Annotated in this window: 53 protein-coding genes and 1 other RNA gene (2 of these 54 running past the window's edge); 20 read left to right on the forward strand and 34 right to left on the reverse strand. The window is 68.6% G+C overall.

The annotated features are described in order from the left end of the window. The 3 genes in view from AC07OH_RS08930 to AC07OH_RS08940 are tightly spaced (at most 13 nt apart) and all read left to right on the forward strand, a layout consistent with a single transcriptional unit that may run on beyond the window. On the forward strand, positions 1–326 hold the end of the coding sequence (locus AC07OH_RS08930) for an HlyD family secretion protein (protein WP_495300341.1). The gene continues 661 nt to the left of window position 1, outside the view; 326 of the gene's 987 nt are visible here — the last part of the coding sequence; its start codon lies off the left edge, out of view; it ends in the stop codon at positions 324–326. Positions 327–339: 13 nt separating this feature from the next. Further along, positions 340–1,524, forward strand: coding sequence for an ABC transporter permease (locus AC07OH_RS08935; RefSeq protein WP_495300342.1), 1,185 nt, complete (start codon positions 340–342; stop codon positions 1,522–1,524). Next, positions 1,524–2,666, forward strand: a complete 1,143-nt coding sequence (locus AC07OH_RS08940) for an ABC transporter permease (RefSeq protein WP_495300343.1) — start codon at positions 1,524–1,526, stop codon at positions 2,664–2,666. The genes AC07OH_RS08935 and AC07OH_RS08940 overlap by 1 nt, the downstream gene beginning before the upstream one ends. On the opposite strand, the gene AC07OH_RS08945 is transcribed toward AC07OH_RS08940, so the two are convergent. After that, on the reverse strand, positions 2,663–3,292 hold the full coding sequence (locus AC07OH_RS08945; protein ID WP_062473073.1) for a TetR/AcrR family transcriptional regulator: 630 nt from the start codon (positions 3,290–3,292) through the stop codon (positions 2,663–2,665). The genes AC07OH_RS08940 and AC07OH_RS08945 overlap by 4 nt on opposite strands. A 120-nt stretch (positions 3,293–3,412) precedes the next feature. Between AC07OH_RS08945 and AC07OH_RS08950 the strand changes: the two genes are divergently transcribed. Then, positions 3,413–4,249 (forward strand): metal-dependent hydrolase, encoded by an 837-nt coding sequence (locus AC07OH_RS08950; protein WP_495300344.1) that lies wholly within the window; start codon positions 3,413–3,415, stop codon positions 4,247–4,249. Positions 4,250–4,264: 15 nt separating this feature from the next. Here the strand turns inward: AC07OH_RS08950 and AC07OH_RS08955 are convergent, their stop codons facing one another. The 8 genes from AC07OH_RS08955 to AC07OH_RS08990 all read right to left on the reverse strand — a co-directional run bounded on the left by AC07OH_RS08955 (position 4,265) and on the right by AC07OH_RS08990 (position 11,798). Next, a complete protein-coding gene (locus tag AC07OH_RS08955) occupies positions 4,265–4,834 on the reverse strand; it encodes a hypothetical protein (RefSeq protein WP_495300345.1) in 570 nt (189 codons plus the stop codon). A 250-nt stretch (positions 4,835–5,084) separates the two neighbouring features. Continuing rightward, on the reverse strand, positions 5,085–5,333 hold the full coding sequence (locus AC07OH_RS08960) for a hypothetical protein (RefSeq protein WP_056580179.1): 249 nt from the start codon (positions 5,331–5,333) through the stop codon (positions 5,085–5,087). Beyond that, positions 5,320–5,688 (reverse strand): hypothetical protein, encoded by a 369-nt coding sequence (locus AC07OH_RS08965; protein ID WP_159276639.1) that lies wholly within the window; start codon positions 5,686–5,688, stop codon positions 5,320–5,322. Before AC07OH_RS08965 ends, AC07OH_RS08960 begins: the two co-directional genes overlap by 14 nt. Positions 5,689–5,705: 17 nt before the next feature. After that, positions 5,706–6,617 carry a DUF6999 family protein gene (locus AC07OH_RS08970; protein WP_495300346.1) on the reverse strand — a complete coding sequence of 304 codons (912 nt, stop codon included), beginning with the start codon at positions 6,615–6,617 and terminating at the stop codon, positions 5,706–5,708. After that, positions 6,601–8,523, reverse strand: a complete 1,923-nt coding sequence (locus AC07OH_RS08975) for an iron-containing redox enzyme family protein (RefSeq protein ID WP_495300347.1) — start codon at positions 8,521–8,523, stop codon at positions 6,601–6,603. Before AC07OH_RS08975 ends, AC07OH_RS08970 begins: the two co-directional genes overlap by 17 nt. Positions 8,524–8,527: 4 nt before the next feature. Next, entirely contained in the window at positions 8,528–9,469 is a 942-nt protein-coding gene (locus tag AC07OH_RS08980) for a fatty acid desaturase family protein (RefSeq protein ID WP_495300348.1), read from the reverse strand. Continuing rightward, entirely contained in the window at positions 9,450–10,223 is a 774-nt protein-coding gene (locus AC07OH_RS08985) for a sterol desaturase family protein (protein WP_095950217.1), read from the reverse strand. Before AC07OH_RS08985 ends, AC07OH_RS08980 begins: the two co-directional genes overlap by 20 nt. 9 nt (positions 10,224–10,232) lie before the next feature. After that, positions 10,233–11,798, reverse strand: coding sequence for a phospholipase D family protein (locus tag AC07OH_RS08990; RefSeq protein WP_495300349.1), 1,566 nt, complete (start codon positions 11,796–11,798; stop codon positions 10,233–10,235). A 132-nt stretch (positions 11,799–11,930) separates the two neighbouring features. Here AC07OH_RS08990 and AC07OH_RS08995 point away from each other — a divergent pair, with 132 nt between their 5' ends. Then, positions 11,931–12,488, forward strand: a complete 558-nt coding sequence (locus AC07OH_RS08995; protein WP_489061515.1) for a peroxiredoxin — start codon at positions 11,931–11,933, stop codon at positions 12,486–12,488. Between the two features lie 55 nt (positions 12,489–12,543). Continuing rightward, entirely contained in the window at positions 12,544–13,977 is a 1,434-nt protein-coding gene (locus AC07OH_RS09000; RefSeq protein WP_095950218.1) for an aldehyde dehydrogenase family protein, read from the forward strand. Positions 13,978–14,001: 24 nt separating this feature from the next. On the opposite strand, the gene AC07OH_RS09005 is transcribed toward AC07OH_RS09000, so the two are convergent. After that, entirely contained in the window at positions 14,002–14,901 is a 900-nt protein-coding gene (locus tag AC07OH_RS09005) for a ZIP family metal transporter (protein ID WP_495270841.1), read from the reverse strand. 46 nt (positions 14,902–14,947) lie between these two features. Next, entirely contained in the window at positions 14,948–15,583 is a 636-nt protein-coding gene (locus AC07OH_RS09010; RefSeq protein WP_495300350.1) for a superoxide dismutase, read from the reverse strand. Between the two features lie 239 nt (positions 15,584–15,822). Between AC07OH_RS09010 and AC07OH_RS09015 the strand changes: the two genes are divergently transcribed. The 4 genes from AC07OH_RS09015 to moeA are packed head-to-tail and all read left to right on the forward strand — an operon-like array spanning position 15,823 to position 20,273. Beyond that, a complete protein-coding gene (locus AC07OH_RS09015) occupies positions 15,823–17,112 on the forward strand; it encodes a serine hydrolase domain-containing protein (RefSeq protein WP_495300351.1) in 1,290 nt (429 codons plus the stop codon). Between the two features lie 49 nt (positions 17,113–17,161). Beyond that, positions 17,162–18,304, forward strand: coding sequence for a GTP 3',8-cyclase MoaA (moaA, locus tag AC07OH_RS09020; RefSeq protein ID WP_495300352.1), 1,143 nt, complete (start codon positions 17,162–17,164; stop codon positions 18,302–18,304). Positions 18,305–18,315: 11 nt separating this feature from the next. Further along, positions 18,316–18,960, forward strand: a complete 645-nt coding sequence (gene mobA / locus AC07OH_RS09025; protein WP_495300353.1) for a molybdenum cofactor guanylyltransferase MobA — start codon at positions 18,316–18,318, stop codon at positions 18,958–18,960. Further along, a complete protein-coding gene (gene moeA, locus AC07OH_RS09030) occupies positions 18,957–20,273 on the forward strand; it encodes a molybdopterin molybdotransferase MoeA (RefSeq protein WP_495300354.1) in 1,317 nt (438 codons plus the stop codon). Before mobA ends, moeA begins: the two co-directional genes overlap by 4 nt. A 10-nt stretch (positions 20,274–20,283) precedes the next feature. Here the strand turns inward: moeA and rnhA are convergent, their stop codons facing one another. After that, complete coding sequence (gene rnhA, locus AC07OH_RS09035) at positions 20,284–20,733, reverse strand: ribonuclease HI (protein ID WP_139704073.1); 450 nt, start codon at positions 20,731–20,733, stop codon at positions 20,284–20,286. 66 nt (positions 20,734–20,799) lie between these two features. Then, entirely contained in the window at positions 20,800–21,561 is a 762-nt protein-coding gene (locus AC07OH_RS09040; protein WP_260684899.1) for a class I SAM-dependent methyltransferase, read from the reverse strand. On the opposite strand from AC07OH_RS09040, the gene gloB reads away from it, so the two are divergent. Both gloB and AC07OH_RS09050 read left to right on the forward strand, forming a co-directional pair. Next, on the forward strand, positions 21,560–22,339 hold the full coding sequence (gene gloB / locus AC07OH_RS09045) for a hydroxyacylglutathione hydrolase (protein WP_495300355.1): 780 nt from the start codon (positions 21,560–21,562) through the stop codon (positions 22,337–22,339). The genes AC07OH_RS09040 and gloB overlap by 2 nt on opposite strands. Beyond that, complete coding sequence (locus AC07OH_RS09050) at positions 22,336–23,940, forward strand: transglycosylase SLT domain-containing protein (RefSeq protein ID WP_495300356.1); 1,605 nt, start codon at positions 22,336–22,338, stop codon at positions 23,938–23,940. The genes gloB and AC07OH_RS09050 overlap by 4 nt, the downstream gene beginning before the upstream one ends. A 33-nt stretch (positions 23,941–23,973) precedes the next feature. Here AC07OH_RS09050 and AC07OH_RS09055 read toward each other — a convergent pair whose 3' ends face one another. The 8 genes from AC07OH_RS09055 to dnaX all read right to left on the reverse strand — a co-directional run bounded on the left by AC07OH_RS09055 (position 23,974) and on the right by dnaX (position 31,516). After that, entirely contained in the window at positions 23,974–25,170 is a 1,197-nt protein-coding gene (locus AC07OH_RS09055) for a low temperature requirement protein A (RefSeq protein ID WP_495300357.1), read from the reverse strand. 65 nt (positions 25,171–25,235) lie between these two features. Then, positions 25,236–26,069 carry an ABC transporter permease gene (locus tag AC07OH_RS09060; protein ID WP_153283965.1) on the reverse strand — a complete coding sequence of 278 codons (834 nt, stop codon included), beginning with the start codon at positions 26,067–26,069 and terminating at the stop codon, positions 25,236–25,238. Then, entirely contained in the window at positions 26,066–26,881 is an 816-nt protein-coding gene (locus AC07OH_RS09065) for an ABC transporter ATP-binding protein (RefSeq protein WP_070060947.1), read from the reverse strand. The genes AC07OH_RS09060 and AC07OH_RS09065 overlap by 4 nt, the downstream gene beginning before the upstream one ends. Positions 26,882–26,933: 52 nt before the next feature. Next, the gene (locus AC07OH_RS09070; RefSeq protein ID WP_495300358.1) at positions 26,934–27,971 is read right to left on the reverse strand and encodes an ABC transporter substrate-binding protein; all 1,038 of its coding nucleotides are present in this window, start codon (positions 27,969–27,971) and stop codon (positions 26,934–26,936) included. A 139-nt stretch (positions 27,972–28,110) separates the two neighbouring features. Further along, the gene (locus tag AC07OH_RS09075) at positions 28,111–28,503 is read right to left on the reverse strand and encodes an MAPEG family protein (RefSeq protein ID WP_159271584.1); all 393 of its coding nucleotides are present in this window, start codon (positions 28,501–28,503) and stop codon (positions 28,111–28,113) included. Between the two features lie 51 nt (positions 28,504–28,554). Next, positions 28,555–29,145, reverse strand: a complete 591-nt coding sequence (gene recR / locus AC07OH_RS09080; RefSeq protein WP_062473120.1) for a recombination mediator RecR — start codon at positions 29,143–29,145, stop codon at positions 28,555–28,557. A 117-nt stretch (positions 29,146–29,262) separates the two neighbouring features. Beyond that, on the reverse strand, positions 29,263–29,595 hold the full coding sequence (locus tag AC07OH_RS09085; RefSeq protein ID WP_007836669.1) for a YbaB/EbfC family nucleoid-associated protein: 333 nt from the start codon (positions 29,593–29,595) through the stop codon (positions 29,263–29,265). A 73-nt stretch (positions 29,596–29,668) separates the two neighbouring features. Further along, entirely contained in the window at positions 29,669–31,516 is a 1,848-nt protein-coding gene (gene dnaX, locus AC07OH_RS09090) for a DNA polymerase III subunit gamma/tau (RefSeq protein ID WP_495300359.1), read from the reverse strand. Between the two features lie 114 nt (positions 31,517–31,630). Here dnaX and ffs point away from each other — a divergent pair. Together ffs and AC07OH_RS09100 are read left to right on the forward strand one after the other, a co-directional pair. Then, positions 31,631–31,727: signal recognition particle sRNA small type (gene ffs, locus AC07OH_RS09095), an RNA gene on the forward strand. Positions 31,728–31,832: 105 nt separating this feature from the next. Then, positions 31,833–32,267, forward strand: a complete 435-nt coding sequence (locus AC07OH_RS09100; protein ID WP_495300360.1) for a GNAT family N-acetyltransferase — start codon at positions 31,833–31,835, stop codon at positions 32,265–32,267. Between the two features lie 12 nt (positions 32,268–32,279). Here AC07OH_RS09100 and AC07OH_RS09105 read toward each other — a convergent pair whose 3' ends face one another. Genes AC07OH_RS09105 through AC07OH_RS09115 form a run of 3 tightly spaced genes read right to left on the reverse strand, consistent with a single transcriptional unit; the run spans position 32,280 to position 39,339 of the window. Next, entirely contained in the window at positions 32,280–33,518 is a 1,239-nt protein-coding gene (locus tag AC07OH_RS09105; RefSeq protein WP_495300361.1) for a TIGR03862 family flavoprotein, read from the reverse strand. After that, positions 33,515–36,787, reverse strand: a complete 3,273-nt coding sequence (locus AC07OH_RS09110; RefSeq protein ID WP_495300362.1) for a UvrD-helicase domain-containing protein — start codon at positions 36,785–36,787, stop codon at positions 33,515–33,517. Before AC07OH_RS09110 ends, AC07OH_RS09105 begins: the two co-directional genes overlap by 4 nt. Next, on the reverse strand, positions 36,784–39,339 hold the full coding sequence (locus AC07OH_RS09115) for a PD-(D/E)XK nuclease family protein (protein WP_495300363.1): 2,556 nt from the start codon (positions 39,337–39,339) through the stop codon (positions 36,784–36,786). Before AC07OH_RS09115 ends, AC07OH_RS09110 begins: the two co-directional genes overlap by 4 nt. Positions 39,340–39,499: 160 nt before the next feature. Here AC07OH_RS09115 and trxA point away from each other — a divergent pair, with 160 nt between their 5' ends. Next, positions 39,500–39,832, forward strand: a complete 333-nt coding sequence (trxA, locus tag AC07OH_RS09120; RefSeq protein ID WP_042578306.1) for a thioredoxin TrxA — start codon at positions 39,500–39,502, stop codon at positions 39,830–39,832. 182 nt (positions 39,833–40,014) lie between these two features. Next, entirely contained in the window at positions 40,015–41,280 is a 1,266-nt protein-coding gene (rho, locus tag AC07OH_RS09125; protein ID WP_062473130.1) for a transcription termination factor Rho, read from the forward strand. 54 nt (positions 41,281–41,334) lie between these two features. Here rho and AC07OH_RS09130 read toward each other — a convergent pair whose 3' ends face one another. Beyond that, positions 41,335–42,402 (reverse strand): oxidoreductase, encoded by a 1,068-nt coding sequence (locus AC07OH_RS09130; protein ID WP_495300364.1) that lies wholly within the window; start codon positions 42,400–42,402, stop codon positions 41,335–41,337. A gap of 200 nt (positions 42,403–42,602) precedes the next feature. Between AC07OH_RS09130 and AC07OH_RS09135 the strand changes: the two genes are divergently transcribed. From AC07OH_RS09135 to AC07OH_RS09145, 3 genes are all read left to right on the forward strand, one after another. Beyond that, entirely contained in the window at positions 42,603–42,863 is a 261-nt protein-coding gene (locus AC07OH_RS09135) for a type B 50S ribosomal protein L31 (RefSeq protein WP_056580149.1), read from the forward strand. A 90-nt stretch (positions 42,864–42,953) separates the two neighbouring features. Beyond that, complete coding sequence (locus AC07OH_RS09140; protein WP_495300365.1) at positions 42,954–44,681, forward strand: hypothetical protein; 1,728 nt, start codon at positions 42,954–42,956, stop codon at positions 44,679–44,681. A 3-nt stretch (positions 44,682–44,684) separates the two neighbouring features. Further along, positions 44,685–46,061 carry an MATE family efflux transporter gene (locus tag AC07OH_RS09145; protein WP_495300366.1) on the forward strand — a complete coding sequence of 459 codons (1,377 nt, stop codon included), beginning with the start codon at positions 44,685–44,687 and terminating at the stop codon, positions 46,059–46,061. Positions 46,062–46,077: 16 nt separating this feature from the next. Here AC07OH_RS09145 and phoR read toward each other — a convergent pair whose 3' ends face one another. The 7 genes from phoR to pstS are packed head-to-tail and all read right to left on the reverse strand — an operon-like array spanning position 46,078 to position 52,747. Further along, positions 46,078–47,415 carry a phosphate regulon sensor histidine kinase PhoR gene (phoR, locus tag AC07OH_RS09150; protein WP_174254361.1) on the reverse strand — a complete coding sequence of 446 codons (1,338 nt, stop codon included), beginning with the start codon at positions 47,413–47,415 and terminating at the stop codon, positions 46,078–46,080. 44 nt (positions 47,416–47,459) lie between these two features. Next, on the reverse strand, positions 47,460–48,152 hold the full coding sequence (gene phoB / locus AC07OH_RS09155; RefSeq protein ID WP_007836652.1) for a phosphate regulon transcriptional regulator PhoB: 693 nt from the start codon (positions 48,150–48,152) through the stop codon (positions 47,460–47,462). 31 nt (positions 48,153–48,183) lie between these two features. Then, positions 48,184–48,885: a phosphate signaling complex protein PhoU gene (gene phoU, locus AC07OH_RS09160; RefSeq protein ID WP_070060957.1), complete on the reverse strand. Its 702-nt coding sequence runs from the start codon at positions 48,883–48,885 to the stop codon at positions 48,184–48,186. 22 nt (positions 48,886–48,907) lie between these two features. Continuing rightward, positions 48,908–49,693, reverse strand: a complete 786-nt coding sequence (gene pstB, locus AC07OH_RS09165; RefSeq protein WP_056580144.1) for a phosphate ABC transporter ATP-binding protein PstB — start codon at positions 49,691–49,693, stop codon at positions 48,908–48,910. A gap of 17 nt (positions 49,694–49,710) precedes the next feature. Beyond that, on the reverse strand, positions 49,711–50,595 hold the full coding sequence (pstA, locus tag AC07OH_RS09170; RefSeq protein ID WP_083259149.1) for a phosphate ABC transporter permease PstA: 885 nt from the start codon (positions 50,593–50,595) through the stop codon (positions 49,711–49,713). Further along, entirely contained in the window at positions 50,592–51,674 is a 1,083-nt protein-coding gene (pstC, locus tag AC07OH_RS09175; protein ID WP_139140218.1) for a phosphate ABC transporter permease subunit PstC, read from the reverse strand. Before pstC ends, pstA begins: the two co-directional genes overlap by 4 nt. Positions 51,675–51,712: 38 nt before the next feature. Continuing rightward, on the reverse strand, positions 51,713–52,747 hold the full coding sequence (gene pstS / locus AC07OH_RS09180; protein WP_062473144.1) for a phosphate ABC transporter substrate-binding protein PstS: 1,035 nt from the start codon (positions 52,745–52,747) through the stop codon (positions 51,713–51,715). A 250-nt stretch (positions 52,748–52,997) separates the two neighbouring features. On the opposite strand from pstS, the gene AC07OH_RS09185 reads away from it, so the two are divergent. Continuing rightward, positions 52,998–54,518 carry a Ppx/GppA phosphatase family protein gene (locus tag AC07OH_RS09185; RefSeq protein ID WP_495300367.1) on the forward strand — a complete coding sequence of 507 codons (1,521 nt, stop codon included), beginning with the start codon at positions 52,998–53,000 and terminating at the stop codon, positions 54,516–54,518. A gap of 6 nt (positions 54,519–54,524) precedes the next feature. Here the strand turns inward: AC07OH_RS09185 and AC07OH_RS09190 are convergent, their stop codons facing one another. Together AC07OH_RS09190 and AC07OH_RS09195 are read right to left on the reverse strand one after the other, a co-directional pair. Continuing rightward, entirely contained in the window at positions 54,525–55,376 is an 852-nt protein-coding gene (locus AC07OH_RS09190) for a hypothetical protein (protein WP_489056606.1), read from the reverse strand. Positions 55,377–55,597: 221 nt separating this feature from the next. Then, a protein-coding gene (locus tag AC07OH_RS09195) for a SixA phosphatase family protein (RefSeq protein WP_369632787.1) crosses the window boundary here: on the reverse strand, positions 55,598–55,955 show its 3' portion. Its footprint extends 104 nt past the window's final position; only the last 358 of its 462 coding nucleotides appear in the window; the start codon falls outside the window, past its right edge; its stop codon occupies positions 55,598–55,600.

Raw genomic sequence — 55,955 nt, forward strand, 5'->3', positions numbered from 1 at the left:
CCAAGGTCGGCGAACTCTCGCCGCAGGGCGTGGCCGTGGCCACGGTGGTCGACCTGAACGACCAGTGGGTGGTGCTCAACGTGCGCGAAGACCGGCTGGCCCGCTTCGCGCTCGACAAGGAATTCGACGCCCGCCTGCCCGCCCTGCCCGAGGACCGGCGCACCGCCCGCTTCAAGGTGTACTACAGCGGCGTGCTGCCCGACTTCGCCACCTGGCGCGCCACGCGCGGCGGCGCCGGCTTCGACGTGCGCACCTTCGAGGTCCGCGCCCGGCCGCTCAAGCCGATCGAAGGCGCGCGCCCCGGCATGAGCGTTCTGGTCGACTGACGCCGCACCCGCCATGAGCCTGCGCGGCTTTTCCACCGCCAGCGCCCGGCGCGAATTCGCGCTGCTGCGCACGCGTCCGTGGGACCTGGCCATGATCTCGTGGGTGCCGCTGCTCGCGGTGTTCCTGATCTGGTGGATCTTCTCGGCCGGCCTGCCCACGCGCCTGCCGATCGGCGTGCTCGACCAGGACCACTCCGCCCTCTCGCGCCAGCTGGTGCGCTTCCTGGACGCCACGCCGGGCCTGCGCGTGGCGCAGCAGTACGCCGACGAAGGCGAGATGCAGCGCGCGCTCACCAGCGGCGCCGTCGACGCCGCGGTGCAGCTGCCGCGCGAGCTGAGCCGAGACGTCAAGCAGGGCCGCGTCGGGCAGGTCGTGCTGCTGCACAACGCGCAGCTGGGCACGCATTCGAGCCTGATCCAGCGCGACGTGCGCACCGCCGTCGCCACGGTATCGGCCGGCGTCGAGCTCGCGGTGCGCAACAAGCGCGGCGAGTCGATGAAGGCCGCGCGCGTCAGCATGGACCCGGTCAAGGCCAGCATGGTGGCGCTGTTCAACACCTCGACCGACTACGAGCAGTTTCTCGGCGCCGCGCTCATTCCGGCGCTGCTGCACATCCTTGCGATGACGGCTGGCGCCTGGGCCGTGGGCCGCGAGCTGCGCGACCGCAGCCTGGGCGGCTGGCTCGGCGCCGCGCCGCGCTGGCCCGAAGCGCTGGCCGCGCTGGCGGGCAAGCTGGTGTTGCCCTTCGCGAGCCTGTCGGCGGTGGGCCTGGCCGCCATGCTGTGGATCACGGCGGGCCGCGGCTGGCACCCGGTCGGGTCGGTGGGATGGACGCTGTTCGCGCTGATGGTGTTCCTGGCGCTGTCGATCGCGCTCGGCGCCTTCGTGGCCAGCCTCACGCGCTCGCTGCGCACCGCGCTGTCGGCCACCGGCTTCATCACCGCGCCGGCCTTCGCGTTCGGCGGCGTGGGCTTTCCGCTGGTTGCCATGCCGGTGCTCGCGCAGCTGTGGGCCGGCCTGCTGCCCTACACGCACTACATCCGCGTGCAGATGGAGCAGCTGCAGATGGGCGCGCCCCTGGCCTACTCGGCCGCCACGCCGCTGTGGATGGTGGTGGGCACCGCGGTGCTGCTGGCCGTATCGGCCACGCTACTGGTGCGCGCCGCCGCGGCGCCCGAGACGTGGGGAGGCCGCTGATGAGCACGCGCATCCCAGGCTTCGCCGCCGCCTGGCGCGACACCGCGCTCGGCGTGCTGCGCGACAAGGGCGTGCTGCTGATCATGCTGCTCGCGCCCATCATCTACGGCTTCTTCTACCCGTGGCCCTACGGCACGCAGGCCGTCACGCGGGTGCCGGTGGCGGTGGTCGACCAGGACCACAGCGGGCTCTCGCGGCAGATCGCGCGCTTCGCCATGGCCAGCCCGCGGCTGGACGTGCGCATGGTCACGTCCGATGTGCACGAGGCGCAGCAGGCGCTGTGGCGCGGCGAGATCGAGGGCTACGCCCTGCTGCCGCAGGACCTCAAGCGCGACGTGCTGCGCGGCACGTCGGCGGTGGTGAGCATCGAGGGCAACGGCGCCTATGCGCTGCTGAACAAGGCGGTGCTGTACGGCTTCTCCGAAGCGGTGGGCACGGTGTCGGCCGGTGTCGAGATCCGCAAGCTGCAGGCCGGCGGCCAAAGCGCGGTCCAGGCCGCGCGCAGCCGCAGCCCGCTCAACACGCAGCTGGTCGCTCTGTTCAACCCGACCGAGGGCTACGGCAGCTACGTGGTGCCGGCGGTGGCGCTGCTGATCCTGCAGCAGACGCTGCTGATGGGCGCCGCGATGCTGGCCGGCACCTGGGCCGAGGCCGGCCGGCTGCGCGCAGGCATGGGTGCGTGGCTGGGGCGGCTGGGCGCGCTGTCGGGCTTCGGCGTGCTGAGCGGCCTGTTCTATTTCGGCTGGGTGTTCTTCCTGCAGGACTACCCGCGCGGCGGCAATCCGTTCGCCGCGCTGGTGCTGCTGCTGTTCTACGTGCCCGCGATCTGCGTGCTCGGACTGCTGCTGGGCTGCTGGTTCCGCGACCGCGAACGCGCGTTGCAGGTGCTGCTCTTCACTGCGCTGCCGATGGCTTTTCTCTCGGGCTTCTCGTGGCCCGTCGAGGCCCTGCCCGCGCCGCTGCAGGCGCTGCGCTGGCTGTTCCCGAGCACGGCAGGCATCCAGGCCTCGCTGCGGCTCAACCAGATGGGGGCGCCGCTGCACGACGTGCTGCCGTACCTCGGCGCGCTGGCGGCGATGGTGGTGGCGGGACTGCTCGTGCTGTGGGCCGCGGCCTCACCGCGCAAGGCCGAGCAGGCTTAGCGTCGACTGTCGGCCGCAACCGCGCGCACCAGTCGCGTGGCTGGCGCCACCAGCTCGCGCAGGTCGCCCACGCGGTCCTGCTCGATGGCCTGCAGCACCAGTTCGTTGATGCCGCCCACCACCGTCATCGCCATCTGGCTGCTCATGTGCGCCGCGGGCACCTCACCTGAATCGCTGCTGTTGATCGCCACCTGGATGAAGTTGGCGATCTCGCCGTTCACGCGCCGCCGCGCCGCCAGGCCCGGCAGGCCGAGCCCGAGGATCTCGACGAACAGCGTGCGCAGCAGCACCGGGTCTTGGGCGAGGTAGTCCATGTAGGCGGTCATCGCCTGCTCCACCTGCGTGTGCCAGGGCTGGGCCGGGTCGAAGGCCTCGCTCACGGCCTGCAGGCCGAGCCGGCTGGCCGTTTCGTACAGCGCGATCAGGCACTCGGTCTTGGTGCTGAAGTGCTCGTAGAACGTGCGCCGCGACACGGCCGCCTCGCGCACGATGTCGGCGATGGTGGTGTCGGCGTAGCCCTTGGCCGCCACGGCATGCGCCATGCCCTGCAGCAGCCGCGCGTAGTGCTCGCTGGGCGCGCCTTCGGCGGCATCGGGCGTGGCGGTTTTGTCGATGGTGGCAGTCATGTGCGATTCATTTTCCTACGCCTTGGTACTTGACAGTACCAATTCACAATTGCACCATGGCGGCATGCGGTACGGATATGTACCAACCATTGTGCCCACGACCTCAGGAATTGCCCTCCCATGACCGAACTCGTAGTCCGCCGCCTGCTGATCGACCTGCAACCGCCCTTCTCGCGCGACTGGTGCGGCGGCGATGCCTTCTCGACGGCTTTCTTCAATGCCCTTTCGATGAGCTTCCCCTTCGGCGAGCAGTTCTTCATCGACGCCGTGCGCGACGCCATGGCCACGCTGCCGCCCGAGGTGCAGGAACGCTACCGCGCCGACGTGCGCGGCTTCATCGGCCAGGAGGCCACGCACCGGCGCATCCATTCGCTGTTCAACGCGCACCTGGAGCAGCAAGGCCTGGTCGACCGCTGGACCGCGCGCGCCAGCGAGCGCATGGAACTGATGGACGGCGCCGATCCGCGCCACGCGCTGGCCGTGACGGCGGCCACCGAGCACTTCACGGCCATGTTCGCCGAGTGGCTGCTGGCCCGCCCCGAGATCCTCGACGGCGCCGAGCCCCGGCTGCGCACGATGTGGCTGTGGCACAGCGCGGAAGAGCTGGAGCACAAGAGCGTCGCCTTCGACATCTACAAGGCCGCGGGCGGCTCCGACGAATGGCGCACGCGCTGGTTCCGCCGCGTGACGGTGATGTTCCTCGGCGACCTGATGCGCCAGACGGTCGACAACCTGCGGCATGAAAAGCAACTGTGGAAGTGGGCCACTTGGAAGAGCGCCGCACGCATCCTGCTGGGCCGCGGCGGCCTGCTGCGGGGCAATCTCGCGGGCTGGCGCCAGTACCTGCGCAGCGACTTCCATCCCGACCAGCAGGACAGCAGCCTCTCGGCGCGCTGGCTGGCCGACAACGGCGCGCAGTTCACGCCCGTGGGCGGGCCTGCGGCAACGTCGGCCTGAGTTCGTCAGCCGGGGTCAGTAGATGCTGGCGCGGTGCGGGCTCAGCGCCCCCGCCTGCGTCGGCTGCCCGTCGGCGCGCATCGTGAGGTCGTGCAGCGTGTCGAAGTCCGACGGTGCGTCGGGCACGCGCATCACCACTTCGAGTTCGTGCATGGATGCCACCCAGCGGCCAGCCGGTGATTCGGCCGGTTCGTCGTTGGCGAACACGCCATCGCGGATGTAGAGCGTTTCGCCCTCGGGGCGTTCGCCGTGCAGCTCGATCAGGCGTGCGATCGAGAAGTTGTAGGTGACGAGTTTTTCGCGCGTGCGGCGGTCCTTGCCGCCGCAGTTGAACGAGCCCTCGGCCGCGATCACGATGCAGGAGCCGTCCACCCCGCCGTCGATGGCGATCTCGTTGCCCGAGCGCCAGATGGCGTTGGGCAGGCGCACGCGCACCTTGTCGATCACGAGGTCGCGTTGCTTGTTGAGGGCACCCAGTGGCGGTACCAGCGAGCGCAATTGACGCAGGCGCTCGGCAAAGTTGTCGTCCATCAGGAATTCGACGTGGTGCGTGGCGCTGCCGGACGAGCGCTTGACGACCTGCATGACAACGTGGCGCGGCTTGTTCACAGCTCAGGCCCTCCACGCAGAGAAAAATCCACGCCCGCTGCGGGGCACCGATCGCCTTCTTGCTGGATTTGAGTGGTCATCGGCTACAAATTAGAACTTTAGATTAAATGCAATTACTTGCATCATTTGTGTCCAACTGTATATCGATTGCGACCGGGATGGAAGGCAATCGACGACATGCCGATGAGGCCATGTCGCCAACGCGACGCGGCGCCGTGCTAGGCGCTCAACTCGACGATGCTTCGGCCTCGAGGGCCTCGTCGAGGGCCTTGCACGAAGGCGCGCAGACGGTCTGCGACTTGCCCAGCACCTGGCGCGTGCGCAGCTGCGAACGCACGCGGTGCTTGCCGCACATGAAGCAGGACATCGTGGCCCCGCTGAACGACGCCGAGGCGCGGAACGGCGAACCCGGCGCCTTCGATTTGTAGCGCAGCCCGTCCGCCACCACTGCCGTTTTCACTTCACCCTTGGCCATGCATCTTGTCCTTGTTCGATTCGTCACCGCGCATGGCGCGGGCAATGGCTTCCTTGGCAGCGCCTTCGGCGGCCAGGGAAACGTCCAGCGCCGAGCGGCAAAGGCCGGCGTGCTGGTAATTCATATTTTCGTAGACCTCGGAGGCGGCCGGATAGGCATCGAGCAACTGGCCCAATTCGGCACCGGGCTCGACGTCTTCGAATTCATGCACCAAGTGCTCGACCACCGAGCGGTACTGCTCGGCGCCGACCGGCACTGCGCTGTGCTCAAGCCTCTCCAGCAGTTGAGCCAGCACGTGGGTCACCGCCAGATCGGTCTTGGGGGACGGATTTCGGGTCGTGTTCATGGTTTGCATGTGGGGACAGCATACCCCTATGCAAGGGGCGGGTCGCGCGGAAGTGTCTCTGCCGACATGGCCTCCTGCGCCGCGCGCATGCGCTGGAGCAGGCTGTGAAGCATTTCGGTCGACAGGCCATGGATCACCAGCCGGTGCCCCGCCCGCAAGGTCGACAGCGGCACCAGCGGATGCTTGTTGTTGACCAGGATCAGGTGCTCCGGCGCGTTCAGGATCGTCGCCGCGTAGATGCCGATGGTTTCGTCCAGTTGCAAGGAGTTGGCGGCGCGCCAGAAATCGTTGTCGGTGAGCATCAGCTGGTACAGCGGCGTGAACAGCTCGATGGCGCTTTGCAGGTCGAGAAAATTCAGCTTGCCCTGGGGCATGTCTTCCAGCCGCAACGCCGGCGGCTGGATCATCGAGAAATCGACCTGCTCGGCCTTGCACAGCGCCAGCCCCTTGTCGCGCAGCGCCGTGTTCAGCCGGATCACGAAGTTGAACAGGTTCAGGTCGTGCTTCAGGAACATCTCGTCCTTCAGCGCGTCGATGTCCGCCGGCTCCAGCGGCGACGTGCCCACGGGCGCGGGCGAGTTGCGCCCGATGAAGGCCAGCACCTGCGAGCCCAGGTGAAAGTGCCGCAGGATCAGCCAGTTCGCCTCGGGCGACACGAAGCGCTTGAGCCCCCACGCCAGGAAGCGGTGCAGCAGCATCGAGTGCGACCAGTTGCGGGGCACGAACACCTTCACGATCTGGATCAGGGTGATCGTCAGCCGCGCGATCGGCCGCAGGAACGGCAGCAGGTACTGGCGCGAGGCCGAGCTCGAATCGGCCAGCCACGCCGCCTTCACGTCGTCGGGCAGCGGCGTGCTCTGGTCGAGGTACAGCGCCAGCCACGGGCTGGGGTCGCGCTCGTCGTGGGCCTGCTTCAGGAAATCAGGTGTTCGATCCATGGGGCATTCGTTCGGTGATGTGCTGGAACTGCATCAGGTACAGCGCCGCCGTATGGCGCGCGGTGTCGGCAATCTGGCGGGCGGCGCGGGCCTGCCCTTCCACGGCCATCACCATCTCGACCGCGGCGAGCCAGCGGTTCAGGTGGTGCTCGTCGTTGTGGCCGTGGTACTCGAGGAATCGGAAGGCGTCGGGCGGCAGCTTCAGGCTGGCCTTGAGCAGCGGCAGCAGCGCCGGCACGATGCGCTGGCCCGTGCCTTCGATGATGTAGATCGCGCCCAGGAGGCCGATCGGGTCGCGCGTGGCGGCCAGGCCGTGCAGGTAGGCGTTGAGCGCCTCGCCGCCGGGGTTGCGGCGCAGTTCGTCGATCGATTCGACCGTGCCGCCGGCCTTGCGGTAGTCGCTGAAGAGGATGTTGAAGTCGTTCTGCTCCTCGCCCGCGTGCACGTCGATCAGTGACGACAGCATGCGGTAGGGCTCGCTGAGCGAGGCGGCGCCTTCGCGCATCCACAGGCTGCCTTCGCGCACCTGCGGCACCCACTGCTCCATCCAGTTCAGGTAGTCGGGCACGGCAAAGCGGCGCTCGCGGATCTGGCGGATCAGCGGCGTGCGCCACACGCGCGAGCGGTAGTCGTGCCAGATGGCGGCCAGCTCGGTCAGCAAGGCGCCCAGGCCCTCGGGCGCGGCAGCCGGGTCGTGCGGCGGAGCGATGACGAGGTCGTCGTCGGGCGCCACCGCCACCGCCGCGCGGGGCGCGATCACGACAGGCGCCGCATCGACGGCCTCGACCTCGAGCAGCATGTACGCCGCCATGAAGCGCCCCGACTCCGGCACGTAGCAGAAGATCTGCTCGCCCGGCTTCAGCGTCTTGGTGTGCAGGAACTCGGCCAGCATCACGAGGATCGATGCCGCGCCGGTGTTGCCGCGCCACGCGAGGTTGCTCCACCAGCGCTCGCGCGGAATCGCCAGGTCGGCCTTGGCCATCAGGTCTTCGACCACCGGGATGAATTTTTCCGACGAGTAGTGGCACAGGAAATGGTCGACCCGCTTCGGATCGACCCAGCCGTCGCGCACCAGGCCCGCGTACTCGTGGATGCCGATGTCGAACAGGTGCGGCAAGAGCCGGATGTCCTGGCGCAGCGACAGCGCGCCGGCCGCCTCGGCCTCGGCCCACGAGCCGAAATCGAGGTGACCGCGCGCGCGGTCTTCGGTCAGGCCCAGCTGCATGCACACCGGGTAATCGCCCGAGAAGGCGCGCTGGTGTACCCACTTCAGCTTCAGGCGCAGCCCCGGCTTGCCGGCCAGCGCGGGCGTTCCGTCGGACAGCAGCAGCGCGCCCGCGCCATCGGACAGCATCCAGCGCAGGAAGTGCGAGTCGAAGTCGGTCTCGTAGCCGCGCGCGGCAAAGCGCGAGCGCTTGAACAGGCGCGAAGGCATTTCGCTCGCCACCGCCAGCGCCGAGCGGTGTGCGCCCAGCTCGATGCCCTGCGCCGCCGTCTGGATCGCCGACACGCCGGCCGCGCAGATGCCGTGCACCGAATGCGTTTCCATCGGCTGTGCCGCCAGCTCGCCCTGGATCATGTTGGCGAAGCCGGGCATCAGCGTGTCGCCGCCCGAGGAGCCGCTGGCCAGCAGCGACACGCGCGACAGCTCCGCGCCGCCGCGCTGCAGGCAGTCGCGGATCGCGCCGGCCGCCAGCTGCGCGTTGGTGTGGCGCGTCACGCCTTCTTCGTCGATCGCGTAGTGCCGCGTGAGGATGCCGTTCTCGGCCAGGATGCGGCGCTTGATGCGCTCCGACATGCGGTTGAGCGGCGCGATGTACGCGTCCATGCGGTCGTTGGGAACAGGCTCGCCGGGCATGAAGTAGCCGGCGCTTTCGAGGTACACGCGTTGGAATGAAACGGGCATGGGTTCAGGAGATGGGTGAATCGGGAGGCATCAGCGAGCGGCTGCGAAAACGCGGCCACACGGTCCCCAGCACGAAGACGCGCACCATGTACGGCACCAGCCCGCCCTCGTTGAGCGCGGGTGCCACCTGCGCGCGGTAGCGCGTGTGATGCAGGTGCGTGAGCTCGGACCAATGGGCATGCGGGTTCTCGTGGTGTGCGGTGTGCAGGCCGATGTTGAACAGCAAGGGGTTCACCAGCCCCTCGAAATTGCGCGCGTAGTTCAGCTGGCTACCGCGGGTATCGCCGGGTGCCTCCTTGCGCGGCGTCTTGCGGCCGTCGGCGTGCGCGTGCTGCAGGTAGTTGGTGGCCAGCAGCCAGTGCAGGCCGTGCAGCTGCGGCACGATCACGAACAGCAATGCCTTGCGCCAGTCGATCGCCAAGAGCACGCTCCAGCTGGCCAGCCACAGCGCGTACTGCGCCATGCAATAGCGCCAGGCGCCGCGGTGGTGCCGGTGCAGCCGCGCCAGCCAGCCGAAGAACACCGGCATCAGCACCCACACCGCCTGGAACGGATGCAGCAGGTAGCCCCACAGGTGGTTGGTGTCGCCGCCGAAGCGGTAGGTGCGCGCCACGTCCTTCGGCCCGTGGCGGTGGCGATGGTGGTTGGCCACGTGCGCGGGCCAGAAGACGAAGGTCGGGTGGCCCTGCAGCAGCGTGATCCAGAAGTCGGTGAGCCGGTTCATGCGCCGCCCGCGCCACATGCGCAGGTGCACGTGGTTGTGGTGGATCACGCCGATGCCGAGCGTGAGGAACAGCATCAGCGCATACAGCACCACCTGGAAGCCGTGTACCCACTGCCACGCGGCCAGCGCGGGCAAGGCGACGAGGTACGCGAGGCTTTGCCAGTCGCGCCAGTGGCGCAGCCGCGGCAGCCGATGGCGCGCGTCAGGCCGTCGTGGCGCCATGCTTCTTTCGAAAGGCCTGGAACAGCGGCTCGGCCGCATCGGCCGCGATGCGCGTGCGGAACAGCCGGTCCATGAAGGTGAACTGGAAGCCGTAGTTGCCGTTGTGCACGGCGTGGTGCAGGTGGTGACGGCGGCTCGCGGCGAACCAGTGGCTGTACGACACGCCGGGCACGAAGTCGTAGTTCGAATGCCCGACGCAGTTGAAGAACAGGCTGAACACCGGCACCGACGCCAGCGACCAGAAGCTGAAGTCATGCAGCACCATCGGCAGCAGGATCACGTTGCCGAGCATCAGCGCCTCGATCGGGTGAAAGCTGTAGGTGGCCCACGGCGTGGTCACGAACGAGCGGTGGTGCGGCCCGTGGAAGCGGCGCAGCCAGCGCGTGTGCAGCAGCCGGTGGTTGAGCCAGAAATGCACGTCGTTCCACACCGCGAGCACGAGGATCTCGATGCCGATGCGGCGCCAGCCCGCGTCGGGCTCCAGCCGCGCCCAGCCCAGCTGCAGCAGCCCCCACGGAAACACCATGCCCAGCCCGAAGATCAGCACCGAGATGCCCGACTGGGTCAGCTCGCGCCGCAGCTGGCCGGGCTGCAAGGGCCGCGGATCGAGCGCGCGCCCGATGCCCAGCGCCGGCAGCACCCGCTTCGTGAGCAGCCAGGTGAGCGCGCCGAAACCCAGGTAGATGCCGCCGAAGAACAGCAGGCCCCACAGCATGACCTGCGGGGCCGAAAGAGAAGTGAAGGTCTGCGCCATCCCCCGAGGCTACAACAGCATCTCGGGCACCAGCGGGGAGATCAGGGTGTTGTACAGGCGCTGGAAGAAACCCGACTCGGGTTCCGAGGTGAGGATCATCTCCTTCTCGCCGTCGTTCGTGAGCCATTCGAGCGTGCCGCCCTCCTTCGACAGCCGCAGCCGGTACGAGTTCTGCAGCTTGCTCACATGGATGATGCGCAACATCTCGCGCGCCAGCTGCGGGTTGTCGACCACCACGCCCATCTCGGTGTTCTGGCTGGCCGAACGCGGATCGAGGTTCATCGAGCCGATGAAGATGCGCGTCTTGTCGATGGCGGCGGTCTTGGCGTGCAGCCGGCCCAGCGAGTTGCCGAAGCTGCCGAAGCGCATGCTCGCGGTGGTGCGCTGCGGGCTCAGCTCGTACAGGTCGGCGCCACCCTTCAGCAGGCGCTCGCGGTAGCGCGCGTAGCCGGTGTGCACCAGCGGCTCGTCGTTGGCGGCCAGCGAATTGGTCAGCAGCGTGAGCTTGACCTTGCGCTTGGCCAGGTCCTCGAAGGCGGCCATGCCGCGCTCGCCGGGCACGAGGTAGGGCGAGGTCAGGTCGACCTCGGTCTTGGCGTCGAGCAGCAGCGCCCAGACCTTCATCGTCACGCTGGTGGCGATGGCGTCCTCGGCCGTCAGCGTCGTGGGCTTGGAGGGCGGGTCGGCGATGGCGCGGGCCTCGCCCCACAGCAGGCCCATGCGGCCGCCGTCGAGCTCCTCGGCGATGGGGCCGTAGCCGAGGATGTCCGAGGGCGGCAGCACGACCTTCGGCGGCGGGCCCGACATGCCGATCTCGGCGTCGAAGGTGGCGGCGCCGGCCTCCTTGTGCACGATCTCGGCAATGGGCCAGATCTGGTCGCTGTTCCAGTAGGCGTCGAAGATGCTCTCGAGCTGCGGCACCACCTTGCCGACCACCAGCGCGTCCATGTCGATGAAGTTCTGCGCTTCGCTCAGCACGAAGTACTCGTCGGCGATGTTGCGCCCGCCCACCACCGCCATCGCGCCGTCGGCGATGAAGAGCTTGTTGTGCATGCGGTGGTTGAGCCGGTGGATGTCGAAGATCGACACCACGAAGCGCGAGAGAAACCCGTCGCGCGCGCAGCAGAACGGGTTGAACAGGCGCACCGACACATTGGGCGTCTCGGACAGCGCCAGCAACAGCTGCTGGCTCTTCACCGTGTACAGGTCGTCCACCAGCACCCGCACCTTCACGCCGCGCGCCGCCGCCTCGCGCAGCGTGCGCAGCAGCAGCCGGCCGGTGGCGTCGTTCTCGAGCTGGTAGTACTGCACCACCAGCGAGTGCTCGGCGCGCTGCGCGAGCTGGATGCGCGCGTCGAGCGAGTACACGCCCAGCGGCATCAGCCGGAAGCCCGAATGCTCGCCGGGCGGCGTGGAGGCCGCGGCGATCTTCGCGAGCGCGGTGCCCGGGTCGGCCGCGGCGGCGTGCTCGGCCGGGCGTTCGCGCGCCGGCGGCAGCGAGCCGCACGCGCCGAGCAATGCCAGCAGGACGCCGGCCAGCGCCGTGCGCAAGAAAGACCGGGCCCAGGCATTCATGATCGGATTCCTCTTGTCGTTGTGGTTGCCATTGCCCTGATGTACGCCGCCACGCCCGCCGCGGTTTCAGCGAGGACCCATTTCGCAAGGCACCGTCCTAGAATTCGGTTCACTTCGCTTCGGAGTTACATCATGGCCCGATCGCTCCTTTTGCGCACCGCTTTGTGGGCCGCTGCCCTCGCCGTCGGGGTACCCAGTGCCCACGCCGCACTCGACATTGGCGACCCTGCGCCCAAGTTCACAGCCACGGCCGCGCTCGGCGGCAAGACCTTCCGCTACTCGCTGGCCGAGGCGCTGGCCAAGGGGCCGGTGGTGCTGTATTTCTTTCCGGCGGCCGACTCCAACGACTGCTCCATCGAGGCCCACGCCTTCGCCGAGGCGGTCGACCAGTTCGCCGCACTCGGGGCCACGGTGATCGGCGTCTCGGCCGATGACATCGACACGCTTTCCAAGTTCTCGGTCAAGTCGTGCCAGAGCCGCTTTCCGGTGGCCTCCGACCAGGGCAAGACCGTGATCCAGGGCTTCGACGCGCTGATGCAGACCCGGCCCGACTTCGCCAACCGACTGTCGTACGTGATCGCGACCGACGGCAAGGTCGCCTACTACTACCAGAACCTCAACCCCGACAAGCACGTCGAGCGCATGCTGAACGCCGTGCGCGCGCTGCCCAAAGCCACAGCAGCGAAGTAAGGCGGGCCGGCCGGGGCGCCACGCGCGGAACGGGCTTCGCGCAAAATCTCGCCCCATGCAGCTCAACTACATCGCCAACGCGGACGTTCCCTCCGCCTCCGGCCGCACCCTCCCCGTCATCGACCCCTCGGACGGCCAGCCCTTCGACGAGATCCAGCGCAGCAACGCCGCCGACATCGACGCCGCCGTGCGCGCCGCGCGCGACTGCTTCGAGGGCGTGTGGCACAAGGTCAGTGCGGCCGACCGCGGCCGCCTGCTCTTCAAGCTCTCGCAGAAGATCGCCGAGCACGTCGACGAGCTCGCGCTCATCGAGCAGCGCGACTGCGGCAAGCCCGTGAAGCAGGCCCGCGCCGACGCGGTGGCGCTGGTGCGCTACTTCGAGTTCTATGCCGGCGCCTGCGACAAGCTGCACGGCGAGACCATTCCCTACCAGGACGGCTACAGCGTCTTCACCTGGCGCGAGCCGCACGGCGTCACGGGCCACATCATTCCGTGGAACTACCCGATGCAGATCTTCGGGCGCAGCGTGGGCGGCGCCCTGGCGGCGGGCAACGTGTGCGTGGTGAAGCCCGCCGAAGACGCCTGCCTGTCGCTGATCCGCGTGGCGCAACTGGCGGCCGAGGTGGGCTTTCCGGCCGGCGCGCTCAACATCGTGACCGGTTACGGCCATGAAGTGGGCGACGCGCTCGCGCGGCACGAAGGCATCGACCACATCAGCTTCACGGGCAGCCCGAAGATCGGCACGCTGATCCAGCAAGTGGCGGCCGAACGGCACTGCCCGGTCACGCTCGAACTCGGCGGCAAGAGCCCCCAGATCGTGTTCGCCGACGCCGACCTGGACGCGGTGATTCCCGTGGTGATCAACGCCATCGTGCAGAACGCCGGCCAGACCTGCTCGGCGGGCTCGCGCGTGCTGATCCAGCGCGACATCTACGAGCCCCTGCTCGAGCGCCTGGGCCATGCCTTCGAAGCCCTGCGCGTGGGCCCCGCGGCGATGGACCTCGACGTCGGCCCGCTGATCCGCCAGACGCAGCAGCAGCGCGTGTGGGACTTTTTGAGCGACGCGCAGCACGCCGGCATCCCGATGGTGGCGCAGGGCGTGGTGGTCGAGGAAGCGCCCGAGACCGGCTTCTACCAGGCCCCGACCCTGCTGCGCGACGTGCCCGTGGGCCATCGCCTGGCCCAGGAAGAAGTGTTCGGCCCCGTGCTCGCCGCGATGCAGTTCGCCGACGAGGACGAAGCCGTGGCCCTCGCCAACGCCACCCAGTTCGGCCTCGTGGCCGGCGTCTGGACGGCCGACGGCGCGCGCCAGTTCCGCATGGCCCGGCGCGTGAAGAGCGGCCAGGTGTTCATCAACAACTACGGCGCGGGTGGCGGCGTCGAACTGCCGTTCGGCGGCGTGAAGTCGTCGGGCTACGGGCGCGAGAAGGGCTTCGAGGCACTGTACGGCTTCACGACGCTGAAGACCGTCGCGGTCAAGCACGGCTGAGGCTGACGACGCCGCGCCCAGGCGTCAGCCCAGCGCGGTGTCCAGCAGCATCATCAGCACGAAGCCGATCATCAGCCCGCTGGTCGCATAGGCCTCGTGCCCCTTGCGGTGCGACTCGGGAATGATCTCGTGGCTGATCACGAACAGCATCGCACCCGCCGCAAAGCCCAGTCCCCAGGGCAGCAACATCGCCGAGTGCCCCACCACCGCCGCGCCGAGCACGGCGCCCAGTGGCTCCACCAGCCCCGAGGCCATGCCGATCAGCACCGCGAACAGGCGGCTGTAGCCCGCCGCCAGCAACGCCACGGCCACCACCAGCCCCTCGGGCACGTCCTGGATCGCGATGCCAGTGGCGAGCGCATCGGCGCGCACGCCGTTGTTGGCCGCGTAGCCGACGCCGATGGCCAGGCCCTCGGGCACGTTGTGCAGCGCGATCGCGAACACGAAGAGCCAGGTGCGGCGCAGCTGCCGCCCGCTCTGCCCTTCGCGGCCCTTGATGAAATGCTCGTGCGGCAGCACGCGGTCCATGGTCATCAGCACCAGGCCGCCCAGCAGGATGGCCGTGCCGATCACGCCGCCGGCGGCCCAGTCGCCGCCGCCGAAGACGCCCGTCGACTTGGCGGCGTCCAGCCCGGGAATGATCAGCGAGAAGGCGCAGGCCGCGAGCATCACCCCGGCGCCGAAGCCGAACAGCGTGTCCTGCAGTTTGTCGGGCAGCTTCTGCGAGAACAGCACCGGCAGCGTGCCCAGCGCGGTCGCCAGCGCCGCCACCGAGCCGCCGCGCAGCGCGTTCCACACCAGCGGGTCGGCGCGCACGAAGGACCAGAACTGCGACGCCAGCGCCAGCGCGCCGGCCGCGACGATGGCAAAGCCGATCCATTCGCGCAACGGGCGCGGCGACCTGGGCGGCGGCTGCGTGGCCATCGTGCCCTGCGGCGAGTCGTTCATGGGCGGGCTCCTCTTCGAGTCATCAGCCGCCGGTCGCGGCGGCATGGCGGCGGGCCACTTCGGCCCAGTTCACCACGTTGTAGAAGGCCGCGATGTACTCGGGGCGGCGGTTCTGGTACTTCAGGTAGTAGGCGTGCTCCCACACATCCAGGCCCAGGATCGGGGTCTTGCCCGAGCCGATGCCGCGCATCAGCGGGCTGTCCTGGTTGCCACTGCTTTCCACGGCGAGCTTGCCGTCGGCGCCGACGACCAGCCAGGCCCAGCCGCTGCCGAAGCGCGTGAGCGCGGCCTTGGTGAAGGCGTCCTTGAAGGCGTCGAAGCCGCCCAGGTCGGCGTCGATGGCCTGCGCGAGCGCGCCCGACGGCGCCCCGCCGCCGCCCTGGTCCACGGGGGCCATCACGTTCCAGAACAGGCTGTGGTTGGCGTGGCCGCCGCCGTTGTTGCGCACGGGGGCGCGCAGCGCCTCGGGCAGCTCTTCGACGCCGGCGATGAGGGCTTCGACCGGCGTGTCCGCATGCGGCGTGTCTTTCAACGCCGCATTCAGGTTGTTCACGTAGGTCTGGTGGTGCTTGCCGTGGTGGATTTCCATCGTCTGCGCGTCGATGTGGGGTTCGAGCGCGTCGAAGGCATAGGGCAAGGCTGGCAAGGTGTACGGCACGGTTGGGAAGCTCCTTGTTGGAAGAGAGCCCTTTGCGTGGTGCTTGTGCTGCGTACTCAGGCGTTTAAATGATAGTAATTCTCATTGTCTGCGTCAAGATATCGGCGCCATGGATGCCGCCAATCGGCCAGCCCGCCACAGCCGAAGCGCCGATACACTGCCCCGCGACCGGCTCGCACGGACGGCGCCAAGACCGTCCTGCCGGTTGCATCCATCCACCACCGACGGAGACAACACGCATGACCATCCTGAAGCGCCGCGCCCTGCTGCGCACGGCCCTGCTCGGCCTGAGCCTCGCCCTGCCGCTGCTCGCCACCGCCCAGTCGCTGCCCACCGCCCGGCCTGAGTCCGTGGGCCTGTCGGGCGAACGCCTGCAGAAGCTCACCGACGTGCTCAAGGCCGATGTGGCGGCCGGCAAGATTCCCGGCGCGGTGCTGCTGGTCGCGCGCCAGGGCAAGGTTGCGTGGCTCGAACCGGTCGGCAAGCTCGATGCCACCGCCGGCACGCCGATGCCGCGCGACGGCATCTTCCGCATCTACTCGATGAGCAAGCCCATCACCACCGTCGCCGCGATGATGCTGGTGGAAGACGGCCGCCTGAAGCTGGACGACCCGGTCGCGATGTACCTGCCCGAGTACGCCAGCCTGTCGGTGGGCATCGAGAAGCCCGGCGCCGACGGCAAGCCCGTGCTCGAGACCGTGCCCGCGCGCCGCCCGATCACCGTGCAGGACCTCATGCGCCACACCTCGGGCCTGACCTACGGCTTCTTCGGCCCGGGGCTGGTCAAGCAGGCCTACAACGCCGCCAACCTCGCGGACGGCGATCCGACCAACGCCGAGTTCTCGCAGCGCCTGGCCAAGCTGCCGCTGGCCTACCAGCCCGGCACGACCTGGGACTACAGCTACTCGACCGACATCCTGGGCCGCGTGGTCGAGGTGGTGTCGGGCCAGTCGCTGTATCAGTTCGAAAAGGCGCGCCTGTTCGACCCGCTGGGCATGAAGGACACCACCTACTACGTGCCCGAACCGGCGCGCCAGCCGCGCATCGCCGAGCCGCTGCCGAGCGACCGCAGCTTCGGCGTGGGCGCCGACCTGAACGACCCGCGCATCGCGCGCAAGCTCGAATCGGGCGGCGGCGGGCTGGTGTCGACCGCGTCCGACTACGCGCGCTTCCTGCAGATGCTGCTCAACGGCGGCACGCTCGACGGCACGCGCTACCTCGGCCCGCGCACGCTGGCGCTGATGACGAGCGACCATTCGAACGCCGGCGCCGGCATCGTGCCCGGCCCGCTGTACCTGCCGGGCCCGGGCTACGGCTTCGGCCTGGGCTTCGCGGTGCGCCGCAACGACGGCGAGGCGCCCTACCCGTCCGGCGGCGGCGAGTACAACTGGGGCGGCGCGGGCGGCACCTACATGTGGGTCGATCCGAAGAACGAGATGTTCGTGGTGCTGATGCTGCAGTCGCCCAAGTACCGCACCCACTACCGAAGCCTCGCGCGCAACATGGTCTATGCCGCGGTGCTGAAGTAGCCCGCATGGCGCGCGGTCGCGGGCCATGGCGCAAAATCGGCATCGCCCCATGAAGAACAGCAGCAGCAGTACCGTCATTCCGATCGCTCAGGCCGGCCACGCCATCGTGGCCGCGCCGGCCATCGCCGTGCCCGCCACCGGCCTGCTGGCCGACCGGCTGGGCCGCCCGCTGACCGACCTGCGCATCAGCGTGACCGACCGCTGCAACTTCCGCTGCAGCTACTGCATGCCCAAGGACGTGTTCGACAAGGACTACCAGTACCTGCCGCACAGCGCCCTGCTGAGCTTCGAGGAGATCACGCGCCTGGCGCGGCTGTTCGCCTCGCACGGCGTGCGCAAGATCCGCCTGACCGGCGGCGAGCCGCTGCTGCGCAAGCACATCGAGGGCCTCATCGCGCAATTGGCCGAGCTGCGCACGCCCGACGGCGACCCGCTCGAACTCACGCTGACCACCAACGGCTCGCTGCTGAAACGCAAGGCCGCGGCGCTGAAGGCCGCCGGCCTGCAGCGCGTGACGGTGAGCCTGGACAGCCTGGACGACGCCGTGTTCCGCCACATGAACGACGTCGACTTTCCGGTGGCCGACGTGCTGGCCGGCATCGACGCGGCCCTGGCCGCGGGCCTGGGCCCGATCAAGGTCAACATGGTGGTCAAGCGCGGCACCAACGAGCAAGAGATCTTGCCGATGGCGCGCTACTTTCGCGAACACCACGGCGGCAAGGTCGTGCTGCGCTTCATCGAGTACATGGACGTGGGCGCCACCAATGGCTGGCGCATGGACGAGGTGCTGCCTTCGGCCGAGGTCATCGCGCGCATCGCGGCCGAGTTTCCGCTCGTGCCGCTCGAAGCCACCACGCCCGGCGAGACCGCCCAGCGCTGGGCCTATGCCGACGGCGGCGGCGAGATCGGCGTGATCAGCAGCGTGACCCAGGCCTTCTGCCACGACTGCAGCCGCGCGCGCCTGTCGACCGAGGGCAAGCTGTACCTGTGCCTGTTCGCAAGCCACGGCCACGACCTGCGCCCGATGCTGCGCGACGGCGCGAGCGACGGCGACATCGCCTCCGCCATCGGGCACATCTGGCAGGGCCGCGCCGACCGTTATTCCGAACTGCGCGCCCTGCGCGGCCCCGACGACAGCGCCCCCGACGCGGCAGCGCCCCGGCGCGTCGAGATGAGCTACATCGGCGGATGAGGCCGCCAGCCATGGGTACCGCACCGGCCATCGCAGCGGCCGACATCACGGGCCTCGTGCTCGCCGGCGGGCGCGGCACCCGCATGGGCGGGGTCGACAAGGGCCTGCAGCTGCTCCAGGGCGAAGTGCTCGCCGCGCACGCCGTGCGGCGCCTGCGCCCGCAGGTCGGCCGCGTGCTGATCAATGCCAACCGGAACTTCGCCGTCTACGAAGCGCTGGGCGTGCCGGTGTTTGCCGACAGCGTGCCCGACCACCCCGGCCCGCTGGCCGGCATGCTGAGCGGGCTCGAACACTGCCCCACGCCCTGGCTGCTCACCGTGCCCTGCGACACGCCACGCTTTCCGCCCGACCTGGCGGCGCGGCTGGCCGAAGCGCTGGCCGCCGAGGGCGCCCACGCGCGCATCGCCATGGCCGCCGCGCCTGAAACCGAGGCCGACGGCCGCGCGGTGCTGCGTCGCCAGCCGGTGTTCTGCCTGCTGCACATCGAACTGCGCGACAGCCTGCGCCGCTTTGTCGAGGAAGGCGGCCGCAAGGTCGGCGCCTGGACCGCGCAGCACAACGCCCTGACCGTTCCCTTCGACCGCCCCGGCGACGCGCCCGACGCCTTCTTCAACGCGAACACGCTGGCCGATCTGCAGACGCTCGAACAGCCATGAGCCGCATCGCCGCCATCGCCGCCGACCTCGCGGACTACGACGCGGGCGACCTCGACGTCGACACCGTCGCCGCCTTTCTCGCGCGCCTCGTCGCGCCGCTGGCCGTGGCCGACACCGAAGAGGTCGCGCTGCGCGACGCGCTCGGCCGCGTGCTGGCCGACGACCTCGTTTCGCCCGTGAGCGTGCCGCCGCACGACAACTCCGCCATGGACGGCTACGCCTTCGATGGCGCGCTGCTGCCGGCCGATGCACCCATCGACCATTCGCTCACGCTGCGCGTGGCGGGCACGGCGCTGGCCGGCTCGGCCTGGCGCGGCGCGCTCGGACCGCACGACGCGGTGCGCATCATGACCGGCGCGATGATGCCGGCCGGCCTCGACACCGTGATCCCGCAGGAGTTCTGCAAGGTCGACGGCGACCAGGTCTGCTTTCCGGCCCGCGTGCTGCGGCGCGGCGACAACCGCCGCCTCGCGGGCGAAGACCTGATGCAGGGCCAGCCGGCGCTGCGGCGCGGCGAGCGCCTGTCGCCGGCCGCGCTCGGCATGGTCGCCAGCCTCGGCCTGGCGCGCGTGACCGTGCGGCGCCGGCTGCGCGTGGCGTACTTCTCGACCGGAGACGAGATCCTCTGCCTGGGCGACACGCCGCGCGAAGGCGCCGTGTATGACAGCAACCGCTACACGCTGTTCGGGCTGCTCACGCGGCTGGGCTGCGAGGTGGTCGACCTCGGCCTGGTGCACGACGACCCCGCCACGCTCGCGGCCACGCTGCAGCGCGCGGCGCGCGAGGCCGATGCCATCGTCACCAGCGGCGGCGTGAGCGCAGGCGCGGCCGACCACACGCGCGACGTGATGCAGCAACTGGGCGACATGGCCTTCTGGCGGGTCGCGATGCGGCCCGGGCGGCCGCTGGCGGTGGGGCTGATTCCGCGTCCGCGCGAGGCCACGGCCACGTCGGCCGTGCTGTTCGGGCTGCCGGGCAATCCGGTGGCAGCGATGGTCGCGTTCCTGGCCTTCGTGCGGCCAGCGCTGCTGCGGCTGATGGGCTGCCACGACGAAGCCTGCGCCCCGCCGCCGCTGCTGCGCGCGCGCAGCGCCGGGCCCATCCGCAAGAAGCCGGGGCGCACCGAGTACCAGCGCGGCGTCGTGCGCCAGGTACCGGGGTCGTTGCCTGAGGTGCGGGTGGCGGCGCACCAGGGTTCGGGCGTGCTGAGCTCGATGCTCGAGGCCAACGGGCTCGTGGTGCTGCCCCATGACCAGGGCCATGTCGACGCCGGACAGGAAGTCGACGTGATGGTCTTCGACGGGCTGATCTAGCCCCTGCCGGTCAGATCCGGCCCAGGGCCTTGTCCACGCCCTTGTTGGCCAGCATGTCGGCCCGCTCGTTGCCCGGGTCGCCCGAGTGGCCCTTGACCCAGCGCCACTCGATCTGGTGACCGCCCTCGGCCACCAGCTTGTCGAGCCGCTGCCAGAGTTCGACGTTCTTCACGGGCTGCTTGGTCGAAGTGAGCCAGCCCTTGGCCTTCCAGCCGCGAATCCACTCGGTGATGCCCATGCGCACGTACTGGCTGTCGAGGTACAGCAGCACCTTGCAGGGCCGCTTGAGCGCGGCCAGGCCCTCGATCACCGCCGTGAGTTCCATGCGGTTGTTCGTGGTGTTGAGTTCACCGCCGAACAGTTCCTTCTCGGTGGGGCCCGACTTGAGCCACGCGCCCCAGCCGCCCGGTCCCGGGTTGCCCTTGCACGCGCCATCGGTGTAGATCACGACTTCGTTCAAACTGACTGTTCCTTTTTTCTCTAGCGTCATGCGGGCGATGCCGCCCGCGTCCATGGATTCGTTCGTTCACTGCTTGCTGCGGTGCACCTTGCCCGCGATGGGCACCGGCGCCGTCGCCCGCGCGCCGCTGCGGCGCCAGTCGGTGCTCAGCAGGCGCATGCCGCGCACGCGCTTCACCGCCACCAGGAAGTAGGCGGCGCCGAAGATCGGCCACCAGCGCTCGCCGGCGGCGTCCATCCAGCGCGAGCGCTCCAGCCAGGCTTCGCTGCGCACCGCCGGCCGGTAGATGCCGAAACGGCCCGACTCCACCTCGAAGCTCAACAGGCGCAGCCAGTCGCGCATGCGCCAGTAGCCGATGAACTCGCCGGCCTCGGGCAGGAAGGTCTCGCCCAGGCCCAGCCGGCGGTACAGGTGCCCGCGGCGCTGCCGCAGGCCCCACAGGCTGGTCGGGTTCAGGCCGCAGATCACCACCCGGCCCTCGGGCACCAGCACCCGCTCGACCTCGCGCAGCGTGGCGTGCGGATCGGGACTGAGTTCCAAAGCGTGCGGCAGCACCACGAGGTCGAGGCTGTTGGCCGCGAACGGCAAGGCGGCGAAGTCGGTCACCAGCGTGGCCTTGCCGGCCCGCACCGGGTCTGTCAGGGCCAGCCAGCGGTGCGGCATGCGGTTGGTGCGCAGCCCGTTGACCTCGGCCGCGCCGAGCTGCAAGGCGTGGTAACCAAAAACATCGGCCACCGCCTCGTCGAACTGGGCCTGTTCCCAGGCCAGGAGGTAGCGACCGGGGGGGGTCGCGAACCAATCCTGCAAACCTATAATTTGACCGCTCATGACCCTTGTTCCGCTGCCCGCTTTTGCTGACAACTACATCTGGATGCTGCACGACGGGCACCACGCCATCGTGGTGGACCCGGGCGATGCCCAACCGGTGTTCGATGCGTTGGCGCACCACAAGCTGCAGCTGGCCGCGATTCTAGTCACGCACCACCACCCCGATCACACGGGCGGCGTGGCCGCGTTGCATGCGGCCACGGGCGCGAAGGTGTGGGGTCCCGCGCGCGAGCGCATCCCCGAGCCCTTCACGCCGCTGGTGCAGGGCGACATCGCGCGGGCCCTGGGCCTGCGCTTCGAGGTCATCGACGTGCCGGGCCACACGGCCGGGCACATCGCGTACTTTCTGCCGGCCTCGGCCACGCAGGCCCCCGTGCTGTTCTGCGGCGACACCCTCTTCTCCGGCGGCTGCGGTCGCCTGTTCGAGGGCACGCCTGCGCAGATGCTCGCCTCGCTCGACGCGCTCGCCGCGCTGCCCGGCGACACGTGTGTGTGCTGTGCGCACGAATACACACTTGCTAACCTGAAGTTCGCCCGCGCCGTGGAACCCGGCAACGACGAACTCACTCACTACAACGCGCATTGCGAAAGCCTGCGCGCACAGGGGCAGCCCACGCTGCCCTCGCAACTGGCGATCGAACGCCGGATCAACCCCTTTCTTCGCAGCCGCGAAGCCACCGTCTTTCGAGCAGTGCGGGCCCATGCCGAGCTTTCCGCGGATGCCGCCGAAGCCGAGGTGTTCGCCGCACTGCGCCAATGGAAAAACGACTTCCGATGAAATTTATCGTTGCCACCTGCCTCGCAGGCTCCCTGGTACTCGCGGGCTGCGCGAGCACGGACAACAGTGCTTCTTCCTCCCCCACCGCCAAGGCCGGCACCGCTGCCGGCGGCACCGGCGCCCGCCCCTCGGGCAGCGCCACGCCCATCTATCCGCGCGACGCCAACCTCAGCCCGCTGACCAGCGGCCAGGCGCGTTCGCAGAGCGTGGTCACGCTGGCACCGCCGGCCGACATGTGGGACCGCATCCGCCGCGGCTTCAAGATGCCCAACCTCGAGAGCGACCTGGTGCGCGACCGCGAGCTGTGGTACGCCAGCCGGCCCGACTACATCCAGCGCATGACCGAGCGCTCGAACAAGTACATCTTCCACATCGTCGAGGAGCTCGAGCGCCGCAACATGCCGACCGAGCTGGCGCTGCTGCCGTACATCGAGAGCGCCTTCAACCCGCAGGCCGTGTCCAGCGCGCGCGCCGCCGGCATGTGGCAGTTCATGCCCGCCACCGGCACCGACTTCGACCTCAAGCAGAACATCTTCCGCGACGACCGCCGCGACGTGGTGGCCTCCACCCGCGCCGCACTCGACTACCTGCAGAAGCTCTACGGCATGTTCGGCGACTGGCAGCTCGCGCTGGCCGCCTACAACTGGGGCGAAGGCAGCGTGGGACGCGCCATCGCCAAGAACCAGCGCCTGGGCCTGCCCACCACCTACAGCGACCTGTCGATGCCCGCCGAAACGCGGCTCTACGTGCCCAAGCTGCAGGCCGTGAAGAACATCGTGGCCAACCCGCAGGCCTTCAACGCCGAGCTGCCGCTGATCGCCAACCACCCCTACTTCCAGACCGTGCCGCTCACGCGCGACCTCGACGTGGAACTGGCGGCCAAGCTGGCCGACGTGCGCATCGAAGACTTCCGCGCGCTCAACCCAGCCGCCCACAAGCCCGTGCTGATCGCGGCCGGCACCTCCGACATCCTGCTGCCCTGGGACAACGCGGCAGTCTTCAAGCGCAATTTCGACGCCTACTCGCAAGGCCAGTACGCCAGCTGGACCGCCTGGGTCGTGCCCCGCACCATGACGGTGGCCGACGCCGCCCAGCGCTCGGGCATGAGCGAGTCGGACCTGCGCGCGCTCAACAACGTGCCGCCGCGCATGCTCATCAAGGCCGGCTCCACGCTCATCGTGCCGCGCGGCGCGCGCGTGAAGGAAGACGTGGCGGCGGTCGTGGCCGACGGCGGCCACCTGAGCTTCCAGCCCGAGATCATCACGCGCCGCACCACCGTCAAGGCCGGCCGCTCGGACAACGTGGCGAGCATCGCGCGCCGCTACAACCTCAAGCCTGCGGCCGTGGCCGACTGGAACGACGTCAACACGAGCCACGCCTTCAAGCGCGGCTACAGCGTGGTCGTGTACCTGCCGGTGCGCGCCACGCCTGCGGCCCGTGTCGGCTCGGGCGCAGCGCCCGCGCGCGGCCGTGGCGCCGTGGTGGCCACCTCCAAGCGCGGCGGTGTGCCGGCCAAGACCGCCGCACGCGGCAGCAGCAGCGCCAAGCAGGCGGTGGTGCGCCAGCCGCGCGGCGGCACGCCGTCCAAGCACAAGCGCTGAGCACCGTCGTCGGCAGCGGCAACGCCGCGCCGCTCAGGGGTGCAGCGTCTGCCCGGTCCCGGCCCGGCGGCGCACCACGGCCTCCAGCGCCGCCACCGCCACCATCACCAGCGTGGTCAACGAGCCCACCACCAGGATCGAGAGCTGCGAGGCGAACACCGCCAACACCGCGAGCAGCGCCAAGCCGTACAGGTGCGACTGCGGCATGAAGCCGCGCACCACGCGCTTGAACAGCGCATTGCCGAACAGGTAGATCGCCGGCCCACCCAACAGCGGTCCGAGGTGCTTCCATTGCGCATGGTGCGAACCCTCGCCGATCACGAGTTCGTCGGCCACGGCGCAGACGATGATGCCGGCCACCAGGATCACATGCGTGTAGTGGAACTTGGCGCCGATGCCGCCCGGGTCCTTGGCGTGCTCGATGACGTGCGTCGCTTCCTTGGCGCTGGTGTCGAAGTACATCCACCACATCGCGAGACTGCCGGCGAAGCTCACGAGCAGCGCGAACAGGTCGACACCGTGCCACTCGGTGTGGTGGCCGAAGGCGATGCCGGTGGCCAGCACCGATTCGCCCAACGCCACGATCACGAACAGCTGGCAGCGCTCGGCCAGGTGGCCACCGTCGATGGTCCAGTCCGCCGTGGTCGAACGCCCCAGGCCCGGAAAACGCAGGCCGATCATCGGCGCCACGTACTCGCACGAGACAGCAGCCATCCACAGCAAGAGGCGTACCGTGCCTTGCTGCGCCAGGCCGCCCGCGATCCAGAACACCGCGGCCACGCAGTTCCAGGCCAGCAGGCGCCGGAAGTTGGGCGCCAGCGCATGGTCGCGCCCGACCGCCACCAGCACGCCGAAGGTGCGCCCGACCTGGATGCCCGCGAAGCACAGCGCGAACACCAGCCCGCGCTCGCCGAAGGCGCCCGGCAGCGCCGACGCCATCACCATCGCCAGCAGCATGACGCCGAACAGCATGGCCCGTATGCGCAGCGTGCCCGGGTTGAACCAGTTGGTCGTCCACGCCGTGTACTGCCAGCCGAGCCACACCGCAAACCACATCACCAGCGTCTGCAAGGCGCCGAGCAGCGTGAGGTGGTCCAGCAGGTAGTGAGACAGCTGCGTGACGGAAAAGGCATAGACCAGGTCGAAGAACAGCTCTTCGTTCGACACCCTTGCGGCTTCGCCGCGCGAGCGCAAGGTACTCCCGCGCTGGTTCCCGTGGTTGTGGTTCAAGATTCACTCCCAGATGTTGTTGTCGCCCCCCGCGGGCGCTCTGGCGCGATCATCGCACTGGCGGCCTACAGCTTCTCGGTCTCGCCGCTCCTGGGTTGCCACTTCATCAGGCGCTTCTCGATCAGCCCCACGAGCCCGTCGAGTGCCAGCGCGAAGGCCGTGAGCACCACGATGCCCGCGAACACCGTGTTCACGTCGAAGGTGCCCTCGGCCTGCAGGATCAGGTAGCCCACGCCGCGCGCCGAGCCCAGGTACTCCCCCACCACCGCGCCAACGAAGGCCAGGCCCACCGAGGTGTGCAGGCTGGAGAACACCCAACTCGTGGCGCTGGGCAGGTACACCGTGCGCAGCAGCTGCCGCTGGTTGGCGCCCAGCATCTTCGCGTTGGCCAGCACGACCGGGCTCACTTCGCGCACGCCCTGGTAGACGTTGAAGAACACGATGAAGAACACCAGCGTGACGGCCAGCGCCACCTTGCTCCAGATGCCCAGGCCGAACCACAGCGCGAAGATCGGCGCGAGGATCACGCGCGGCATCGAGTTGGCGGCCTTGATGTACGGATCGAGGATCAGGCTCGCCGTGGGCGCCAGCGCCAGCCACAGGCCGCAGCCCAGCCCGAGCGCTGTGCCGATGCCGAAGGCCAGCACCGTTTCGAGCAGCGTCGTGCCCAGGTGGCGGTAGATGTCGGCGTTGCCCTTCAGGCCTTCTGGAAACAGCAGGTTCGGCGGCACCTCGAAGGGCAGGAACCAGCTCCAGATGCGCCCCGCCACCACGATCGGCTGGCCGAGGAAAAAGGCGATCTGGTCGTTGCGCGACGCCACATGCCAGGTCACGAGGATCACGGCCAGCAGCATCAGCTGCCAGAAGCGCGCATGGCGTGCATCGAGGCGCGGCATCATGCGGCCTTCCTCAGTTGCTGCGCGTAGCCCTTGAGCACTTCGTCGCGCAGCACCTCCCAGATCTGGCGATGCAACTCGACGAAGCGCGGCTGCGTGCGCACCTCGGCCACATCGCGCGGACGCGGCAGGTCGATCACGAACTCGCCGATCGGCCGCGTCGCCGGGCCGGCCGACAGCACCACCACGCGGTCGCTCATCGCAATCGCTTCGTCGAGGTCGTGCGTGATGAAGAGCACGGCCTTCTTCTTCGCGCTCCAGAGTTCGAGCACTTCGTTTTCCATCAGCTGCCGCGTCTGCACGTCGAGCGCGCTGAAGGGCTCGTCCATGAGGATGATGTCGGGGTCGAGCACCAGCGTCTGCGCCAGCGCCACGCGCTTGCGCATGCCGCCCGAGAGCTGGTGCGGGTAGCGGTCGCCGAAGCCCGTGAGGCCCACGCGCGAGAGCCACGCCTCGGCCTGCGCGTGCGCCTCGGCGTCGGGCACGCCGCGGTACTGCAGCCCCACCTTCACGTTGTCGATGGCGCTGCGCCACGGCATCAGCGCCTCGGTCTGGAACATGTAGCCCGCGCGCTTGTTCACGCCCGTGAGCGGCTGGCCGAAGACCTTCACGCCGCCCGACGACGGCTCGAGCAGCCCCGCGCCCACGTTCAGCAGCGTCGACTTGCCGCAGCCCGTGGGCCCGACCACCGAGACGAACTCGCCCGCCCCGATGCGCAGCGTGGTGTCGTCCACCGCCGTGTAGCGCTGGCCCGGGTCGTCCTTCGAATGGAAGGTGCAGCGAATGGAAAGGAGTTCGAGTGCGTAGTCGGACATGGCGCTCCGGAAGAAAAAACCCGGCCGAAGCCGGGTTGCTGAACGTTCGCAATCAGGCTTTGAACCTGTCTTTCGCACGCTTTGCAAAATCGTTGGTGTAGGTCCTGGCGAGGTCGATCTTGTCGGCCTTGACCGAGGTGTCGAAGCTCGCGATGGCGTTGAGCGCCGTCTTCGGTCCTTCGGCCGGCACGAGGCCGTCGGTGGCGATGGACTCGCGCACCTTGTCGAACGACGCGAGGTACAGCGCGCGGTCGCCCAGCAGGTAGGTCTCGGGCACGGTCTTGATGATGTCGCCCGGCCCCGCCGTCTGCAGCCACTTGAGGCCGCGCACGATCGCGTTGGCCAGCGCCTGGCAGGTGTTGGGGTGCTTCTGGATGAAGTCGATCGGCGCGTAGAGGCAGGCCGCGGGCATCGGCCCGCCGAACACCTGCTCGGTGCCCTTGAGCGTGCGCGTGTCGCTGATGATCTTCACGTCGCCCTTTTGCTCGAGCATCGTCATCACCGGGTCGGTGTTGCTGATGGCGTCGATCTGGCCCGAGCGCATCGCGGTGAGCGCGCCCGCCGCCACGCCCACGCCGATGAAGCTCACGTCGCTGGCCTTGAGACCACCGCGCGAGAGCACGAGGTTGACCACCATGTTGGTCGACGAGCCCGGCGCCGAGACGCCGATCTTCTTGCCACGCAGGTCCTGGATGCCGGTGTAGCCCGCCATGTTCTTCGTCGACACGCCCACCGCGATCTGCGGTGCGCGGCCCTGCAGCACGAAGGCCTGGAAGAACTGGTTCTTGGCCTGCAGGTTGATCGTGTGTTCGTAGGCGCCCGAGCAGACGTCGGCCGAGCCACCCACCACCGCTTGCAATGCGCGCGCGCCGCCGGCGAAGTCGGAGATTTCCACTTCGAGCCCTTCGGCCTTGAAGTAGCCGAGCTGCTCGGAAATGGTGAGCGGCAGGTAGTAGAACGCCGCCTTGCCGCCCACCGCGATGGAGACCTTGGTCTTCTCCAGCTTGGCCTGCTGCGCAAAGACCCGCGGCAATGCAATCGCTGCGGCAGCGATGGCGGAAGCGGAGATGAGGGTTCTGCGATGAAGCATGGCGCGGTCCTGCGGGGCTCTGTGATTCTTGTGAACTGAATCGAGCTTAGGCGTGCGCCCTGTGGGCCTGCATCGGGGTCATCCCGTGCGGGTTTCCACGTAAGCACGAAGGCCTCCTGGAGAAGCCTTCGCCGAGGCGCTATCGCGCCAGAAAAAGTATCGCGATATTGACCAGGAACGCGAGTGCCCAGACCGCGCTGCGCGCGCTCGGCGCGCCGCGGATGTACAGGCCGAGGTAGATCACGCGCAGCACCACGTAGGCCACCGCGAGCATGTCGAGCCGCGCCTGCGCCACGCCGAGCTGGTGCGCGATGACCACCGCGCCGATGAAGAACGGCAGGCCTTCGAAGCTGTTGGCCTGCGCGCTGTTGGCGCGTGCGCGCCAGCCGCTTTGCTTGGCGGCCCAGTCGCGCGGATGCATGTTGTCGCGCACGCCGAAGCTGCCTGCCTTCGCGATCCATGCCGCGAGGTACGGCAGGCCGCAGGCGATGAACACGCACCAGTAGGCGACGGTGAGCAAGGAGAAGGTCATGGTGACGACAACAAAAGGGAAGAACGAACGCGGCCTTGAACAGGCCGCGCGTCAGCGGCGATCGACCAGCGCGTGCGCGATGGTGCCGAGGTCGACGTACTCGAGCTCGCTGCCGGCCGGCACGCCGCGCGCGAGACGCGTCACGGTGAGCCCGTGCTGCTTGAGCGCTTCGCCGATCACGTGTGCCGTGGCCTCGCCTTCGGCGGTGAAATTGGTCGCGAGGATGACCTCGCTCACCGTGCCGTCCCGCGCGCGGTCGAACAGCTTCTGCAGGCCGATGTCCTTCGGCCCGATGCCATCGAGCGGACTGAGCTTGCCCATGAGCACGAAGTAGTAGCCGCGAAAAGCGCCCGTGCGTTCGAGCGCGGCCTGGTCGGCCGGCGTCTCGACCACGCACAGCTTGGTGCCGTCGCGCCGCGAGTCCATGCAGACATGGCAGATCGGCGCTTCGGTGAAGGTGTTGCACAGCTCGCAGTGCCGCACCTGGCCTGCCGCCTGCTGGAGCGCACGCGCAAGCAACTGCGCGCCCTCGCGGTCGTGCTGCAACAGGTGGAAGGCCATGCGCGAGGCCGACTTGACGCCGACACCGGGCAACCGGCGCAGCGCATCGACCAGCGCATCGAGCGAACTGGCGTCTGCCATGTCAGCCGAGCCCTTCAAGCGAACACCGCGGAACCGGCTTTGCCGGGCCGCTGGTGTTGCCCCCGGCGAGGGGGTTGGCGAAGCGACACGAAGTGCGCGCAGCCTGGGGGAGAGCCATCAGAACGGCAGCTTCATGCCGGGCGGCAGGCCGGGCATGCCGGCGGTGAGCTTGCCCATCTTCTGCTCGCTGGTTTCCTCGGCCTTGCGCACGGCGGCGTTGAAGGCGGCAGCCACGAGGTCTTCGAGCATGTCCTTGTCGTCGGCCAGCAGGCTGGGGTCGATGGTGATGCGCTTGACGTCGTGCTTGCAGGTCATGACGACCTTGACGAGACCGGCGCCCGACTCGCCTTCGACCTCGATGTGCGCCAGTTCTTCCTGGGCCTTCTTGAGGTTGTCCTGCATTGCCTGCGCCTGCTTCATGAGGCCGGCCAGTTGTCCTTTGTTGAACATCGTTGGTCCTGTCTGTGATGGGTTGGTGATGGAAAGAATACGGTCGAAAAATGCGGCGACTGCGGCGCCGGCGTCAGAGGGGCTTCAGCGATCCGGGCACGATCTTCGCATCGAAGTCGCGCATCAGCATCTGCACCTCGGGGTCGCTGCGGATGGCTTCCTCGGCCACCCGCTGGCGCTCGTCGGCCGCCTGCTTGTTGCGGCGCGCCGGGCTGTCGACCACGCCGCCGATCTCGATGGCCAGCCTCACATTGTGGCCGAGGCCCTGCAGCGCCGCCGTGAGCTTCTCGCGGCTGGACGGCTGGTTGAGGGTTTCGCGCTCGATGCGCAGCATCCACTGGTCGGTGTCGCGCGCCACCAGCTGCGACTGCAGCGCCAGTTCGCGCGCCAGTGCCGCCACGCTTTCGGCGGCGACAAGCTGCATGACCGTGGCATGCCAGAAGTCGCCCTCTTCGCTCGGCGGGATCGGGGTGTAGGTGCTGCGCTGCTCCTCTTCGCGCGGCACGTCGCGCTGGCCAGGCGGCGGCTGCACGCGGATCGGCACGCCGACGACATGGGCTGCAGGCGCGTCGGACGCCTCCTGCGGGGCGGGCCGGGGCATGGGCTGGCGCTGCGGAGCATCGACCACCGCGAGCCGCTGGCCGGCCGGCGCGGGTTGTGCGGGTGGTTGCGACGGCGCGGCAGCGGGTGCCGGATCGGGCACCGAAGGCCGGGAAACCGGGGCGGCTTCGCGCGCGGGAGCCCGCGGCGCGGCGCCGCCGGCGTCATTCAGAGTTTTTTTTTCCGTGGAGGCCGTCGAGGCGGCCGCATGGGAGGGCTTGAAGGCCAGCAGTCGCAGCAGCACCATGGTCAGCGCCGCGTACTCGTCGGGCGCAAGGCCCAGTTCGCCGCGCCCGTGCAGGCACAGGCTGTACAGCAGCTGCGTCTCGTCGGCGGGCATCAGCGACGCCAGGCGCGCCGTGTCGGCCGCGTCGGGGTCGGTGGCCGCGTCGGCCGATTCGGCGCGCGAAGGCACGGCCTGCAGCACGGCCATGGCCTGCAGCACGGCCGTCATTTCTTCAAGCGTGGACGCGGCGGACATGCCGTCGCGGCGCAGCGCCTCGGAGGTGTCGACCACGGTCTTGCCGTCGCCTTGTGCCAGCGCTTCGATGAGGCGGAACACATGGCCGCGATCGACGCTGCCGAGCATCTGGCGCACGCCGGTCTCGAGCAGCTCGCCGTTGCCGAAGGCGATGGCCTGGTCGGTGAGCGAGAGCGCGTCGCGCATCGAGCCGCGTGCGGCGCGCGCCAGCAGGCGCAGCGCCTGCGGCTCGGCCGGCACCTGCTCGGTCTGCAGCACGCCCGTGAGATGTTCGAGCACCGTCTCGGGCGCCATCGGCCGCAGGTTGAACTGCAGGCAGCGCGACAGCACCGTGACCGGCACCTTCTGCGGATCGGTCGTGGCCAGCACGAACTTGAGGTACTCGGGCGGCTCCTCGAGCGTCTTGAGCATCGCGTTGAACGCGGTGTTCGTGAGCATGTGCACTTCGTCGATCATGAAGACCTTGAAGCGCCCCTGCACCGGCTTGTAGACTGCCTGCTCGAGCAGCGACTGCACTTCGTCCACGCCGCGGTTGGAGGCCGCGTCGAGCTCGGTGTAGTCGACAAAGCGGCCCGAATCGATGTCCTGGCAGGCTTGGCACACGCCGCAGGGCGTGGCGGTGATGCCGCCCTGCCCGTCCGGGCCCTGGCAGTTGAGCGACTTGGCCAGGATGCGCGACACCGTGGTCTTGCCCACGCCCCGCGTCCCGGTGAACAGATAGGCGTGGTGCAGGCGCTGCGTCGTCAGCGCGTTTTCCAGCGCCTGGACCACATGCCCCTGACCGACCATCTCACCGAAGGTTTTCGGACGGAACTTGCGAGCGAGCACGAGATAAGACATTGCGGGCATTCTAAAAGGCGCGGCGGGGGTCACTTCACGCTTGTTTCCCATCCGCCGTCGAAATGATTCACGCCCCGGCCAAGGGGGCAAATCCGCGCGGTTAGAATGCAGGCTGACGGGCCTCCCTGCATGGTGAAGTGGCCAACCGGGTCAGGTGGGGAACCAAGCAGCCCTAACTGCGTAGTCAGTGCCAGGGGTAAGGCTCGTCAACCTAACATCCAGAAGCCGTGAGTTCCTTTCCAGAGAACTTACGCGCCGTGTCCAAGGGTTACCGGCCCCGGACACCTCAAATTCCCAGAACTTCGCGCAGCCATCCATGAACTTGGACATCCGGCCCGCCCGCATCAGTGATCTCGAAGCGTTGGTGCGCCTCGACACCGTGGCCGCGCACGATGCGCGCCGCGCCGTGCAGATCCAAGGCTGGATCGAGGATCGCTTCTGCCATGTGATCGAGGTGGATGGCGACATCGCCGCCTACGGCGTTCTGCACCACCACTTCTTCGACTGCGGCTTCATCGAGATGCTCATGGTCGGCGAACCATTTCGCCGCAGGCGGCTCGGCCTGCGGCTCGTCGATCACTTCCAGTCGATCTGTGAACGCCCCAAGCTCTTCACCTCCACGAACCGCTCCAACACGGCGATGCACGCGCTGCTGAAAGAAGCCGGGTTCAGGGAGAGCGGCCACATCGAGAACCTCGATGCGGACGACCCCGAGCAGGTGTTCTTCTGGCCCTGCGCGCGCTCGCGCTGAGCGCGCCTTCCGTCAAAGCCCCAGCCGCTGGATCGCGCCGCGCGCCGCAGCCGCGCCGCTGGCCATCGCCGCCGTGAGCAGGTAGCCGCCGGTCGGCGCCTCCCAATCCAGCATTTCCCCTGCCGCGAACACGCCGGGCAGCGCCGTCGCCATCAGGGCCGGATCGAGCGCATCGAAGCGCACGCCGCCCGCCGTGCTGATCGCTTCGTCGACCGGCCGCGTCGCGACCAGCTTCAGCGGCACCGCCTTGATGGTGGCCGCCAGCTGCGCCGGGTCCTGCATCGCTTCCTTGCTCAGCGCCTCGTGCAGCACGCCCGCCTTGATGCCCTCGATGCCGAGACGGCTCTTGAGGTGGCTGCTCAACGAACGCGCGCCACGTGGATGCTTCACCGCGGCGAGCACCTGTTCGGCGCTGCGGTCGGGCAGCAGGTCGAGTAGCAGCGTCGCACTGCCGTTCGCGGCAATCTCGTCACGCAGCAGCGCCGACGCTGCATAGACCAGGCTGCCTTCGATGCCCGTGGCCGTGGCAACGAACTCGCCCTTGCGCGCGAAGTGCCGCCCCTGGCTGTCGGTGAAAGCGATCGCGACCGACTTGAAGGGCTGTCCCGCGAAGCGGCTCGAAAAGTGCTCGCTCCAGCCTGCGCCGTCGAAGCCGCAGTTGGCCGGCAGCAGCGACGCCACCGCCACGCCCTGCGCCTGCAGCCACGGCGCCCACGCGCCGTCGGAGCCCAGGCGCGCCCAGCTCGCGCCGCCCAGGGCCAGCACCACGGCATCGGCCTTGGCGGTGACCTCGCCCGCCGGCGTTGCGAAGCGCAGCGCATTCGCATCGAAGGCGCCGTCACCCACCCAGCGATGCCGCATGTGGAACTGCACGCCCGCGGCGCGCAGGCGATGCAGCCAGGCGCGCAGCAAGGGCGCGGCCTTCATGTCGGTCGGGAACACGCGGCCCGAGGTGCCGACGAAGGTCTCGATGCCCAGCCCGGCCGCCCACTCGCGCGCCTGCTGCGGACCGAATTTGGCGAGCAGTGGCTCGAGCTGCGCGCGGCGCTCGCCGAAGCGCGTCACGAACACATCGAAGGGCTCCGAGTGCGTGAGGTTGAGGCCGCCGCGGCCGGCCAGCAGGAACTTGCGGCCCACCGAGGGCATCGCGTCGTACACATGCACCTGCGCGCCGGACGCGCTCAGCACTTCGGCCGCCATCAGGCCGGCAGGTCCGCCGCCGATGACGGCGACGGTAGAAGAAACAGTCATTCGAGATTCACCAGTTCGCCCTGCCCGGTCAGGAACGCGGCGCGCACCGTGGCACCGGGGTAGGCATGTTGCACGGCAGCGCGGTAGCGCTGCATCTGTGCGATCAGGGCCGCGTCCCGTTCGGGGCGCGCGGCCGATTTGTAGTCGAGGATCCACCATGCGCTGGTGGCGCGCTCGCGCACCAGCCGGTCGATGCGCAAGGTATCGCCCTCGTGGACCAGCGTGACTTCATTGCCATGCCAGTCGATGCTGCGATCGTCCCACACCCAGGCACCGGCGCCCGCGCGGATGCGCTGGGCCAGCGCCGCGGCGCCGCGCGCCTGCTGCGGATCGAGCATGAACTCGCGCGCGGCCGCCCGCACATGGGCCGGTGGCAAGGCTTCGCCGGGCACGGCCCATTCGAGCAACCGGTGCATGGCCTGGCCGAAGGCGGCGGCACGTGCATCGACGGTGGCTTCCTTCACCTTTTTCTTCTCGGGCGGCGATTCCGTCGCCGGCAGAAGCGATGCGGGCAACGTCTTCATCGCGAAGGTGGCCGACGCGGCCTGCGCGGCGGCAGACGCCTCGACCAGCGGCTCGTCGGCCTCGGTCGGCTCGCACAGCGGCTCCAGCCGCGCCCACCAGCTGCCCTCGTTGGCGCGCGACGGTTTCACCGACGACAGCACCAGCCGCTCGCGGGCCCGCGTGGTCGCCACGTAGAGGCCGTTGAGTTCTTCGCGATGGCGCGCGTGCTGCTCCTCTTCGAGCAGCGCGGCGGCGCAGGCCGGTGGCGTCTTCTCGCTGGCCAGGAACACGAAGCGCGTGGGCGCGCTGTCGCTGCCCTTCCACTCGACCAGCACGCCCATGGTCTGCGCGCGCGGCGGCGGCGCGTCGCAGTCGAGCATCAGCACGGTGTCGGCTTCGAGGCCCTTGGCGCCGTGCACGGTCAGCAACTGCACCGCTTCGGGCGCGGCCACGGTGGGTGCGCGCACGCCGCCCGCGCGCAGGGCCCGCACCAGGGCATAAGGCGTCGCGAAGCGCGCACCGTCGATGTCGAGCGAGGCGGCGACCAGCCCGCGCAGGTTGGCCAGCGCGCTCTGCCGCAAGGCCGCCGGCACCGCGGCGCCGAACTTCGCGAGCACGTCGCCGTCGTGAAAGATCGCGTCCAGTGCGTCGTGCGGCGGCATCGCCATCAGCCAGCGCTGCCAGCGGCGCAGCTGCACGCCCGCCTCGGTCAGCACGGTCGGCAGGCCTTCGCCCTTCTGGATCAAAGAGAACCAGCTGGCCACTGGCGTCTCGCGCTGGCAGCGCGCCAGCTGCACCAGCGCGTCGTCGTCGATGCCGAACAGCGGCGACTTGAGCGCGCGCGCCAGCGACAGGTCGTGCGCGGGCGACACCAGCGCGTCGAGCAGCGCGACCACGTCCTGCACTTCGGGCGCATCGTTCAGGTCGTTCTTCTCGGGCTGCTGCACGGGAATGTGGCGGCGGCGCAGCGCGTCCTGCATGGCCGACAAGCGGCTGCGGCGGCGCGCCAGCACCATGATCTGGCGTGGCGGCGTGCCGTCGGCGATGCGCTGCGCGACCCAGCGCGCGGCCTGTTCGCACTCCTTCTGCAGCAGCTGTTCTTCGGGCAGCACGCGCGGCGTGACGAGGCTGTCGCGCCAGTGCAGCATGCCGTCGTCGGCCGGCGCGGCGGCCACGGCGGTGTCGAGCGCGTCGCGGTCGATGGCGGGCAGCTTCAGCAGTTCGCCGTCGTCGCCACGCTCGGTGGTGTGGGCGCGGTAGCCGTCGAACTCGCCGGCCGCCTGCGCGGCCAGCATCGCGCTGTTGACGAGGCCGACCACGGCGCGCGCGTTGCGGTGCGTGTGGTCGCAGTTGAGCAGTTCGCCGCCGAGCCCTTCGCGCACGAACTTCTTGGCGGCGATGAACACCTGCGGCTCGGCGCGGCGGAAGCGGTAGATGCTCTGCTTGGGGTCGCCCACGATGAACACGCGCGGCGCGCTGCCGCCCGCGCCCGTGTAGGCGCTGAGCCAGCCGTAGAGCGCCTGCCACTGCAGCGGGTTGGTGTCCTGGAACTCGTCGATCAGCAGGTGCGCGACGCGCGCGTCGAGCCGCTCCTGCACCCAGCCCGACAGCGCCGACTGGCCCAAGAGCAGCTGCGCGGCCTGTTCGACGTCGTTCATGTCGACCCAGCCGTGCGCGCGCTTGACCTCGCCGAAGGCGGTGATCAGCAGGCGCGTGAGCCGCGTCATGCGCTGCTGGTAGAGCCAGGCCGCGTGCTGGGCCTGCGCGGCGCACAGCAGCTGCAGCTCGGTCTCGGCCTCTTGCGCGGCGGGGAATTTCTGCAGGTTCTTGGTGAGCCGGTCTTCGCTCGCGACGAAGAAGGTCTTGCGCAGCACCGCGAGCGCATCGGCCAGCGCGTCGGGCGCGGGCTCGCCGGTGCCGAACACGTCGATGATGGCTTCGGCCGCCTTCTGCGGTGTCTTGTTGGCCTCGCGGCCGAGGGCGGCGGCGCGGTCGAGCCAGCGGCGGCGCACGGCCTCGCCGCGCAGCGCGTCGGTCGGCAGCTCCAGCCCCTGCAGGGCCGGGTACAGCACGTCGAACGGCGTCACGGCATCCTGGGGATCGGACAGCGAGAACTCGACCCGCTTCGACAGCGCCTCGCCCAGCGCCTTCGCCGTCTGCGAGCGGCCGTGGGTGGCGACGACAGCGTAGTAGTCGGCCAGCGCGCGCGCGTCGCCGGTCACGGCCTCGAAGAACGGCCGCCAGGTGTGGTTGCGCGCCTCGGCATCGTCTTCGAGCAGTTCGTAGTTCGCGGGCAGTCCCAGCTCGCGCAGCACGGCGAGCGGCGCATTGCGCAGCAGGCCCGCGAACCACGCGTGGAAGGTGCGGAACTGCACCGGACGCCCGCCTTCGAGCAGGCGCCGGTAGAGCCCCTGCAGCCGCGGCACGGCCGCCTGCGCGGCCTCCGGTGTCATGCCGCGCATCACGAGCTCGCGTTGCGACGCGGCCGGATCGAGCTCGGCAAACAGCGCGAGCCACTGGTCGAGCCGCTCGCGCATTTCGCCGGCGGCCTTCTTGGTGAAGGTGATGGCCAGGATCTCGTGCGGCTCGCAGGCGGAATCGCCCTCTTCGAGCAGCGCGCGCACGATGCGCGACACCAGCATCCAGGTCTTGCCGGCGCCCGCACAGGCTTCGACCGCAACCGAGCGCCGCGGATCGCAGGCGACGGTGTAGAAGGCCTCGCGCGCGACGTGCCGGCCGTTGTGTTCGTAGGCAGCGCCGTTCATGGCGTGACCTCCCAGAAGTCCTTGCGGCACAGACCGCGTGCAGCGCAGAAATCGCAGACGCTGCCCTCGCCCAGCGGCGGCAGCGGCGCGCCCTGCGCGATGCGCGCGAAGTCGTCGATGATGCCGGCCACCAGCGCATCGCGCGCCTCGACCACGGCGGGCTGCTCGACGGTCTGCGTGCCGGACGACTTCTCGCCCACGTTGACGTAGGCCGCGCGCAAGGTGTCGTCAGCCACCAGCGCTGCGTAGAAGGCGAGCTGCGTATCCTCGGTCGGGTCTTTCACGCGCTCCTTGGTGACGGAGGCGGTCTCGGTCTTGTAGTCGATCACGAAGGGCTGGCCGTCTGCCGTGCGATCGACGCGGTCGAGCCGGCCGACCAGCCGCAGGGTGCCCAGGGGCTGCTCTTTCCAGGGCTCGGCCTCGACGAAGACCGCTCCGTCCGCTTCATGTTTCGCGAGCCAGTCGAGGTAGCCGTCGCGCACCGCCGGCCACGCGGCGGCGAAGGGCAGGAACTCGGCGTCGGAATAGCCGAGCGTCTGCGTGACATCGCGCGCGGTGTCGGCCAGCAGCGTGGCGCGCGCTTGCGCATCGCTCGTCGGCGCGTCGCGCAGGGTCTCGTGGAACTGGCCGAGCACCGCGTGCAGCCAGTTGCCGAAGTCGCGCTTGTCGACCTCGGCATCGAGCTCGTCGGCGGTGCGCAGGCCCAGCTGGCGCAGCGCGAAGAAGCGATAGGGACAGCGGCGCAGGTCTTCGTAGACGCTGGTCGACACATTGGTGAGCGGCAGCAGCGCGCCCGAGGGCGTGGGCCGCAGGGTCGGCGAGACGGCGACGTCGCGCGGCGTGCGCGGATCGACGCCCGGCTGCAGTGCATGGGCGAGCTGCAGGGCCTGCACCAGCGGGCTCGGCCGCACGGGTTCGCCGCTGGCATCGGAATGGCGCCAGACCAGATCGCAGCTCGGGTTGCGCGTGGCCATGGCCCAGGCCGCGCGCTGCGCGGCCTCCAGCACCTCGCGCGAGGCCAGGCCCAGGTCGAGGCGCTGCGCCGCACTCCAGTTGCCCGGCGGCTCGGGCGACGCGGGCATGCGGCGGTCGTCGCAGCCGGGAATGACGACGGCGCCGAAGACGCGGCCCAGCAGCTGGTACATCGGCAGCACGGACACCTTGGGCGCCTCGTCGCCGGCGGGCGGCACGAAGCTGGCGTCTTCGAGCACGTCGCGTGCCCAGGCCGTGAACTCGGCGAGGCTGTGGCGCCCGCCGGGAAACTCGTCTTCCTCGCCGTGCGCGTCGGCATCGAGCCAGAGGGCGGCGATCACCTTGGCGCCCGCGAAGTCAGCGGTGAGCGCTTCCCACTGTTCACCGGCCGTCAGCAGCTCGCGCAGCGCGCGGTGCCATTCGGCCAGGGAGCGCGCGCGCGCCATCGGAGCGCGGCGGGTTTCGATGGTGAGGGTGAAGGTGCGCAAGCCTTCGTCTTGTGGCTTCTCGCTGCGCGCGATCAACGCGCACCATGCCTGCCAGTCGCGCACGCCTTCGCGTCGCAGGCGCATTTCGAGCGACTGCACGGCGAACCCATCGACCTCGGCGCCGCTCTTGAGCCATTCGAGCACCTGGTCGGTGGCCGCGTCGTGCGCGCAGGCGCGCAAGGCACTCATCAGCGTGGCGGCGGCGCGCGTGGTGGACAGCTTCCAGCCGGTTTCGTCGTGCGTGACGATGCCCTGCGTGCTCAGCTGGGCGCTGATACGGCGGGTGAGCGCGCGGTCGGTGGCGACGAGCGCGACCGGCGCGCGGCCCTCGGCCAGGTGCTGCAGCACGCAGGCGGCGGCCAGCTGGGCCTCGTCCTCGGGGTCGAGCGCCACGTGCGCGTGGGCCGCAGACGGTGGGGCATCAGCGGGCACGAGCGGAATGCGGATCGCGCGGTCGCCCCACAGCGCGCACAGGGCCTGCGTGAGCGGATCGGTCTGGAAGCCTTCGAGCACGATCAGCGCATCGACCTGGCTGCGCGCCGCATCGCGCAGCAGCACGTCGGTCGCATAGCCCGAGTTCGCGGCCCAGGCCACGGCGACGCGGATCAGCGCGCTCTCGATGCGGAACCACTCCGACTCGCTGCCGGCATCGGCCACCTTGGCTGCGCCCTGGGCCCAGTCGCTGCCGCGCACCTCGGGCGCCACGGCGGATGCCAGCGGCGCCAGCTGGTAGGCCAGCTCGACCACCCGCCCCGCGAGCGCGAAGCGTTCGGCCTGGAAGCCCGATTGCGCGAGCAGGCCCTGGGCCGTGACCAGGTCGCGCGCCATGTCGAAGGCGATGTCGTAGCCGGACGGCAGGAAGCCGCCCGCGCTGCGCGCCCAGTTGTGCGTGGTCTCGAAGCGCGGCACGAAGCCCGGGCTGCCGCAGCGCGCCCACATGCCGCGCGCGACCGCCATCAGCTGCGCATACGGCACCAGCACCACGGTGCGCGCCGCATGCAGCTGGCGCTCGTCGAGCGTGCGCACGATCCGCGCGACGACGCCGTCGGCGGGATCGCACCACAGGGCCTGGACGGGGTGGCCTTCGTTCATGTTCTATCGAGGGGGTTGAGGGGGTCGGCGGCAGGGCCGCAAAGGGCTTTGGCTATCGCCGCCATAGCCGGGCCGCATGGCACGTCGCCCCTTGGTTTCTGTCACAATGACCCGCACTTTAGCTGCACCGAAACTCTCTCTGCGCACAAGGACACATCACATGGCCAGCGAACTGATCAAACACATCTCCGATTCTTCCTTCGAGGCCGACGTGCTCAAGTCCAGCCAGCCGGTTCTGGTCGACTACTGGGCCGAATGGTGCGGTCCCTGCAAGATGATCGCCCCGATCCTGGACGAAGTCTCGGCCACCTACGAAGGCAAGCTGCAGATCGCCAAGCTCAACGTCGACGAGAACCGCGACATCCCCGCCAAGTTCGGCATTCGCGGCATCCCCACGCTGATGCTGTTCAAGGACGGCCAGCTGGCCGCCACCAAGGTCGGCGCCATGAGCAAGGCGCAACTCACGGCCTTCATCGACCAGCAACTCGCCTGATGCATTTCTTCCGGCCAGCGCGCAATGCGTTGGCCGGGGCGATTTTCCTGTCATAATCGCCCTCAGTTCACCGGGCCTTTCATCAGGCAACCGGTTCGAGTTCCCCGGTTCGTGAGGCAGTTCTTGCCCCACATCAAACCTCCCCCCGTTCCCGATTCGATTACCCCTCCAGGGGTCGTTCCATGCACTTAAACGAACTCAAGGCACTCCACGTGTCTGAAGTCTTCAAGCAGGCTGAGGCGCTTGAGATCGAAAACATCGGCCGCATGCGCAAGCAAGAGCTGATGTTCGCGATCATCAAGAAGCGCGCCAAGGCCGGCGAACAGGTCTTCGCCGACGGTGTGCTCGAAATCCTGCCCGACGGCTTCGGCTTTCTGCGCAGCCCGGACACCAGCTTCACGGCCAGCACCGACGACATCTACATCTCGCCCAGCCAGGTGCGGCGCTTCAACCTGCACACCGGCGACATGATCGAAGGTGAAGTGCGCACGCCCAAGGACGGCGAGCGCTACTTCGCACTGACCAAGCTGGACAAGGTCAACGACGGCGCACCCGAAGCCAACAAGCACAAGGTGATGTTCGAGAACCTGACGCCGCTGTTCCCCAAGGAACAGATGAAGCTGGAACGTGAAGGCGTCAAGGGCGAAGAGAACCTCACCGGCCGCATCATCGACATCATCGCCCCCATCGGCAAAGGCCAGCGCGCCCTGCTCGTGGCACCGCCCAAGAGCGGCAAGACGGTGATGATGCAGCACATCGCTCACGCGATCAGCGCCAACTACCCCGACGTGCACATGATGGTGCTGCTCGTGGACGAGCGCCCTGAAGAAGTGACCGAAATGCAGCGCACGGTGAAGGGCGAAGTCATTGCTTCGACCTTCGACGAGCCCGCAGCACGCCACGTGCACGTCGCCGAAATGGTGATCGAGCGTGCCAAGCGCCTGGTCGAACTCAAGAAGGACGTGGTGATCCTGCTGGACTCGATCACGCGTCTGGCTCGCGCCTACAACAACGTCGTGCCCTCGTCGGGCAAGGTGCTGACCGGTGGTGTCGACTCCAACGCGCTGCAGCGTCCCAAGCGCTTCCTGGGCGCCGCGCGCAACGTGGAAGAAGGCGGCTCGCTGACCATCATCGGCACCGCGCTGATCGACACCGGCAGCCGCATGGACGAAGTGATCTTCGAAGAGTTCAAGGGCACCGGCAACTCCGAAATCCACCTGGACCGCCGCCTGTACGAAAAGCGCGTGTTCCCCTCGATCCAGCTCAACCGCAGCGGCACGCGCCGCGAAGAGCTGCTGCTGGCCCCCGAGATCCTGCAGAAGACCCGCATCCTGCGTCAGCTCATGTACAACATGGACGAGATCGAGTCGATGGAGCTGATGCTCAAGAACATGAAGGCGACCAAGACCAATGTCGAGTTCTTCGACATGATGCGTCGCGGCGGCTGAGCTTCAGGCTCTTCCGCAAAAGCGCGTTGGCCCTCACGGGTCAACGCGCTTTTTTCATGGGCGCTCGATGCGGATGGCGCGGCCTTCGGCGGCGCTCTGGCGGCCGATGTCGAGCAGCTCCATCAGCGCGACGGCCTGTGCGGGCGGCACGGGATTGGGCCCCTTGCCCAGGATCGCATCGCGGACCGCGGCGTAGTAGTCGGCATAGTTGCCGGCCTGCGTCGGCACCGCGCGAAAGTACGGCGCGCCGTCGCTGCCGACCAGCGTGAGTTCGCCATCGAGCGGATCGACGCCCCACCCTTCGGCCGGCGGTCGCTGGCCGGCGCGCAGCGCGTCTTCCTGCGGATCGACGCCGTGCTTGACGTAGCTGCCGCGCGTGCCGTGCACGATGTAGCGCGGCGCCGCATGGGCCGCGAGCGTCGTGGCGTGCAGCACCACGCGCAGGGGCGCATGGGGGCCGCCTTCGTAGCGCAGCACGGCATGGAAATAGTCTTCGACCAGCGCGCCATCGCGCAAGGCGGCGGTGTCGAGTTGCAGCGTGTCGGGCCGGCCGAAGAGCTGCACGGCCTGATCGACCAGATGCGCGCCCAGATCCACCCACAGGCCCGAACCCGGCACCGGCTGCTCTCGCCAACGCTCGCGAACCTGGGGCCTGAAGCGGTCGAAATGCGATTCCAGGTACACCGGGCGCCCCAGGTCGCCAGACGCCAGGACCTGCTGGAGCGTCAGGAAGTCGGCGTCGAAGCGCCGGTTCTGGTAGACCGAGAGCACGCAATTGTTGCGCCTTGACAACAATTCGAGCTCCCGCGCTTCGGCCACGTCGAGCGTGAACGGCTTGTCGACGACCACGTGTTTGCCGGCCTCCAGAGCCGCCTTGGCGACCGGATGGTGCTGCGCATTGGGCGTTGCCACCACCACGAGGTCGATGTCCGCCCGGGCGACCAGCGCCGCCACATCGGGCACCACGGCCACGCCCGGCCAGTCGGCATGCACCTTGTGCGGCTGCGAGCTCGCCACGGCCGCCAGTTCGAGCCCCGGAACGGCCGAAAGCACCGGCGCATGGAAGGTCTGGCCGGCGAAACCGTAGCCGACAAGGCCGGCGCGAAGGGGTGTGGAAGTCATGGGAGGGCCCGGTTTGCTCGCGATGGGGGCAGTATGCGATAATCATGGGCTCCGCGAAAAGTGCGGCTGGGCACGTCGCCCGGCTTCCTTGGCCCTCACACTTCACGTCAAAGGCCTCAGGGCGGCGCGCCAGATTGCTGGCACGCTGGTGGCTCTCGCATCGACCGCGCATTGATTCCAACAGCGCAAAAGGAAACACCATGGCAAAAGAAGGCATCCACCCGAATTACCGCGAAGTTCTGTTCGTCGACATGTCGAACGGCTTCAAGTTCGTGACCCGTTCGTGCGCGAACACCAAGGAAATGGGCAAGACCGACGACGGCCGCGAGCTGCCCCTGTTCAAGCTCGACACCACCAGCGAATCGCACCCCTTCTACACCGGCACGCAAAAGTCGGTGGACAACATGGGCGGTCGCGTCGAGAAGTTCCGCAACCGCTTCGGCAAGACCGCTGCCAAGTAATCAGGCACGCGCTCTGGCGTCGAGGGCAGCCCGGTTTACCGCGCTGCCCTTTTTCTTTCCAATCACCCCTTCGCCTCTTCTGCCTCGCCCTTGAACCAGCCGACCCCCGCGATCGTTGCCCAGAATGCCGTACGCCGGCTGCCGCGCGTCGCGTTGCTGCTGTTGTGTGCGGCCTACCTGCTGCCGGGCCTGCTCGGCCGGGGCCCCTGGAAGAGCGCCGACATCACGGCCTTCGGCTACATGGCCGAGCTGGCCCGCAGCACCGAGGGCATCGCCCGCTGGTTCGATCCGCTGCTGCTGGGCATGCGCCCCGAGACCCCCGCGCTGATCCCCTACTGGATCGGCGCCTGGGCAATCCAACTCGCCCCCTCGTGGGTCAACCCCGACCTGGCCGTGCGCTTCGTGTTCGCGCTGATGCTGTGGGGCACCTTCACCGCGACCTGGTACGCCGTCTACTACCTCGCCCGCACCCCGCGCGCCCAGCCCGTGGCCTTTGCCTTCGGCGGCGAGGCGCGTCCCACCGACTACGCCCGTGCCATCGCCGATGGCGGCCTGCTGGCGCTGATCGCCTCGCTGGGCCTGGCGCAGCTGGGGCATGAAACCACGCCCGCGCTGGCGCAGCTGTACTTCGCCTCGCACCTGTTCTACGGCGTGGCCGCACTGCCCTACCGCCGCGTCGGCCCGGTGATCGCCCTCGTGGTCGGTACCCTTGGCGTGACGCTGAGCGGCGGCCCGACGGTCGGCCTCGCACTGGCGATCGGCAGCGCGGTGTACATGGTCTACGAACGCCGCCAGCGCGCCGCCCGACAAGCAGAAGGTCGCAGCGACGACGAAAGCCCCGGCTTCACCCGGCCCGCCCTGCTGACGATGATCGGCATCACCGTGCTGGCCGCCGCGCTGGTCTTCGGCCTGGGCCTGGCGCAATGGAAGATCACGCTGGGCCATTCGCTGCTGTCCGACGTGCGCAGCCAGGCCAAGCTACTGCTGTGGTTCACCTGGCCGGTCTGGCCGCTCGCGCTCTGGACGCTCTGGCGCTGGCGCCGCCAGTGGCTCGAGCGCCACGTCGCGCTGCCGCTGTGGTTCGCGCTGGTGCCGCTGGCTGCCACTTGGACCACCGACTTCTCCGACCGCTCCCTGCTGCTGGCCCTGCCCGCCTTCGCCACGTTGGCGGCCTTCGCGCTGCCGACCTTCCGTCGCAGCGCGGCAGCGCTGATCGACTGGTTCAACGTGCTGTTCTTCAGCGGCCTGGCCGTGCTCGGCTGGATGTACTGGATCGCCATGCTGACCGGCGCGCCGCGCAAGCCGGCCGCCAGCGTCGCACGGCTGGTGCCGGGCTTCGAGGCCGCGTTCTCACCGGTCGCCTTCGTGCTCGCCCTGGCTGCCACACTGGCCTGGTGCTGGCTGGTGCGCTGGCGCACCGGGCGCCATCGCGCCGCGCTCTGGAAGACGCTGGTGCTGCCGGCCGGAGGCACCGCCCTGTGCTGGATGCTGCTGATGACGCTCTGGCTGCCGCCCATCGACTACGCGCGCAGCTACGTCCCGCAGGTGCGCGCCGTGACGGAGCGCATCGGCCATCCGCGCTGCGTCGCCGAGCTGGCACTGAGCCGCCCGCACATCGCGGCGCTGCGCCACCACGGCAACCTCAACCTGCAGCCGCTGCTGCTGGGCAACGACTGCCCGTGGCTGCTCGTGAGCCCCGACACCATCGAGCGCCTGCACACCATCATCCCGATGGACCAATGGCGCTTCAGCGGCACCCTGCGCCGCCCCAGCAGCCCCGCGGACGACCTGCTGCTCTACGAAAAGATCGTGCGCTGACCCGTGAGCAGCAGCACCGACAGCACACAGAAGAACACCACCAGCGAACGGGGACTCATCGCACGGCACGCCGGCACGGTGCTGATCGGCCAGCTGGCCGTGATGGCCTTCGGCGTGGCCGACACCATCATCGCGGGCCGCTACTCCGAAGGCGCGCTGGCCGCGCTGTCGGTGGGCGCCGCGATCTTCGTCAGCGTGTATGTCTCGCTGATGGGCGTGCTGCAGGCACTGCTGCCGGTGTGGGCCGAACTGCACGGCGCCAACCGGGGCAGCGAGATCGGCCGCTCGGTGCGCCAGTCGCTCTACCTCGCCGCCATCGCCGTCGTGGTCGGCATGACCGTGCTGCTGCTGCCCGGCGCGGCGCTGCGCTGGACCCAGGTGCCCGCCGACATGCGCGGCGAGGTCGAGGCCTACCTCGCAGTGCTGGCCTTTGCGCTGGCGCCTGCCCTGCTCTTTCGTCTCTTCAGCACGCTGAACCAAAGCCTGGGCAAGCCCAAGCTCGTGACCTGGCTGCAGCTGGCCTCGCTGCTCGTGAAACTGCCGCTGTCGGTCTGGTTCACTTTCGGCGGTGCCGGCCTGCCGGCGATGGGGCTGGTGGGTTGCGCCTGGGCCACGCTGTGCGTGAACTGGGCCATGCTCGGCTGCGCGGTCTGGCTGCTGCGCCACGGCGCGTTCTACCGCGGCTACCAGCTGTGGGAGCGCATCGAGGCGCCCGACTGGCGCCAGATCCGCCTGTTCGCACGGCTGGGCGTGCCCGGCGGCCTCGCGGTGCTGGTCGAAGTGACGTCGTTCACGCTGATGGCGCTCTTCATCGCGCGCCTGGGCACTGCCGCGGCGGCCGCGCACCAGATCGCCTCGAACCTGCTGGCCGTGGCCTACATGACGCCGCTGTCGCTCGGCATCGCAACCAGTGCGCGCGTGAGCTTCTGGCTCGGCGCGGGCGACACCGCCAAGGCACGCCATGCGTGCCGGCTGGGCTTCGAACTCACGGCCCTGTTCGCCCTGCTCTATGCCGGCGCCATGGCCGCGTTTCGCACGCAGCTCGCCAACGTGTATTCCGACAACCCCGCCGTGATCGCGATGGCCTCGGCGCTGCTGGTCACGGTGGCGCTGTATCACATCGCGGATGCGTTCCAGACGCTGTGCGTCTTCGTGCTGCGCTGCTACCGCGTGACGCTGGCGCCGCTGGTCATCTACTGCGCGATGCTCTGGGGCATGGGCCTGGGCGGCAGCTACCTGCTGGCCTACCGCGGCCTGGGACCGTGGCCGGCCATGCAGTCGCCGTTGGCGTTCTGGCTCATGAGCGCCGCGGCGCTGGCGCTCACCGCGCTGTTGTTCGTGGCGCTGCTGCGATGGACGATGAAGGCGCGGGCCCGCTGAAGGCCACGCGGCTCGCTTACTTGCTCATCACGCGCGCTTCGCGCACGCGCGTCGCCGGGAACAGCAGCGCGAAGCGACTGCCCTTGCCCACCGTGCTTTCGATGCGCAACTCGGTGCCGTGGCGCTGCGCAATGTGCTTCACGATCGCCAACCCGAGCCCGGTGCCGCCGGTTTCGCGCGACCGGCTGCGGTCGATGCGATAGAAGCGCTCGGTGAGTCGCGGAATGTGCTCGGCGGCAATGCCAGGGCCCGTGTCGCGCACGGCGTATTCGCCGCGCCCGTCGGGCAGCACCCGCCAGGTCACGACCACCTCGCCGCCGCCCGGCGTGTAGCGGATGGCATTGCTCACGAGGTTCGACATCGCACTCTGCAGTTCGGTCGGCGCGCCCGACAGCTCGGACTCGGCTTCGGACGTGAACGTGAGACGGTGCCCCTGCGGCGTGAGCCGGCCCGACAGGCCGCGCCCCTCGTCTTCGCACTGCGCCAGCAGCGCGCGCATGCGCACCCACTGGTTGCCCGACGGCGCCGCGCTGCCTTCCAGCCGCGACAGCGTCAGCAAGTCGTTCACCAGCGTTTCCATGCGGTGCGACTGCTGCCCCATCAGCGACAGATAGCGCGTGCGTTCATCGGCATCCAGGGGCAGGTTCTGCAGCGTCTCGACGAAACCCGCCAGCACCGTGAGCGGCGTGCGGATCTCGTGCGACACGTTGGCCACGAAGTCGCGCCGCATCGCCTCGGCCTGCTCCAGCGCCGTGATGTCGCGCGTGAGCAGCATGCGCCGGTTGCCGGCGTAGGGATGCACCTGCACCGACAGCCGCACCGGGTGGCCGCGATGCTGCGCATGCACAAGGCCGGGCGCGTCGATGACGACGTCGCGGCTGTAGTTCCACGAGGCCAGGTAGGCCACGAACGCCGGATCGCGCACGAGGTTGGCCAGGTGCTGCAGCAGGTCGCGCTCGGCATCGATGCCGAACTGCCCCGCCGCCGTCTGGTTGCACCACTCGATGCGGCCCTGCTCATCGAGCAGCACCACGCCGTTGGGCGAAGCCTGGATCGCGGCCAGGAACTCCTGCAGCCGGTCTTCGGCCTGTCGGGTCTGCTGTTCACGCTCGCGCAGCAGCTTGCGGATGCGCTCCGAGAGCTCGCCCCACACGCCCGGACCGCGCGACGGCAGCCCGGCTGCGTCGTTGCGCAGCACGCGCAGCAGGCGTTCGGCGCGCCAGGCATCGAAGCCCAGCCAGAGCACCGCGCCCAGCCAGGCGCCCAGCCAGCCGTACTTCCAGCCGAAAAGGCCGACAGCGCCCGCCGCGATTACGAGGGACGCTATTAAAAACGTAGCAATACGAAAAGGCATGGCGGGCGATTATCCGCGCCCGCCGCCGAGGCTCACGGCGGTGCTCACACCGTGACTTGGGCCGTCAGCCGGTAACCTGCTCCGCGAACGGTTTCCACCATCGGCGCAGCCGCACCCAGCGACTCGCGCAGGCGCTTGACGTGCACGTCGACCGTGCGTTCCTCGATGTAGACGTGATCGCCCCACACCTTGTCGAGCAGCTGCGCGCGGCTGTGCACGCGCTCGGCGTGCTGCATCAGGTAGGCCAGCAGCTTGAACTCGGTCGGGCCGACCTTCAGCGCCCCGCCCTGCCACGTGACGCGGTGGGTGGAGGTGTCGAGGGCCAGTTCGCCGATCTCGACGCGCTCGGTCACCACCTCGGGCGCGCGGCGGCGCAGCACGGCGCGGATGCGCGCCAGCATTTCCTGGGTGGAGAACGGCTTGGTGATGTAGTCGTCGGCACCGGCATCGAGGCCGGCGACCTTGTCGGGCTCGTCGCCGCGCGCCGTGAGCATCAGGATCGGGATGGCCTTGGTGCGCGGGTCTTTGCGCCATTGGCGCGCGAGCTGCAGGCCGCTCTGGCCCGGCAGCATCCAGTCGAGCAGGATCAGGTCCGGCAGGAAGGCGTCGATTTCACGCTGGGCCGCGGCACCGTCTTCGGACCAGATCGGCTCGAAGCCGTTGTGGCGCAGGTTGACGGCGATCAGCTCGGCGATCGAGGATTCGTCTTCGACGATCAGGACTCTTGGTTTCTTCATGCGTTATGGGGAGTCTGTGCGGCGACGGTCGTCACTGCAATGCCGACTCGATTTCCTCCATCGAAGTGTGCCGCACATCGGCGCCCTTGACGATGTAGATGATGAACTCGGCGATGTTCTTGGCGTGGTCGCCGATGCGTTCGATGGCCTTGGCCAGGAACAGCAGGTCCAGGCTGGCGGAGATGGTGCGCGGGTCTTCCATCATGTAGGTGACCAGCTTGCGCACGAAGCCGTCGAACTCCTTGTCGATGAGGTCGTCGTCCTTCAGGATCGACAGTGCGGCGGCCGTGTCCAGGCGCGCGAAGGCGTCCAGGGCGGTGCGCAGCAGGTTCGAGGCCAGGTCGGCGGCAATGCGCAGCTCGGTGGTGGGCAGCTGGCGGGCCGATCCGCTTTCGATGATCGACTTGACCATGCGTGCGATCTTGTTGGCCTCGTCGCCCACGCGCTCCAGGTTGGCGGTGGTCTTGCTGATGGCGATGAGCAGGCGCAGGTCGCGCGCCGTCGGCTGGCGACGGGCGATGATCGACGACAGCTCGCGGTCGATCTCGATCTCCATCGCGTTGACGCGGTTCTCGGTTTCCATCACGCGGTCGGCGGCTTCGGAGTCGAACTGCAGCAGGGCGTACACGGCCTGGTGGATCTGCGACTCGACCATGCCGCCGAGCTCCATCACGCGCGACGAGACGCCATTGAGTTCGCTGTCGAACTGGCTGGAAAGGTGTTTCTCGGTCATGGTGTTTTCCTTTGACTTCAACTCAACCGAAGCGGCCGGTGATGTAGTCCTCGGTCTCCTTGCGCTGCGGCTTGAAGAACATCTGTTCGGTGGCACCGAACTCGATCAGGTCGCCGAGGTACATGTAGGCGGTGTAGTCGCTGCAGCGGGCAGCTTGCTGCATGTTGTGGGTCACGATGACCACGGTGTACTCGTTTTTCAGCTCGGCGATCAACTCTTCGATCTTCGCGGTCGAGATCGGGTCGAGTGCGGAGCAGGGTTCGTCGAGCAGCAGCACTTCAGGCTTGATCGCGATGCCGCGTGCGATGCACAGGCGCTGCTGCTGGCCGCCGGAGAGGCCCGAGCCGCTTTGCTGCAGCTTGTCGCGCACTTCGGTCCACAGGGCGGCCTTCTTCAGGGCCCATTCGACGCGGTCGTCCATTTCGCTGGCCGAGAGGTTCTCGAACAGCTTCACGCCGAAGGCGATGTTGTCGTAGATCGACATCGGGAACGGCGTGGGCTTCTGGAACACCATGCCGACCTTGGCGCGGATCAGCGCCACGTCCTGCTTGGATGTGAGCAGGTTCTCGCCGTCCAGGGCAATGGTGCCTTCGGCGCGCTGCTCGGGGTACAGCTCGAACATGCGGTTGAAGGTGCGCAGCAGGGTCGACTTGCCGCAGCCCGACGGGCCGATGAAGGCCGTGACCTTGTTCTCGGGGATCTCGAGGTTGATGCCCTTGAGCGCGTGGAACTTGCCGTAGTAGAAGTTCAGGTCCTTGACCGAGATCTTCGAGCGCGACGGTTGTTGTTGTGCGACGGTGTTTGGCATGTTGGCGCCTTCTTGATTTAGTGTTTGTTGCGCGTCAGCACGCGCGCCAGGATGTTGAGGGCAAGCACGGCGACAGTGATCAGGAACACGCCGGCCCAGGCCAGTTGTTGCCAGTTCTCGTACGGGCTCATGGCGAACTTGAAGATCGTGACCGGCAGGCTGGCCATCGGCTGGCTCACGTCGGCGGTCCAGAACTGGTTGTTCAGCGCGGTGAAGAGCAGCGGCGCGGTTTCGCCGGCGATGCGGGCCACGGCCAGCAGCACGCCCGTGACCACACCGGCGCGCGCGGCGCGCAGCGTGATGCTCAGAATGACCTTCCACTTCGGCGTGCCCAGGGCGTAGGCCGCTTCACGCAGGCCCGGCGGCACCAGCTGCAGCATGTTCTCGGTGGTGCGGATCACCACCGGAATCACGATGAGCGCCAGCGACAGTGCGCCGGCCAGGCCCGAGAAGGTCTTGAAGTAGGCCACCACCACGGCATAGACGAACAGGCCGATCACGATCGACGGCGCCGACAGCAGGATGTCGTTGACGAAGCGCGTGATCGAGGCCAGCAGGCCCTTGGGGTTGTACTCGGCCAGGTAGATGCCGGCCATGATGCCGATGGGCGTGCCCACGAAGGTCGCCAGCATCACCATCACGAACGAGCCGAAGATGGCGTTGGCGATGCCGCCCGCCTCGTTCGGCGGCGGCGTCATCTCGGTGAAGGTGGCGAGCGCCAGGCCGCCGATGCCCTGGCGCAGCGTTTCCCACAGGATCCACACCAGCCAGAACACGCCGAACGCCATCGCGGCGAGCGACAGCGTGAGCGCGATCTTGTTGACGCGGTTGCGCGCGGCGAACCGCGCCTGGCGCGTTTCGGCCAAAGTCTTGGCGTTGATCAGGTTTTGCGCAGTGCTCACGACTTGGTTCCTTCGCTCTTCTTCATCTGGGCCAGCAGCATCTTCGAGAGCGACAGCACGACGAAGGTGATGAAGAACAGCACGAGGCCGAGGTACATCAGCGCGGCCTGGTGCAGGCCCGCGCCGGCTTCGGCGAATTCATTGGCCAGTGCCGAGGTGATGCTGTTGGCAGCCTCGAACACCGACAGGGAGTTGAGCTGGTTCATGTTGCCGATCACGAACGTGACGGCCATGGTCTCGCCCAGTGCGCGGCCCAGGCCGAGCATGATGCCGCCGATCACGCCGGCCTTGGTGTAGGGCAGCACGACCTTGGAGACGACTTCCCAGGTGGTGGAGCCCAGGCCGTAGGCCGACTCCTTGAGCAGCGCCGGCGTCACCTCGAACACGTCGCGCATCACCGAGGCGATGAACGGAATGATCATGATCGCCAGGATGATGCCGGCCGACAAAATGCCGATGCCCACGGGCGGGCCGGACACCAGGGCACCGAGGTACGGCACGCCGGCCAGCAGCTTCTGCAGCGGCTGCTGCACCCAGGTCGAAAGAATGGGGCCGAAGACCAGCAGGCCCCACATGCCGTACACGATGGACGGCACGGCAGCCAGCAGTTCAATGGCAGTGCCCAACGGGCGCTTGAGCCAGTTGGGCGAGAGTTCGGTCAGGAACAGCGCGATGCCGAAGCTCACCGGCACGGCGATCAGCAGCGCTATGAACGAAGTGGCCAGCGTGCCGTAGATCATCACGAGGCCGCCGTACTCGTCCTTCACCGGGTCCCACACGCTGCTCGTGAGGAAGCCGAGGCCGTACTTCGAAATGGCGGGCCAGGCGCCGACGATCAGCGACAGCAGGATGCCGATCAGCATCGCGAGCGTCAGCAGCGCGGCGCCCTTGGCGGCCCAACCGAAGATGCGGTCGGCCATGGGGCCGGAACGGGGCGCCTTCACGGGCGGCGGAGGAGCGGCAGAGGTGCGCGCGCGCTCGGCCGCAAGGTCGAGGGAGGCGGCAGCAGGGAGGGTGGATGACACGGGTCGCTCCGGCAAAGACGAAAGCGGCGCGTCCTGGAGCGAAGAGTTGCTCATGGGCGCGCCGTCCTGGAGGGTGGATGAAGGGTTGCTTCTTACTTGAACGCGACCGGCTTGCCCGATGCGTCCTTCACTTCACCCCATGCCTTGGCGATGGTGGCCTTCACGGCGTCGGGCATCGGCACGTAGTCCAGCTCGTCGGCCGTCTTGTCGCCGCCCTTGTAGGCCCAGTCGAAGAACTTCAGCACGGTGGTGGCGCTGGCGGGCTTGTCCTGCACCTTGTGCATCAGGATGAAGGTGGCGCCGGTGATGGGCCACGAATCCTTGCCGGCCTGGTTGGTCAGCACCTGGTAGAAGCTCTTGTTCCAGTCGGCACCGGCGGCAGCGGCCTTGAAGGCGCTGTCGTCAGGCGACACGAACGTGCCCGCTGCGTTCTGCAGTTGGGCGTAGGTCATCTTGTTCTGCTTGACGTAGGCGTACTCGACGTAGCCGATCGAGTTGGGCAGGCGGTTCACGAAAGCAGCGACGCCTTCGTTGCCCTTGCCGCCCGCACCGGTAGGCCAGTTCACGGCCGTGCCTTCGCCGACCTTCGACTTCCACTCGGCGTTGACCTTGCTCAGGTAGTTGGTGAACAGGAAGCTGGTGCCCGAACCGTCGGCGCGGCGAACCGGGGCGATGGCAGCGTCAGGCAGGGCCAGCGACGCGTTCAGAGCCTTGATGGCGGGGTCGTTCCACTTGGTGATCTTGCCCAGGTAGATGTCGCCCAGCACCTGGCCGTTGAGCTTCAGCTCGCCCGGCTTGATGCCGGGGATGTTGACCACGGGGATCACGCCGCCGATGACGGTGGGGAACTGCATCAGGCCCTTGGCTTGCAGTTCGTCGTCCTTCAGGGGAGCGTCCGAAGCGCCGAAATCGACGGTCTTGGCTTCGATCTGCTTGAGGCCGGCACCCGAGCCGACCGACTGGTAGTTGATCTTGACGCCGGTGGCCTTGTTGAAATCGGAGGCCCACTTGGCGTACAGCGGTGCGGGGAAGCTGGCGCCGGCGCCGGTCACGTCTTGGGCGAAGGCGGAAATGGAGAACAGCGCGGTCACGAGGCCGGCGGTTGCAAATTTGAACGTCGTTTTCATAAAGCTTCCTTGAGAAGTAAGAAGTAGTCCCTTTGGGGGCTCGAACGGACTCTAAAAAGCTTTTGTGACATCGATGTGACACCCCTTCTGTCGAGGGAAAATGCCGCTGCGCCACCCATGTTGTGTGTGACGCTGTCACACAACCGTCATTCGTCCCGCCTAACCTCCAGCCCTCGCCGTGACGCGATCCAGGGAGGCGGCGCCTGCTGTCACGGCGCTACGATCAGAGAACCGCCCTCTTCACTACAACATGCAAAACGGCACCCGCCTCGCAGCGGTCGATCTCGGCTCGAACAGCTTCAGGCTGGAAATCGGCCAGGTCGACCACGGACAGATCCACCGCACCGAGTACCTCAAGGAAACCGTGCGCCAGGGCAACGGCCTGGACAGCGCCCGCAACCTCACGACCGAAGCCATGCAGCGCGGCTGGGACGCCCTCGCCCGCTTCGGCGAACGGCTGGCCGGCTTCAAGCGCTCGCAGGTGCGCGCCGTGGCCACCCAGACCTTGCGCGAAGCGCGCAACCGCGAAGAATTTCTGTTGCGTGCGCGCACCATCCTGGGCTTCGGCATCGACGTGATCCCTGGCCGGGAAGAAGCCCGCCTGATCTACCAGGGCGTGGCACACCACCTGCCGCACACCGACGCGTCCGACCAGGAACGCCGGCTCGTCATCGACATCGGCGGGCGCTCCACTGAAATGATCATCGGCCACGCCCTCGAAGCCGAGCGCATGGAGTCGTACCGCGTGGGCAGCGTCGCCTGGTCGATGAAGCATTTCGGCGAGGGCCAGTTCACCGCCCCCGCCTTCCGCGCCGCCGAAGTGGCGGCCAAGGCCGTGCTGGACGACGCGCTCTCCAGCTACACCCGCGACCAGTGGGACGTGGCCTATGGCGCCTCCGGCACCATCGGTGCGGTGGGCGACGTGCTCGCGGCGGCCGGCGGCGAAGCCGGCCTTGTCACGCGCGAGGGCCTCGACTGGCTGCTCGACCGCCTGCTCAAGGCCGGCAGCATCGACAAGCTGCGCATCGACGGCATGCGCGAAGACCGCAAGGCCGTGATCGGCGGCGGCCTGAGCGTGCTGCGCGCGGTGTTCGATCTGCTCGACATCCAGGAAATGAAGGTCGCCCAGGGCGCCCTGCGCCACGGCGTGCTGTACGAATTGCTCGAACGCGACGAGAGCGTGGCCGACATGCGCAGCGCCACCGTGGCGCGGCTCGCCACCCGCTTCGCGGTCGACCCGGCCCAGGCCAAGCGCGTGAGCGACGCGGCCGCCGCACTGTTCGTGCAGCTCGCCCCCGCCGCCCGCGGCGGCAGCACCTCGAGCCGCGCCGGGCGCGCGCTGCGCAAGCTCGGCTGGGCCGCGCAGCTGCACGAGATCGGCGCGCTGGTCTCGCACAGCGACTACCACAAGCACGGCGCCTACATCCTCGACAACACCGACGCCCCGGGCTTTGCAGTGAACGAACTGCACGCCCTCGGCCAGCTGGTGCTGGGCCAGCGCGGCAAGCTGCGCAAGCTCGAAGCCTCGCTGGACGACGAGACCTTCGTGATGCAGCTGCTGGCGCTGCGCCTGGCGGTGATCCTGTGCCACGCGCGCCGCGACCCCGAGCCGCAGGCGCTGAACCTCGCGGCACTCGGTGCCAGGGCCTTCACGATCGCCTGCGCACCCGACTGGGCCGAGATGTACCCGCAGTCGGCACACCTCCTGCGCGAGGAAGTGCTGGCCTGGCAAAAGACCGGAAACTGGCGCGTGGAACTCAGCGGCGCCTGAGCCGTTTCACTTCGTGTCGATGCCGGCCGTCTGCGTGACTGCCGCAGCGCTGGCCTTGCGCGGCTCGTCTTCCCCGAACAGGCTGACATAGGCCGGCTGCACGATCTGGTCAAGCCCGCGCTTCAGCCCTTCGCGAGCGCCTGCGGTGTCCTTGAGCAGGCCGTCGTACAGGAGATAGGTCGGCTCGCTCAGGTCGGCGACCTGCAACGTCTGGCCCACGACGGACTGCTTCTCGTCCCTCAGCAACTGTTCGACCCAGACGTACGGCTTGAAGCTCGATGTCGCATCGGCCGCGCCATAGGACGTCGTGATCCGCAAGATCAATGTGCTGTAGCCGGGCGTCGGCTGGAGTTCCTGCACCTGCATCTGCGCGTGCTCTCCGGTCGCGCGGAAGAAAGGCGTCAGCTTCACCTCGCGGCCACTGTCCCGCAGGCGCGCCGCCAGTCGCTCTGCGAACTGCCTGTTGAGCCCCATGGTCACACCGCTGTTCTTCACTGCGGCCGTGAACTCCTTGCTGCGCTGGTCGGTCCGGGCGGCCATCGTCAGCCGGCTGTTGGTATCGACGGAGATGGCCACCAGCGCAGCGACGGGCCCCAGAAACCCTGCGAAGCCCGTCAGCCCCGACCCGCCACCATCCGTGACGATCAGTTGGTCTTCCTGGTTGTAGATGAGCTCGATCTTCTCGATCGAACGGGCGACATCGTGGCGGGTCGGCGGCACCGGCGCGGCGGTGTTCGTCGCGCACCCCGACAGCAGGGCTGCGGCAACAAGCAGAAAAATCAGCGCCTTCAACCGCACGTCCGCGTCTGCACGCAGCATGTTCACGAAGCTTCCTGGCAGTGTGTTGAGCGGTTTCATGCGTCTTCCCCAGTGATGTGGTCGACCGGCACCGCTTCTTTCCCGCATCGGCGTCAAAAGCACGCTGCCGTGGAATCACACTGTAGAAATTGCGCCGCGCGCGCGCATGAGTGCTTCGCCCCTTTTTCCGGGAGACAAGCGCCCTGCCGCGTCTGCCCGCGACCGTGACAAAGCGCCTGTTCGCAAGCGTCAGGCAGGGTGTCCGCGGGGAAGGACGGCAGCTAGAGAAGTTCGGGCGCCTGCACCGTCACCACGACGGTCTGCACGTCGCCGTCGCGCTCGCGGGTGCGGATCCACCACAGCGAGCCCTTGCGCACCGGGCAGCTGTCCTGCTTCAGGCCGAGCAGCAGCGAGATCGCCTGCCCCAGCGAGGGCTGGTGACCGATCACCAGCACCACCGACTTGCCGTTGGGCCAGCCCGTGGCGGCCAGCAGTGCGTCGGGGGTGGTGTCGGGCGACAGCTCGGAACGCACCTTGTACTTGCGACCCAGCGCCAGGGCTGTCTGCTCGCAGCGGCGCGCCGGGCTGCACACGATGCGTGTGCCGTCGGGCAGTTGCCGATCAAGCCAGGAGGCCATG

This window comes from Variovorax sp. GW821-FHT10C12 (assembly GCF_059415405.1).

Coding starts and splice junctions, on each gene's coding strand:
- AC07OH_RS08940 (WP_495300343.1), top strand. CDS start 1,524: ATGAGCACGCGCATCCCAGGCTTCGCCGCCGCCTGGCGCGACACCGCG.
- AC07OH_RS09075 (WP_159271584.1), bottom strand. CDS start 28,503: ATGACCTTCTCCTTGCTCACCGTCGCCTACTGGTGCGTGTTCATCGCC.
- moaA (WP_495300352.1), top strand. CDS start 17,162: ATGAAGAACAGCAGCAGCAGTACCGTCATTCCGATCGCTCAGGCCGGC.
- AC07OH_RS08985 (WP_095950217.1), bottom strand. CDS start 10,223: ATGGCGCAGACCTTCACTTCTCTTTCGGCCCCGCAGGTCATGCTGTGG.
- gloB (WP_495300355.1), top strand. CDS start 21,560: ATGACCCTTGTTCCGCTGCCCGCTTTTGCTGACAACTACATCTGGATG.
- AC07OH_RS08965 (WP_159276639.1), bottom strand. CDS start 5,688: ATGCAAACCATGAACACGACCCGAAATCCGTCCCCCAAGACCGATCTG.
- AC07OH_RS08995 (WP_489061515.1), top strand. CDS start 11,931: ATGGCCCGATCGCTCCTTTTGCGCACCGCTTTGTGGGCCGCTGCCCTC.
- AC07OH_RS09040 (WP_260684899.1), bottom strand. CDS start 21,561: ATGAGCGGTCAAATTATAGGTTTGCAGGATTGGTTCGCGACCCCCCCC.
- AC07OH_RS09115 (WP_495300363.1), bottom strand. CDS start 39,339: ATGAACGAAGGCCACCCCGTCCAGGCCCTGTGGTGCGATCCCGCCGAC.
- recR (WP_062473120.1), bottom strand. CDS start 29,145: ATGGCAGACGCCAGTTCGCTCGATGCGCTGGTCGATGCGCTGCGCCGG.
- AC07OH_RS09100 (WP_495300360.1), top strand. CDS start 31,833: ATGAACTTGGACATCCGGCCCGCCCGCATCAGTGATCTCGAAGCGTTG.
- rho (WP_062473130.1), top strand. CDS start 40,015: ATGCACTTAAACGAACTCAAGGCACTCCACGTGTCTGAAGTCTTCAAG.
- AC07OH_RS09070 (WP_495300358.1), bottom strand. CDS start 27,971: ATGCTTCATCGCAGAACCCTCATCTCCGCTTCCGCCATCGCTGCCGCA.
- AC07OH_RS08990 (WP_495300349.1), bottom strand. CDS start 11,798: ATGAATGCCTGGGCCCGGTCTTTCTTGCGCACGGCGCTGGCCGGCGTC.
- AC07OH_RS09130 (WP_495300364.1), bottom strand. CDS start 42,402: ATGACTTCCACACCCCTTCGCGCCGGCCTTGTCGGCTACGGTTTCGCC.
- AC07OH_RS09185 (WP_495300367.1), top strand. CDS start 52,998: ATGCAAAACGGCACCCGCCTCGCAGCGGTCGATCTCGGCTCGAACAGC.
- pstC (WP_139140218.1), bottom strand. CDS start 51,674: ATGAGCAACTCTTCGCTCCAGGACGCGCCGCTTTCGTCTTTGCCGGAG.
- AC07OH_RS09110 (WP_495300362.1), bottom strand. CDS start 36,787: ATGAACGGCGCTGCCTACGAACACAACGGCCGGCACGTCGCGCGCGAG.
- AC07OH_RS08950 (WP_495300344.1), top strand. CDS start 3,413: ATGACCGAACTCGTAGTCCGCCGCCTGCTGATCGACCTGCAACCGCCC.
- AC07OH_RS09000 (WP_095950218.1), top strand. CDS start 12,544: ATGCAGCTCAACTACATCGCCAACGCGGACGTTCCCTCCGCCTCCGGC.
- AC07OH_RS09060 (WP_153283965.1), bottom strand. CDS start 26,069: ATGATGCCGCGCCTCGATGCACGCCATGCGCGCTTCTGGCAGCTGATG.
- phoR (WP_174254361.1), bottom strand. CDS start 47,415: ATGCCTTTTCGTATTGCTACGTTTTTAATAGCGTCCCTCGTAATCGCG.
- AC07OH_RS09085 (WP_007836669.1), bottom strand. CDS start 29,595: ATGTTCAACAAAGGACAACTGGCCGGCCTCATGAAGCAGGCGCAGGCA.
- mobA (WP_495300353.1), top strand. CDS start 18,316: ATGGGTACCGCACCGGCCATCGCAGCGGCCGACATCACGGGCCTCGTG.
- AC07OH_RS08960 (WP_056580179.1), bottom strand. CDS start 5,333: ATGGCCAAGGGTGAAGTGAAAACGGCAGTGGTGGCGGACGGGCTGCGC.
- AC07OH_RS09005 (WP_495270841.1), bottom strand. CDS start 14,901: ATGGCCACGCAGCCGCCGCCCAGGTCGCCGCGCCCGTTGCGCGAATGG.
- AC07OH_RS08975 (WP_495300347.1), bottom strand. CDS start 8,523: ATGCCCGTTTCATTCCAACGCGTGTACCTCGAAAGCGCCGGCTACTTC.
- AC07OH_RS09050 (WP_495300356.1), top strand. CDS start 22,336: ATGAAATTTATCGTTGCCACCTGCCTCGCAGGCTCCCTGGTACTCGCG.
- AC07OH_RS09190 (WP_489056606.1), bottom strand. CDS start 55,376: ATGAAACCGCTCAACACACTGCCAGGAAGCTTCGTGAACATGCTGCGT.
- phoU (WP_070060957.1), bottom strand. CDS start 48,885: ATGACCGAGAAACACCTTTCCAGCCAGTTCGACAGCGAACTCAATGGC.
- AC07OH_RS09065 (WP_070060947.1), bottom strand. CDS start 26,881: ATGTCCGACTACGCACTCGAACTCCTTTCCATTCGCTGCACCTTCCAT.
- phoB (WP_007836652.1), bottom strand. CDS start 48,152: ATGAAGAAACCAAGAGTCCTGATCGTCGAAGACGAATCCTCGATCGCC.
- AC07OH_RS08935 (WP_495300342.1), top strand. CDS start 340: ATGAGCCTGCGCGGCTTTTCCACCGCCAGCGCCCGGCGCGAATTCGCG.
- AC07OH_RS08955 (WP_495300345.1), bottom strand. CDS start 4,834: ATGCAGGTCGTCAAGCGCTCGTCCGGCAGCGCCACGCACCACGTCGAA.
- pstB (WP_056580144.1), bottom strand. CDS start 49,693: ATGCCAAACACCGTCGCACAACAACAACCGTCGCGCTCGAAGATCTCG.
- AC07OH_RS09105 (WP_495300361.1), bottom strand. CDS start 33,518: ATGACTGTTTCTTCTACCGTCGCCGTCATCGGCGGCGGACCTGCCGGC.
- AC07OH_RS09015 (WP_495300351.1), top strand. CDS start 15,823: ATGACCATCCTGAAGCGCCGCGCCCTGCTGCGCACGGCCCTGCTCGGC.
- moeA (WP_495300354.1), top strand. CDS start 18,957: ATGAGCCGCATCGCCGCCATCGCCGCCGACCTCGCGGACTACGACGCG.
- AC07OH_RS08980 (WP_495300348.1), bottom strand. CDS start 9,469: ATGGCGCCACGACGGCCTGACGCGCGCCATCGGCTGCCGCGGCTGCGC.
- trxA (WP_042578306.1), top strand. CDS start 39,500: ATGGCCAGCGAACTGATCAAACACATCTCCGATTCTTCCTTCGAGGCC.
- AC07OH_RS08945 (WP_062473073.1), bottom strand. CDS start 3,292: ATGACTGCCACCATCGACAAAACCGCCACGCCCGATGCCGCCGAAGGC.
- AC07OH_RS08970 (WP_495300346.1), bottom strand. CDS start 6,617: ATGGATCGAACACCTGATTTCCTGAAGCAGGCCCACGACGAGCGCGAC.
- AC07OH_RS09135 (WP_056580149.1), top strand. CDS start 42,603: ATGGCAAAAGAAGGCATCCACCCGAATTACCGCGAAGTTCTGTTCGTC.
- dnaX (WP_495300359.1), bottom strand. CDS start 31,516: ATGTCTTATCTCGTGCTCGCTCGCAAGTTCCGTCCGAAAACCTTCGGT.
- pstS (WP_062473144.1), bottom strand. CDS start 52,747: ATGAAAACGACGTTCAAATTTGCAACCGCCGGCCTCGTGACCGCGCTG.